Origin of the sequence: Paraeggerthella sp., assembly GCF_048427265.1 — a bacterium.
Classification (GTDB): domain Bacteria; phylum Actinomycetota; class Coriobacteriia; order Coriobacteriales; family Eggerthellaceae; genus Paraeggerthella; species Paraeggerthella hominis.
Window position 1 is genome coordinate 1 of the sequence record NZ_DBFOSR010000128.1, and the last position, 57,671, is coordinate 57,671.

Consider the following 57,671-nt stretch of genomic DNA (forward strand, 5'->3'; position numbering starts at 1 on the left):
CGAGCCGCGAACGGGGCTGTCGTCGCGCAGGCTACCTGGAGCACGCAAACCGAAAACGGGGTCGAGCCACACTGGCCGCACGACAGCACGAGCCGAAAACGGGACCGCCACCGCCCAAGCCGCGTCTAAGCGGCAAAACCACCTAGCTGCGCACGAAAATCCAGCTTCGCTGGCAGGTTCTGACGGTTTGAGGTCGTTTGACGTCCGCTGCAAGTCAGCCGTTTTCGGTCCGGATTCGCCACGCGCTCCTGAACAGGCACGATGCAAAGCGCTCTTCAGCCGAAAGGATGGCGAAAGCGAATCGACGACCTCAAACCGTCAAAACCTACCAACGACGGCGGATTTTCGTGCGCAAGCTTCCATTTACCGGTCCTGAACACCGTCGAACCCCGCCCCTTGTGTGGAGCATCACCGTCGCGAGCGCGCAGGGGGCGGGCCGAGCGACGGCAGGCCAAGCCGGAAGGCAAGATGCCCAACCGGAAAAAGATGCTCGCTCGCATCTTGACGCGATCTCGTCAACTGATTATAGTGTGCATATCGGGTATATACACACTGTACAGTTCGCTATGCACACCATCGAACATGCAGAGGCGAAGCCCGACGGAGCCAGCAAGGAACGTGCTTGCGACCTCCCGGCGCGCGACAGGACGCTGCAGCGCGCCACCCGGATGCTCCGGGGACGCCCGAGCATCCGCGCACCACTTCGCTGCAGGCAATCCCGCGGCGAATACGAACTGGAACAGGAGCGATGTTGGACATTATCATCTCGAACGCAAGCGACAAGCCCATCTACGAGCAGATCACCAGTCAGCTGAAAAATCTCATCCTGACAGGCGAGCTCGCAGAGGGTCAGCAGCTTCCCTCGATCCGCGCGCTGGCGAACGACCTGCACATCAGCGTCATCACCACGAAGCGCGCCTATGCCGACCTCGAAGCGCAAGGATTCGTCGAAACGGTGCAGGGCAAGGGCAGCTTCGTAGCCGGCGGCAACATGGAACTGCTGCGCGAGGAGCGTCTTCGCCATATAGAAGACCTGCTGACGAAGGCCGCGAACGAGGCACGGGGCTCTGGCGTGAGCCTTGCAGAGCTGCACGACATGCTCGACCTGGTAGCAAACGACAACATCTAGACGCATCCGAAACGAACGAGCACCGCACACGACCGAAAGTGACGACTGATGAACGACCTTCTGAACATACGAGGCCTCTCGAAGCACTACGACGGTTTCGACCTGCAGGACGCAGCCCTGCGCGTGCCTTCGGGCAGCGTAGTGGGATTCATCGGCAGCAATGGAGCCGGAAAAACCACCACCATTAAATCCATCCTTGGCTTGACCAGGCCCGACAGCGGCCAGATTGCCCTGTTCGGCGAAGAAACCGTAGGGGCTCCCCCCAAACGCCTCGCAGAGCTGAAGCAGCGCGTCGGCGTGGTCTTCGACACCTGCTCCTTCCCCGAGGAGCTGACGGTCGAAGCCGTGGGCAAGCTCATGTCCGTAAGCTACCGCGCATGGGATGCCGCAGGCTTTCGCGAGCGCATCAAGCAGTTCGAGCTTCCTCCGAGCAAGACGGTGAAGGACCTCTCGCGCGGCATGAGCATGAAGCTGTCTTTGGCATGCGCGCTCTCCCACGACGCCGATCTGCTCATCTTGGACGAAGCAACCGCCGGCCTGGATCCGATGGCGCGCGACGAAACGCTCGACACCTTGCGCGATTTCATGACCGACGAGAACCACGGCATCCTGATGTCCAGCCATATCACCAGCGATCTGGAGAAGATTGCCGATTACATCGTGTGCATCGACGAGGGGCGCATCGTGTTCTCCATCGAGAAGGACGCCATCGTCCATCAGGCGGGCATCGCTCAGTGCCGCGCGTCCGAGTTCGCCGCCCTGGCGGACAGCGGGCTGTACGCACCGGGGAGCCTGCACTACGCCCGCAACGCGTACGGCACCTCGGTGCTGGTGCCCGATCGGTTCGCCTTCGCCGAGAATTTCCGCGACGTCGTGGTGGAACGCGCCGACATCGATTCGTACATGAGCCTCATGCTGAAGGGAGAAGTACTGTGAACGCCATGCTCCTGTCCGATCTTCTGATCGCGAAGAAATACTTGATGCCGCAGGTGGGGCTCGGTATCGTCGTGGGTATATTCATGTGCATCATGATGGAGAACATCTACGTGATCGCGCCCGCCATCGCGGCAATGACCCCGTTTTCCGTAGCGTTCACCATACTGGCTTTCGACGAACGCGGGGGCTGGGAGCAGTTTAGGCTGGCGCTGCCGCTATCCCGCAAACACGTCATCACCGGGCGCTACGCAAGCTTCGCGGTGATCGCCATAGTCGGATTCATGACGGGCATCGTTGCCACGGGCCTGGTCATCATTGCAGCAACACTGTTCTCGAACGTGCCGCAGCTAGCCGCGCTCATGGTGAACTTCTCGTGGCAGGCTATCGTCTTGGCAAGCATCACGGGCGTTGCGGTCATCGTGGTCATGCTATCCGTCGTGCTGCCGATGGTCGCGCGTTTCGGCATGACGAAAGCGGTTCGATTCGCGCCCCTGATCATTTTCTTCGGCGTGTTCTTCCTGTTCACGGCAGGCGGCAACGGCGAGGTTCCCCAATTCCTCGCCAACCTTGCAAGCTGGGTGCAAACGCCCGAGGGAACGCTGGGAATGGCCGGTATCGTGGTGGCCGCCGCCGCAGCCCTCTACGCGGCATCGTGCGCACTGTCCATCAAGTTGTACGAACGACGCGAATTGTAAAGCGGGAACCGTACCGGGGCTGCTGTTCGAGCAGCCCCTTCGGAAAGGAGCCGCGCTTATGAAAGCAGCGATGCTGTCCGATCTCATTGTCATGAAAGACAAGCTGGTTCGCATAACCGCGTGCTGGATGCTGATCACCTTCGTCACTTCGGTCATCGCAGGAAACACTCCCCTGGTCGTCATATACGTTGCGATCGTCAACCCGATCATGACATGCAGCGCCCTTTTCCTCACAGAGAGCGCATCAGGATGGGAAGGGCCGCGCCTTGCCCTTCCGCTATCGCGCAAAAACGTCGTAGACGGCCGCTACGCCGCCCTTGCGGCGGTCACGGCGGCAAGCGTCGCCACCGGCGCGCTCGCGTATGCAGCGGGATGTTTAGCCACCAGCATATTTCCCGGGCTTGCCCTGCTAAGGGAGGCCGCATCGTTCGATTTCGCCTCCCTCGCGCTCTGCTGCGCAAGCGCTGTTGCATTCGCCGCCTTCGCTCTGGGCGTGATGATGCCACTCAACCTGCGCTTCGGTTACGAGGGAGCGCTGAAGTACGCACCCGCGATCTTCGTACTGGCGCTCGCATTGATTCCACAGGCTTTGGGTCCGTCCGGCCTGAACCTGCTCGCTATCGGCGCGCCCGCCCTTGAGGGATCTTCAAGCCAAATCCTGCTGCTTTCGGCAAGCCTCGTTGCCCTAGGAGCCACGTGGTACGTCGGATCGGCTTCCGTTGCTGCGCAACTCTACGAGCGGCGCAGCTTCTAGCGAATCCGCCGACTTTACGGGCGCTTCGCCAAAGTCGATAGCTTCACGCTGTCGGCGTACGACTCGATCGCGCGATCCAGCCCGATCCAAAATTCCCGCGCCGAGCAACCGCTGCTCCGCTCGCAATGCTCCGAGTCTTCAACGCAGGCAACGGGAGCCGAGCTTCCCTCGGTGGCCCGCAAGATGTCTCCAACGGTAATCTCATCCGCCGGACGCGCAAGCAGGTAGCCGCCGCTCACGCCTCGCACGCTTTTGAGCACGTCGGCCTTCACCAAAGCGCCACCTAGTTGCTCAAGATACTTGACGGACAAACCCTCGCGCTCCGCCGCCTGCCTCATGGTTACGAGCGACCCGACTTCTCCCTGTTTCGCTATATCGATCATAAGACGCAGAGCGTAGCGTCCCTTCGTCGAAACCATCATGTTCGCTCCACCGTCCTTTACTCGAGTCCCCCCGACGTACCACTGCCAAGGACTAGCTGGCACGCCGCCTCCGTAAATACATGCAATGAGGTAAGTATAGCCTATGCCCCTGAATTTAAGGCAGACCTCCCCTTTCAGGAATGTAAGGGAGGGGCAAGCGGTCGGTAAGAAAGCCTTAAGAGTTGGCTGGTATAAAGAATGGAGTCCCGATCACCGCATCGAAAGGAGCCGGGCATGACTGCTGGAACGCTCTTCAAACGATCGCTCGCTCTCGCGCTTATCCTAGGAGTACTTGCAACCGCATTCTTCGCGGCACGAGGATTCAACCTGTACCGAACCGCACTCGAGTCTCAAAGCCTCGACGATATGGCGACGGCTATCGAGAGCGAGCAGGGATTCACTTCCCTCGATAAACTGCCCGATCTGTACCTGCAGGCCGTTGTTGCAGTGGAGGATCATCGCTTTTACGCGCATCCCGGCTTCGACGTTATAGCCACCGGGCGAGCGCTGGTCAACAACATCAAGGCGCGATCCGTAGTGGAAGGCGGCAGCACCATCACGCAGCAGCTGGCTAAAAACCAGTACTTCACGCAGGAGCAAACGCTCGAGCGCAAGCTGGCCGAAACGCTCATGGCCTTCACCATGGAAAGCCATTTTTCCAAACGGAAGATCTTGGAACTGTACGTAAACTCGATTTACTTCGGCAACGGGTACGAGGGAATCGGGAACGCAAGCATGGGATACTTCGGAAAACAGCCCGGTCAGCTAACCGAAGACGAGTGCGCCATGCTGGCAGGCATACCGAACGCTCCCTCCGTCTACTCCCCCGCCAAAAACCCCGACCTTGCCCGCCAGCGTCAACAGGAAGTGCTGCGCAAGCTGGTCAGATACGACTACCTGGACCAAGCGCGCGCCCAACACCTGTCCGCGCGGCCCACGCTGTCAGCCGTAACGCCGAAAGCAATGACGATCCCCGCATAGCCAGGCCCGCGCCCGCGGCAACAACAGCAAGTTCTGTAGTCGTCGCGCGATCGTCGCTGCGCGCGCAATGCTCGCAACAGCCTCTGGTAGGATACCCGCATGAAACCTCGAACCAACAAGCGCCGCAGCCGCGGCAAGCCTCGTCGCGCCGCAACGTACGCGCCTGCGCCCCGCAGCTCTTCTCAGCATGCAAGGAAAAGCCCTCTGGCCGGCGTCCTGCTCGTCATGCTTGCAGGGCTTCTGTTCGTAGGGATGCTTGTGGGCCTGGGACAATGCACAGCCCCAGAAAGCGCCCCGAAAAACGCGGAGTACGTAAGCCCCTACGATTGGAGCAGCCTTGAACGTACCGGCGACCGCCTGGCGTATCGTCCGGGAGGGTCGTTGAAATCCCAGGTTGGCGTCGACGTCTCCGATCATCAAGGCTTCATAGATTGGAATGCGGTAGCTGCAGACGGCATCGATTTCGCTTTCGTGCGCATAGGAAACCGCGGGTACACCCAAGGGGGCTTGTCCGCCGATGCCCGCTTCGACGAGAACGTGCGCGGCGCGCAAGCCGCAGGACTCCAAACGGGAGCATACTTCTTCTCGCAAGCAGTGAACGCTGCCGAAGCCGTCGAAGAAGCGGAGTTCGTGCTGGCCCAACTCAACGGGCGCGCCCTTGAACTTCCCGTTGCCTTCGACCATGAGCCCGTGGCGGATCCCAACGGACGCGCCAACAACCTGGACAAAGGCACGCTCACTGCCGCGGCGATCGCGTTTTGCGAGCGCCTTGAAGCCGCTGGGTACAAGACCATGATCTACGGAAACAACGGGGATATGGCGCGCTACGACCGAACTGCGCTGGGAAACCGGCCCATCTGGTTTGCGGAATACGACGCCGCCGTGCCGCGGGCGCGTTTCGACTTCGCCCTGTGGCAGTACACCAACGGCGGCACCGTCGCAGGAATCAGCACGTCGGTCGACCTCAACCTGCGCATGACCGAAGCGCTGTAGCTTCGAGCGCGCCAGCGCGGCGCAAGCGAAAGGCACAGGGAAGCCGTAAAGGCAGGTCGCTCGGCACCTTTCGCCCGCAAACGCCCTTGTTGGCCAATCACGTCACGTATGTTACACTGATCGCCGCGATTCTGATCAAATTTCTAGGAGCTCTGTTTTGATGGCGGGACAAATCTACTAGCAAATCGCCTTGCGATTCCTGCATCGTTCTCATGATGCATGCAAGCGCAACTTGTCGTTGCGCTCGTTTCGTCCCGATTCCATGCAAAATTGGTAGCGCAACCGCATGCGCTACCGCATCATCAATTCAGCACACCACTATCAAGGAGCATCCTTATGACCGAATCAACCGCGCTCATGAGCGCAGGCGGGCAACCGCTTCCCAAACGATGGCTTGCCATCATCGCCACCATCTGGGCCGGGCAGGCCGCCTCGATGATCACCAGCTACGCCGCAGGATACGCGGTGATCTGGTACATCACCGAAACCACCGGCAGCGCCATCATGCTGTCCGCCGCAGCCATCTGCGCCTACCTGCCGCAAGGGCTTCTTTCGCCTTTCGGCGGCGTGATAGCAGACAAGTACAACCGGAAAACCGTCATGATCGCAGCCGATCTGGGCATCGGCATCATATCGCTTGGCCTGGGCTTCGTCATCTTGTTCGGCCAGGTTTCGTTCGGCTTGCTCATGGTATTGGTCATCGCGCGCAGCGTTGGGCAGGCGTTTCACGGGCCGGCCATGATGGCGGCCATGCCGCTGCTCGTGCCGGAGAAGCACCTGCTGCGCATCAACACGCTCGACCAGCTGCTCATTTCCGTAGCGTCCATCGGCGCGCCTGCGTTCGGCATCTTCCTGTACACCACGTTCGGATTCCACTCGGTCATGTTCCTGGACTTCCTGGGAGCGCTTTTGGCCGTTGCCGGCCTGGCCCTGGTGAAGATACCCACGGTTGTCGACGAGTCCGCGAAAGACCAACACGTGCTCGCGAACATGCGCGACGGGTGGAAAGCCCTGTCGGCCAATCGCGGCCTGGTCATCCTGATTGCCGGCGTCACGATCGGCATGGTCACCTTCGCCCCGCTCGGCGCGATCTTCCCGCTTATGACGTTCGACCATTTCGGCGGAGACGGCTACGCGGCGTCCATCGTGGAAGCATCGTTCGGCGTGGGCATGATCATAGGATCGGCCATCCTCATGATCTGGGGCGGCGGCAAGCGGCTTGCCCTTTTGATCGGGATCGCAGCTTTCATCGTGGGCGCGACCACCATGGCATGCGGATTCCTTGCACCCACCATGTTCTGGGCGTTCGTCATGCTGTGCGCCGCAATGGCGGTCGCGTGCGCCTGGTTCAACGGCCCGCTCATCACGCTCATCCAGCGCAACACCCCTGAAGAGAAAACCGGTCGCGTGCTGGGTCTGGCCATGGCGGCCATGGGCCTGGCCTCTCCTGTGGGAATCGCGTTCGGCGGCGTGCTGGCCGAATCCATCGGCGTTGCACCGTTCTTCGTGGTGGACGGCCTGATCTGCCTGGTTCTGGGCCTGGCGATCTACCTGCCCAAAAGCGTGCGAGCGCTCGACAGCGACAAGCCGACCATCGTGCGCGACAGCGGTGCGGCGCAGAACGCAGAAGCCGCCGAGTAGCGCATGCCGCGACCGTGGGCGAAGGCGATCCCTCGCCCACGGTCGACAGCCCGTATCGAACGTGCGGCCCGCTAGGACCTTCGGCTTGAACCGTACGCTGCGTTCTTGCGATTGCCGAAAGCGCTTCCCTTGCGCGCGCTCTTCTTGAGATCCTTGAGCACGTCCTCTTCGCTCGATCCCTCGACCTGCGCGCGCAGCTTCACCACCTGATCGCGCAAACGAGCGGCTTCCTCGAAGTCCATGCTCTTGGACGCCGCCGCCATGTCGTCTTCCATAGACGATATGATGCGCAGGACCTCCTCGCGCGACAGCTCGGCCAGCTCCTTGTTGACCTGCTCCGCCGTGGTGTTGCCCATCTCGTCGGTCACGTAGCTCATGATGTCGTTGATGGCCTTGCGAATGGTCTGCGGCTCGATGCCGTGATCCTCGTTGTACTGCATCTGGATAGCGCGACGGCGCTTCGTCTCGTCGATGGCGCGCGCCATGGAGTCGGTGATCTTGTCGGCGTACATGATCACCTGGCCCGACACGTTGCGGGCGGCGCGCCCGATGGTCTGGATCAGGGAGCGATGGTTGCGCAGGAATCCCTCTTTGTCGGCATCCAGAATGGCGACAAGCGACACTTCCGGCAGGTCCAAGCCCTCGCGCAGCAAGTTGATGCCCACCAGCACGTCGAATTCGCCGCGGCGCAGGTCGCGCAGGATCTCCACGCGCTCAAGCGTAGCGATGTCCGAGTGCATGTACCGCGTGTTCACGCCCTGGTCGAGCAAGTGATCGGTCAGATCTTCCGCCATCTTCTTCGTAAGCGTGGTAATGAGCACGCGCTCGTCGCGGGCAGCGCGCTCCTTCGCCTCGTCGATGATGTCGTCGATCTGCGAAGCCGATCCGCGCACGATGATCTCCGGATCAAGCAGCCCCGTCGGTCGAATGATCTGCTCGACCTGCTGCTGCGTGACCTTCTCTTCGTAGTCGCCCGGCGTAGCCGATACGTACACGAACTGGGGAACGCGGTCCTCGAACTCGTCGAATCGCAAAGGACGGTTGTCCAAACAGCTAGGCAGACGGAACCCATGCTCGGTCAAGGTGATCTTGCGCGAGCGGTCGCCTTCGTGCATGCCGCGAATCTGAGGCACGGTCACATGGCTCTCGTCGATAATGCAGAGGAAGTCTTTCGGGAAGTAATCGATCAGGGTGTACGGCGGCTCGCCCGGCTGGCGGCCGTCCATGTGGCGGGAATAGTTCTCGATGCCCGAGCAGAACCCCATGGTTTCGAGCATCTCCAAATCGTACGCCACGCGCATCTCCAAGCGTTGAGCCTCCAGCAGCTTGCCTTCCTCCTTGAACTGCTGCAAGCGCTCGCGCAGCTCGTCGCGGATCGTGCCCAGCGCGCGGTCCATCTTGGGGCGCGCGGTCACGTAATGCGACGCCGGCCAGATGGGCAGCGCTTCGAATTCGTTGACGACCTCGCCCGTCACGTTGTCGATTTCGGCGATGGCCTCTATCTCGTCGCCCCAGAACTCGATGCGGATGGGATTGTCCGCGTACGGCGGAAACACGTCGAGGGCGTCGCCGCGCACGCGGAACGTACCGCGCTTCAGATCGTAATCGTTGCGATCGTACTGAATATCGATAAGCTCGTGGATCACCTGGTCGCGATCCATTTCCTTCTGCTTGTCCACGAACACGGCCATCCCCGCGTAATCCATCGGGCTGCCAATGCCGTAGATGCACGACACCGAGGCGACCACAATGCAGTCGCGCCGCGACAGCAGCGCGGACGTTGCCGCATGCCGCAGCTTCTCCACCTCTTCGTTGATAGAGGCGTCTTTCTCGATGAACGTGTCTGACGAAGGAACGTACGCTTCCGGCTGGTAGTAATCGTAGTAGCTGACGAAGTACACCACAGAGTTGTTGGGGAAGAACTCTTTGAGCTCGCTTGCCAATTGGGCGGCCAGCGTCTTGTTCGGCGCCATGACCAGCGTGGGCTTCTGCACGGCCTCGATGGTCTTGGCCATGGTGAACGTCTTGCCCGATCCGGTCACGCCGAGAAGCGTTTGGTAACGAAGGCCGTCGTTCACGCCTTTGGCCAACTTTTCGATCGCTTGGGGTTGGTCGCCCGACGGCTCGAAGGGAGACACCACTTCGAACGGGGTGGTGGACAATCTCACTTCCGGCAGTTTGCCTTCCATTTCGATGCCCTCGATATTCGTAAGATGCGCCATCTATGATCCCTTCGAACAAGCAGGCGAGGTGGAAGGCCGGCGAGTCATCAACCCCTCTGTCTCACCGTCTTTCCACCTCACCCTCGGTCCCGCTTTAGTTAAAGGCTTACAGCTCCTGAGAATATTCCCCCCACCACGCAAGCACCTTGTTGCGCATCTCGTCGGGAGTGCCGTCGTTGTTGAACACCACGTCGGCAGCTTCGATGCGATCGGCATCGGTGATCTGCTGAGCTATGCGACGGCGAACGTCGGCCTCGTCCCAACCGCTTTTCACCGCCCGCTCGATGCGCATATCAATGGGAGCCAGAACGGCCATGACCACGTCGGCGTCGTACGCCAGCGAGGTTTGGCGATTCTTGAACACGGAATACTCCACGACCACCGCCTTGTGGCCCTCTTGTTCCAGCTCGGCAATACGGTCGGTGAACGCTTCCTCGATACGCGGCAGCGTGATGCGGTTAAGCTTGCGCGTCTCGGCAGGATTCACGAAAGCCTTCGCCGCCAAAGCACGGCGATCGATCTCGCCGTCTTCTCCCAAGATGTCAGCACCGAACGTGTCGGTCAGCTCGGCCTTCACCGTATCCCACAGAAGCACGTCGTGGCCAACCTTGTCGAGGTCGACGTTCGGCAGCCCCTGTTCTACAAGAGCTTTGCGAGCGGTTGACTTTCCGGCTCCCATTCCACCGATGATGAACAGCTTTTTCATGCTTGCTCTACCTCCTCGATCATGCCGCCTCCCAGCACGGTATCACCCTCATAGAGAACAGCGTACTGCCCCGGCGCCGTCGTTGGCTGCGGGCTTCGCAGCGCAATGCGCGCACGCGCGCCATCTTCGAATTCTATGATACACGGTACCGCTCGGCTTCGGTAGCGCAGTTTGACCATCGCGCTACGCGGCTCGCCGAACGTTTCGAGCGCCTGCCAGTTCGCATCGCGAATGCGGACCGCGCGAATAAGCGTCTCCGCCGCAAACCCCACGACCAGCTGGCCGGATGCGGCGCGCTTTTCCACCACGTAGTACGGCTCTTCAGCGGCCAGACCAATTCCCTTTCGCTGTCCAACCGTATAGTTCGACAGCCCTTCGTGCTGCCCCAGAACCGTGCCCGTTCGGTCGACGATGTCGCCGGGGGCGTCCTTCACCCCGCGCTGGCGAAGAAAGTCCCGGTAATCGCCCTCCACGAAGCAGTTGTCTTGGCTTTCCGGCTTTTCTGCAACATGAAGCCCCAGATCGGAAGCGATAAGGCGAACGTCGATCTTCGTCATGGCGCCCAGAGGAAGAACCAGGCGGGAAAGCTGCTCTTGGGAAAGCATCGACAGCATGTAACTTTGGTCTTTGCGCGCGTCAAGCGCGGTCTTCACCACGAAGCGGTCGTTGCTCGTCAAACGCGCGATGCGCGCGTAATGGCCCGTGGCCACGCTGTCGCAGCCGTGACTGTCGGCAGCCTCCAGCAACGCGGGAATCTTGCAGCGCGCATTGCAGCACACGCAAGGGCTGGGGGTGAGCCCACACGCGTACGCGTCGACGAACGGCTCCACCACGCAACGCTCGAACGTCGCCACGCTATCGTGAACAACATGGGGAATGCCCAGCAAAGCGCACACCGCAGCCGCATCGGCCTCGGCCTGTGCGCTGGCTTCGTCATCATGGAACCGACACGTTACGCCCATCACCTGGCATCCCGCCCTCAGCAGCAACGCCGCCGATACGGCGCTGTCCACGCCGCCGCTCATGCCGAGCGCCACCTTCGCACCTGCCTGCATGCAACCGCCTCTCAACCAACGATACGCGTAGTTAACCATATTTTGAAACCTTGCAGCCCGGCCATTATAGAGCAAGCGCGCTGCTATACTAAGTCGTTACGCTGCATCCTAAGAAAGACCAGGAGGGTGCCGGAATGCCGGCTGAAAAATCTACCACGAAATCGCGCTACATCCCTGCTCTCGACGGCCTGCGCGCCTTCGCCGTACTTGCGGTTATCGCCTATCACATGGGCATGTTCTGGGCGCCGGGCGGCCTTCTGGGCGTCACCGTGTTCTTCGTGCTGTCAGGTTATCTTATCACGAGCCTGCTGCTTATCGAATGGGACAGCACCCGTCGCATCAACCTGCCGCAATTCTGGCTTCGACGCATCCGGCGGCTCATGCCGGCCATCGTGTTCGTCATCATCTGCTCCGCGGTGCTTTTCACCGTGTTCGACCACAGCTTGCTCACCAAGCTGCGCGACGATATGTGGGCAGCGCTTCTCTGGGTCACGAACTGGTGGTACATCTTCCATGACGTATCGTATTTCGACGCGCTGGGCGCACCGTCGCCCCTCACCCACTTCTGGTCGCTCGCCATCGAAGAGCAGTTCTATCTCATTTGGCCTGTCCTGCTGTTCGCCGCGCACAAAGCCGGCCTCAAGCGCACCACCATGCGCAACGCCACGCTGGTGCTCGCGCTGCTCTCCGCTGCCGAGATGGCTCTCCTCTACAATCCTGCGGCAGACCCCAGCCGCGTGTACTACGGCACCGACACGCGCGCGTTCTCGCTGCTCATTGGAGCCTGGCTGGCGTTCGTTTGGCCTTCGCACCTCCTCGGGGCCAAAGGAGAGATCCATCTGACCAAGCAGGTGCGCAAGGCTCTTGACGGCGTGGGCATCGTCGCGTTCGTCGGACTGCTGGCGATGGCCGTGTTCGTAGACGGGTTCTCGCCGTTCTGGTATTACGGCGGAACGCTGCTGGCCTCCGTGCTCACCGCCATCCTCATAGCCGTCATGGTGCATCCCGCCAGCCTGCTGGGACGAGCCGCGAGCGCGAAACCGCTTGTATGGGTAGGTTTGCGATCGTACGGCATCTACCTGTGGCACTACCCGCTTTTGCTGCTCATGAACCCCCGCAACTTCACCGGCGAAACCCCCTGGTGGATGTACCTGATTCAACTTGCAGTCATCTTCGCTTGCGCTGCGTTCTCGTACCGATTCGTAGAGAATCCCATTCGCCGTGGAGCCATAGGATCCTTTATCAAGGACGTTCGTTCGAAAGAACTCGACGCTCCCTCCTGGCTGCGCACGCACGCCATACCGACCGTTGCCGCCGTAGGCGTAACGGTCGTTGCCGTAGGCGGCCTGGTACTCGTACCCCCTACGTCGGCACTCGAAGGCGCTAATCTGCTCAAAGACGAAAGCGCGCAAACCTCCGGCATTCCGGAAACGCTCCCTGAGGGAGAAGATGCTCCTGCCGAACAGCCGAAACTCGACATCATGATGATCGGCGATTCGGTTTCCGTGCGCACTATCCCCTACTTCAAGGAGCAGTTCCCTTACGGGGCCATCGATGCAGCCGTGAATCGGCAGCTTCCCATTGGCGCCGAGGTGTACAAGGGCTACGAACAACAAGGCATTATCGGAGGCGTGGTGGTGTTCGCGCTGGGCACCAACGGCCGGGCAACCGACGAGCAGATCGACAGCCTTGTCGACTCCATAGGCCCCGATAAGCAGGTGTTCCTGGTGAACACGCGCAGCCCGCAATCATGGGTGGCCGACACCAACGACGCACTCGCCCGAGCTGCCGAGCGCCACGCCAACGTGCACGTGATCGATTGGTACTCCGCAAGCGCCAACCAAGACAGCTACTTCGACGGCGACGGAACGCACCTGACCGAAGAGGGTGCTCAAGCCTACGTCGATCTTATCTACCAGGCCGTTGCGCCGCTGCTGCCCAAGCATGAAGAAGGTGCCGAAGCAGCGAAGGTGGAAACGCCGCTTGAGGCGTCCGCCACGAAGGCGAACGCCTCCGCGTCGGACGCCGTGCGATCGTTGGCGCACACGATGGTGCAGGGCATGGCGAAGCAGAAGTAGCACGCATCGGGAGGTCGGGGCGCCCCGACCTCCCGAAGAACGGTGCGCTGGCTTGCGCGCTCCTTTCCCCAAGCATCGTCGGGAAATCCTGCATGGTTCGCACCGACTGATTCCCGCTTGCGTCGCCCCATGGTCGCCCATAGTCGCCCCATAAAGAAAGGGTCCCATCGCTGGGACCCTTTCGCATACACTCGGTGCTGAGAAGTTTTATTCAGCAGCCTCGGGAGCAGCAGCTTCCTCGGCAGGAGCATCCTTCTTCTCGGCCTTCTTCTTAGCCGGCTTCTCCTCGACGACGATGGACTCGTCCACCTCGATCTCGAAGCCCAGGTCAGCCGCAGCGGCCTTCATGGACAGGGAGATGCGACGACGCTCGGGGTTGATCTCCATGACCTTGACCTTGACCTCGTCGCCGGCCTTGACAACCTGCGCCGGGGTATCGATGTGACGCTGAGCCATCTCGGAGATGTGCACCAGGCCCTCGATGGACTGGCCAAGCTCGATGAACGCGCCGAACGGCACGATCTTCGTCACCTTGCCGTCGACGATGGAGCCAACCGGATAGCTCTCGACGAGCTTGATCCAGGGATCCTCCGTCGTCTGCTTGAGGCCGAGCGAGATGCGCTCGCGCTGCAGATCGACATCCAGAACCTCGACCTCGACCTCGTCGCCAACCTTGACGACCTCGGACGGATGGTTGACGTGGTTCCAGGAAAGCTCGGAGATGTGCACCAGGCCGTCGATGCCGCCCAGGTCGACGAATGCGCCGAAGTCGACGATCGAGGAAACGGTGCCCTTGAGGCGCATGCCCTTGCTGAGCTTCGCGAGGATCTCGGCGCGCTCGTTCTTGCGGCCTTCCTCGAGCAGCACGCGGCGGGACAGCACGACGTTGTTGCGGTTGCGATCCATCTCGATGACGCGGGCTTCGATCTCGGTGCCCAGGTACATGTCCAGATCCTTGACGCGACGAAGGTCGACCAGCGACGCCGGCAGGAAGCCGCGCAGGCCGATGTCCAGGATGAGACCGCCCTTGACCACTTCGATAACCTCGCCCGTGACCACTTCGCCGGCCTTGAACTTCTCTTCGACACGGATCCAAGCACGCTCGTACTCGGCACGCTTCTTGGAGAGGATCAGACGACCGTCCTTGTCCTCCTTCTGGAGAACCAGAGCCTCGATCTTCTCGCCCAGCTCCACGATGTCGGACGGATCGGCGTCCTTGCGGATGGAGAGCTCGCGGGACGGGATAACGCCCTCGCTCTTGAAGCCGATGTCAACGAGCACTTCGTCGTGCTCGATCTTGACGACCGTGCCGTCGACCAGGTCGCCCTCGTCGAACTCGGTCAGCGTGCCGTCGATCATCTCGTTCATGAGTTCGTCGGAGATGTCTTCGAAGTCGATGACGGACGTGTTCTTGATGTCGGTCAAAACGGACCCCTTTCAATTCTTCTAATCGGGGACCCTTCGTCATGATTGATTGCTACGTGCACCATGTCCGCTCTGCACGAAAACGCGTGTGCCGAGCTGTGTAACAAAACATGTCTCGGGGGCCTACATTGCTATGCGCTTACAGGACTGCCCTATAAGCTGAATTAGTATAGCATAGGCTTATGAACGCACTACGTTCTTTTTAGCGTCTTACGCGATATTTACGAGCAAAACACGCTTCTTGCCCGCAAGCGGCACGCTCAGTTCGCGTGCGCCGCCCGACACGTTGCGCATACGCCGTCGAAGATGATCTCGTGGCCCTCGATAGCAAAGCCATGAGCGTCTTGCACCTGGGCGGCCAAGTCGTCAAGATGCGGCATCTCGATGTCGAATACGCCGCCGCACACGCGGCACTTCGCATGGTAATGGGGCTTGTTGCGGAAATCATAGCGATCAGCGCCGTTGGGAACCTCCACCCGCAACACTTCGCCGCGATTCGCCAGTACGCCCAAGTTGCGATACACCGTGGCGCGCGAGATATTGGGGTGCTTTTCGCGGACGACCTCGTACACATCGGCCGACGTGGGATGATTGCACAGCGACTGCACCGCTTCTAAAACAAGCGCTCGCTGAATAGTGTTGCGCGTAGTCGCGCGTTCCTGCTTTTCGACAGTCGAGGAAGACATGATGCGTACCTGCCGTTTCATGGTAACTATACGTTTGATTAAATAGGATTATATATCGTTAGCATCAAAACGCAAGCGTGCTGCTAGGATGTCGCCCGTCCTTCGACGAACATCCATATCTTCATCGGCTCAACCGCCGCAGCAAGGACGCCGCCGTCGACGAATTCGAAGAGGTCTTTCAACAAAGGAGAAGCATCAGCGTTACAATGCAAACCAGCCTACATGAACACCGCGAGCATACCGTCGCGCAGAAAGGAACGCCATGGGAGCAACGAACGTCGCATTCGCACCGGTAACGTCAGACGAAGATCGCGCCCAGCTAGCAACCCTGGCAGATGAGATCTGGCACGAGTACTGGCCCGCCATCATCGGCCCCGAGCAGACGGATTACATGGTGGAGCAGTTCCAAAGCCTCAGCGCCATCGAGCGGGACATGCGCGAGCATGCCTATGAATACTGGTTCCTGCATGCAGAAGACGACGGACGCATCGTGGGGTACACGGGAGGCCGCGTGGAAGCGGAAACGAACCGCTACTTCATATCAAAAATCTACCTGCTTGCCAAGGAGCGCGGTTGCGGATTCGCGTCGCGCACCATCGCGTTCTATGATCAGCTGGCGCGCGAACGCGGGTTGAGCGCGTTGTACCTGACGGTCAACAAGCATAACGACCTGGGCGTCCGAGCTTATCTGGGCAAAGGGTTCAAAACGATCGACGCCGTGGAAACCGATATCGGCAACGGGTTCGTCATGGACGATTACATCATGGAACGCGCGGTTCTCCCCGCCTGACGTCGCTGCGAGCGCGAAACAAGGCAAGGGAGCGCAGACGGCGCCCTGCCAACCCGCTTCCTTGCCTTGTCTTACCTGCCGCTTAGAAGACCATCAGGAACAGATGCGTGAAGCCGAAGGCGAGCAGGCCGCAGCCGGGGAACGTGAGCACCCAGGTGAGCACCATCTTGCCGGCAAGGCCCCACTTCACCGTGCGCAGGCTTTTCTCAGCGCCAACGCCCATGATGGCCGTGGTCTTGGTGTGCGTGGTGGATACGGGCAAGCCGGTGAACGTAGCCAACCCAATGCAGAAGCATGCGGACAGGCAAGCCGAGAATCCCTGGTACTGCTCCATCTTCACCATGTTCATGCCAACCGATTTGATGATCTTCTTACCCCCTACGGCCGTCCCGAGAGCCATGGTCATGGAAACAAGAAGAATCAGCCACATGGGGAATTCCACATCGGAGTACGCCACGCCGTCCATAGCCAGCATGATGCCGAGCATGCACAGCGACAAGAACTTCTGCCCATCTTGCGCGCCATGCAAAACGGCCACGCCCGCGCCAGAAACAATCTGGGCCCACTTGAAGAACGAATTCGCCTTGGTGCGTTCGGCGCCCCTGCAGGCCACTTTTATCAAGCGTGTGAACAGCCAGCCGGTTCCAAAACCCAAAACGGTGGATATGACCAGGCCGTACACCACCTTCATCCACTCGTCGCCGTTAACGCCGGCCAAGCCTCCCTGCAGCGCGATGGCCGCGCCGGTAATGCCGGCGATGAGCGAATGGCTCTGCGACGTAGGTATGCCGAAGTACCACGCGGCCACGCCCCAGACGATAATGGCCACCATAGCGGCCGCAAGCGCAACGAGCGCCGCATGGTTGTTGCCTCCAAAATCGACCATTTTGAAAATGGTCATGGCAACCGCAGAGGAAATCATCGTGATGGCGGCCAAGCCGATGAAGTTGCATACGGCGGCCATCGCGATAGCCGGAGTCGGCTTCATCGCCTTCGTTCCCACGACCGTGGCGATGGCGTTCGGCGCGTCGGTCGCGCCGTTGACCACCGTGGCGCCCAACGTCAGAAGCACGATGAGCGCAAGGACGGGATCGCTGCAAAACGCGGCGATGAACGCCCCAAAATCGTAGTTCATGAAAAGCCCTTTCACCTGAAAACGCCATGCAGAAACGCCACAAAAACGATATCAGGACTTTGCAAAGAAAAGATCAAATGCAGGTAAAGTTTCCCTACCCCTGCAAACGCTTCTCGATAGAGTCCGCGATACCTTCCGGATCCAAGCCCAAATCGTGCAGAAGCGCGTTGGATCCGCCTTGCTGGATATAGCGATCGGGGATTCCCAGGTTAAGGGTGGGGGCGATGCGGCCCATGCGCGCCATCTCGCCCAACACGCCTTCGCCGACGCCGCCCGCAAGCACGCCGCCCTCAACCGTGACCACCAGCTTCGTGTCTGCAGCGCGCGCGATTTCGTCGACATCGAGCGGCTTGGCCCAGCGCATGTCCACCACGCGCGCGTCGATGCCCCGGTCCGCCAGCAAATCGGCGGCCCCGAGCGCGCGCGAAACCATGCGCCCGAACGCAAGGATGGCCACGTCGCGGCCTTCGCGAATAACGCGGGCCTTGCCCTCTTCAAGCACCAGAGGCTCTTCGGGAAGCTCGACGCCCTCGGCTGCGCCGCGCGGATAGCGAATGGCGAAGGGACCGCCCAGTGCCAGTGCCGTATGAAGCGCATGAACCAACTCGGCCTCGTCCGAAGGCGCAAGCACCCTCATGTTGGGGACCATGCGGGTGTACACCAGATCGAACATGCCGTGGTGCGTGGGGCCATCCTCCCCCACCACGCCGGCGCGGTCGATGGCGAACACCACATCGAGGTTCGGCAGAGCGTTGTTGATGATCATCTGATCGATTGCGCGCTGCAAAAAAGTCGAGTACACGGCAATAACGGGCTTCTGGCCGCCAAGCGCCAAACCGCTGGCCAGACCCACCGCATGCTCTTCTGCTATGCCGGCGTCCACGAAACGATCGGGGAACTCCTGAGCGAACCCGTCCAGACCCGTCCCCCCCTGCATGGCGGCCGTGATGGCGACGATGCGATCGTCGCGGCGAGCTTCCTTCACAAGCGCCTTGCCGAACACGCTCGTATACGACGGAGCGGAAGCGGGCTTCTTCTTCACTTCGCCCGTGGCAATGTCGAACGGCGCGATGCCGTGGAACTTCTCGGGGTTGCGAACCGCGGGCTCGTAGCCCGCGCCCTTGCGCGTGACCACGTGGATGAGCGCCGGACCGTCGGTGGCGAGCACCGCGGCCAGCGTTTCCTTGAGCAGCCCGATGTCGTGCCCGTCGATGGGAGCGGTGCACAAGATGCCCAGCTGCTCGAACATCATCGAACGAGGGATGATGAACTGCTTCATGGACTCTTTCACGTTGCGGCCGAACTTAGCCAAGGCGTTGCTGAACGGGCCGCCGCTTTCCAGCACCTCCTGCACGCTGTCGCGCGTTTGACGATACTGCGTGGACGCACGCATGTACCCCAGGTGTTTCATGAGCGCGCCCACGTTGCGAGAAATGGACATCTCGTTGTCGTTCAAGATGATGACCAGGGGCGTTTGCGCTTGCCCAATGTTGTTGAGCGCCTCGAAGGCCATGCCGCCGGCAAGCGCCGCATCGCCGATGACCGCCACGATCTTCTCGGTTCCGCCCGCCAGATCGCGCGCCTCGGCCAAGCCCAACGCTACGGAAAGCGAGTCGGAAGCATGACCGGACGGATGCACGTCGTACGGGCTTTCACCCGGCTTCGGGAAGCCGGACAGGCCCCCGTACGTACGCAGGGTGCCGAACTCCTCAAGCCGACCCGTCACCAATTTGTGCGCATACGCCTGATGCCCCACGTCGAAAACCAGCTTGTCATGAGGGCAGTCCAACATGCTGTGCGCCGCCAAAATGATCTCCACCGCGCCCAACGACGAAGCCACGTGACCGCCGGTATCCGACGTCACCGTGATGATCTCCTCGCGGATCTCCTGCGCAAGAATAGAAAGCTCCTCGTTATTCAGGAGCTTCAAATCTGCAGGAGACGATACTATGTCCAGAATACGCTTCTCGTTCATGCAGCGTGCCTTTCAAGCATCAAGCCGTAGCAGGATCGCTCGGACTTGCGTCAGAGGGATCGGCGACAGGTTCGGCGGGAGCGGCTGCTCCCGCCGTTTCGGCTGCATCGCCTTCGGCCTGGTCGGCCGCGCGCTGCGCCTCTATATTCTCTTCAAGCAAGTCGCTTGCGCGCAAGCCCAAGCCCACTGCTTCTTCGTACAGGGCCAGAGCTTCGTCAAGCGGCAGCGACTCGTCGCTCACCGCATCGACGATCTGATCGAGGCGAGACTTCACGTCCTCGAACGTCTGGTAGCCTTCGTTAGGCATTCGAAGCCTCCGAAGCAACGCACGGTGCAGCCACCTCTTCAACAGGCGCTTCGAAAACGGGAGCCGGCACGGCTTCCGCATCAGCGGGCACCGTTGCGGAAGCCTTCGAGGACGGCTCCTCCTCCGCAGGCTCGCCTGCGGAACCGCCCGCCGCGTCCTCCACGCCGTCAAGACGCTTTGCAATGCGGCCGAGCACACCGTTGACGAAACGCGGAGATTCGTCTTCGCCGCCGAAGTCTTTAGCCAGCTCAACGGCCTCGTTAATGCTGACCGAAGTCGGCACGTCTTCCACGTACATCATCTCGTACGTCGCAAGACGCAGAATGGAGCGGTCGACGATGGGCATGCGGTTGAGCGACCAGTTCTCGGACGTTGCCACCAGATGGTCGTCGATTGCACAGCGATGCGCTTCCACCCCCCTGATAAGGGACAGCGCGTAATCGGGCAAGAACCCGTCGTCGGTCAAGCGCGCGTCACCTTCGGCGATAGCCGCCGGCGACTCGTCGGTAATTTCGCTTGTGTAGAGCACCTGCAGCGCAACGCGGCGTGCGTGCGTGCGTTCATGTCGTTTGGCAGCCATAAATGTACCTGAAACCCCCGCTGCTTAGCGAGCGAACTGGATGCCGTCGATGTACACGTCAACGGAAGCCACGCTTGCTCCCACCTGGCTGGACACCGCATCAGCGATGGCCTTGCGCAAGTTGGCGGCAAGATCGGGCAGCACGTAGCCGTAGTACACGTCGACACGCACGGAAACCTGCAGTTTGTCGTCTTCGTCGATCGCGACCTCGATGCCTTGCGTCGAGGGCTTGCCCGCGAACACCGAGCGAAGGCTGCTCGTTGCCGAAGGACCGACCGAGGCAACGCCGTCAACCTCGTTGGCGGCTATGGACACGATGGTCTCGACGACGCCCGGCGCAAGCGCCATGCCATCAAGATTCAATTCCGTCATAGCACATCTCCCATCTGGGTTTCGATAAAATCGGTTGTCGCATCGCCCGCGCAGAATACAGCGTTCTCCAAAACGCGGCGATGGAACGGTATGGTGGTTTGAATGCCCTCGATGACGAACTCGTCAAGGGCGCGACGACCGCGCGCCAAAGCCTCCTCGCGGTCCTGCCCATGCACGATAAGCTTGGCAACAAGCGAATCGTAGTACGGGGAGATGCGAGAGCCCGTGCGAACGTAGCTTTCCACGCGAACGCCGGGACCCGAAGGAGCCTCGAACTTCGTCACATTGCCCGGGCACGGACGGAAGCCGTGCTCCGGATCCTCCGCGTTGATGCGGAACTCGATCGCATGGCCTTGCGGCGTGAACGGCGCACGGGAAGCGCAGCTCATAGGCTCGCCCGACGCAATGCGCAACTGCTCTTTGATGATGTCGGTGCCGGTGATCTCCTCCGTGACAGGGTGCTCCACCTGCACGCGCGTGTTCATCTCCATGAAGTAGAAGCGACCGTCGGTGTCGAGCAAAAACTCGATGGTGCCCGCGTTGCGGTAGTCCACGGCGCGCACAGCCTTGATGGCCGCAACGCCCATGGCGCGACGCAGATCTTCGGTCAGCGCCGGAGAGGGCGCTTCCTCGATGAGCTTCTGGTGACGGCGCTGCACGGAGCAGTCGCGCTCGCACAGCGCAATGTGGTTGCCGAAGTCGTCGGCCAGCACCTGCACCTCGACGTGGCGCGGACGCAGCACCAGCTTCTCCAGGTACACGCCGTCGTTGCCGAACGCAGCGCCCGCTTCGGTGCGAGCGGCCTGGTACTGGGCTTCCAGTTCGGCGGGGTCGTGCACCTCGCGCATGCCCTTGCCGCCGCCGCCGGCCGTTGCCTTGATGAGCACGGGGTAGCCCACGGAGTCGGCGAAAGCCTTGGCTTCAGCCGCCGTATCGATGCAGCCATCCGAACCGGGAACGGTGGGCACGCCGCACGACTTCATGGTCTCGCGCGCGGAGCTCTTGTCGCCCATGCGCTCGATGCAATCGGCCGCAGGGCCGATGAACACCAGGTCGTTGTCGACGCAGGCGCGAGCAAAATCGGCGTTTTCGGCCAAGAATCCGTAACCGGGGTGGATAGCCTCGGCTCCGGTGTTTTTTGCAGCAGCGATGATGCTGGGCATCACCAGGTAGCTCTTGTTCGCTTGAGCAGGGCCGATGCATACGGCTTCGTCAGCGTATTGCACGGGATAGGTGTCGGCGTCCTCGGTCGAGTAGACCGCAACCGTCTTCACCCCCAGCTCCTTGCAAGCGCGCATGACGCGCAGCGCCACCTCGCCGCGGTTTGCTATGAGGATCTTCTTGAACATTACACGGTCTCCGGAATCTTGGACTGCTCGCTGACGGGCTCGACGTAGAACAGCACCGTGCCGAACTCGACCGGCGAGGCGTCTTCAAGGCAGATCTCGCGAACAGTGCCCATTTCCTCGGCCGTGATCTCGTTCATCAGCTTCATGGCTTCGACGATGCACAGCGTCTGGTTGGCAGTCACCTCGTCGCCCACCTGGACGAAAGGCGGCTCGCCCGGCGCGGGAGACGTGTAGAACGTACCTACCATGGGAGCCGTAACGGCGTACCAGTCGGCCGGACGGCTGTTCTCGGCAGGAGCCTCGGCCGGAGCGGCTGCAGGCGCAGCCGGAGCGGCGGCAACCTGCGGGACAGCCTGGGGCTGCACGGCCACGGCGGACATGGCGCTTGGCATGCGCACGGCAATGCGAGCGCCCTCTTCCTCCACGATGATCTCGCCGACGCCGCTTTCCTCGGCAACGCGAACCAGCTCGCGAATCTGATTGATATCCACGTAATCGTCCTCCTTGGTCTGGCTCGACTCCTGCTCCATGAGGAAATCGACTTTCTCGGATGTGCGGTGCTTGCTCAGGAACGTGCGCGCCTCGTTCGGGAACAGGGCGTACATGAGCACGTCCTCCTCCGTCTTCGCAAGATCGCCGATTTCCGCGGCAACCTCGTCGAACGTGGTCGTCACAAGGGAACCGGGCGCCACGTCGGGCGGAAGCATCGCCGAGTTGCCGACAACCTTCGCCACGATATCCTTGTCCATGCGGCCCGGCGCCTTGCCGTAGTAGCCGCAGATGTAATCCTTCATTTCCTTGGAAACCACGCCCCAGCGCTTGCCGGTCAGCACGTTGAACACTGCCTGCGTGCCCACGATCTGCGACATCGGGGTAACCAGCGGCGGATAGCCCACTTCGGCGCGCACCTTGGGGATCTCGCGCATGACTTCCGGCAGGCGGTCGCTGGCGTTTTGCACCTCAAGCTGCGAAAGCAGGTTCGACATCATGCCGCCCGGAACCTGGTGCGAGTACACCTGCATGTGAATGAGCGAGGAAACGCCGCGCTTGTAGTGGCCGCGCTTGCGCACCTCTTCCCAGTATTCGGCGATCTCGAACAGCAGGTCAAGGTCAAGACCCGTATCGTAGCGGCTTTCCTGCAGCGCGGCTGCGATCATCTCGACCGCCGGATGGCTGTTGCCGAACGCAAGCGGCGCATGCGCGGTATCCGCAATAGCGGCTCCGGCTTCGGCGGCCTTGAGGATGTTGGCAGGCGCCATGCCGCCGACATAGTGGCAGTGGATATGCACCGGCAGGCCGATTTCGGCGTTGAACGCCTTGACCATGCGCTCGGTGCGGTACGGCGTGAGCATGCCGGCCATGTCCTTGATGCAGATGGAGTCCGCACCCAGGTCCTTGAGCTGCTGACCGTAGTCGAGGAAGCTGTCGAGAGTGTGAACCGGCGACATCGTGTACGAGATGGCGCCTTCGAAATGCGCGCCGCACTCCTTGATGGCTTCGGCGTTGTCTATCACGTTGCGAATATCGTTCAACGCGTCGAACACGCGAAACACGTGGATGCCGTTGCGGTTGGCAGCCTTAATGAAGCGATTGACGATTTCGCGCGAGTAATGCTTGTAGCCCACCAGGTTCTGGCCGCGAGAAAGCATCGCGAGCGGCGTGTTGGGCGTATTGGCCTTGATGGAGCGCAGGCGGTCCCACGGGTTCTCGTCGAGGAAGCGCAGGCACGTATCGAACGTCGCGCCGCCCCACGACTCGATGGCCCAGTATCCGACACGGTCCATTTTAGGCAGGATCGGCAGCATGTCGCCAATCTGCATACGCGTGGCCCATAGGCTTTGCTGGCCGTCACGGATGGTGGTATCCATGATTTGAAGCCTTGGCATGAACTCACACCCCCTTCGGTTTGCAGTTAGTCAAAGATCGAATTAAGCATTATAGAAGAAGGTTACACCCTACGGGCTCCCAGGGGAAAAATTCACCGGTAAGCAACAGAATACGAAGGCGGGAGGAGGCGCGCGCGGGTTCGAAGGACGAAACGAGCGCGTCGATCGAGCTTTTTTGGCGATGCCGTTGTTTCGAAGGGAAATAGCAAAATGTAATCAACCGATTACAGCACTATGTAATTGCGTGGTTACGCTGTGCCCATGAACGGCTCGAGCAAACAGAAGCGAACGGCGTACAAGGATCCCCTTGTGCAGCTTTACGCGTTCCGTTTGGGCAAGAGCCTTCGCGATCTGCGCAAAAAGCAAGGGCTTACGCAAGAGCGGCTTGCACTGATGATCGGCACCAAGCATTCGCGTATCAGCAACATCGAACGAGGCTGCGCGATACCAAGCTTCCCCGACGTGGTGAAGCTGTGCCGAGCGCTTGAGGTCGATCCGAAAGATCTGGCGGACGTCTCGACGCTCAAATGCTCCGAGCATCCCCTGCCTTCCGACGATCACGCACCCGTATGAGAAAAAGGGCGAGGTCATTGACCTCGCCCTTTTTCTCATACGGGGAGCTGAGATCCGAATCGGAATCTCAGCTCCTTCGCGAAAGACGCTTTAGACGCGCTTAATGAAGCGGCCGTCGCGCGTGTCGATCTGCAGGATGTCGCCAGGCTCGACGAACATGGGAACCTGCACCGTAGCGCCGGTTTCGAGCGTAGCGGGCTTAGAGCCGCCCTGCACGGTGTCGCCCTTGAAGCCGGGGTCGGTTTCGGCCACTTCAAGCTCCACGAACATCTGCGGCTCGATGCTGATCAGCTCGTCACCGGCATACAGCAGGCTGGCCTCGTCGTTTTCCTTGAGCCACTGCGCCGCGTCGCCCACGGTCTCGGCCGGGATGGCCATCTGCTCGAACGTGTCGTTGTCCATGAAGTTGAAGTCCGCACCATCGTTGTACAGGTACTGCAGCTTCTTCGTCTCAAGACGCACGGACTCAACCTTAACGCCAGCGTTGAAGGTGTTGTCGATAACGCGTCCGGTCTTGATGTCGCGCAGCTTCGTGCGGACGAAGGCGCCGCCCTTGCCGGGCTTCACGTGCTGGAATTCAACGATCGTGCACAGCTTGCCGTTGTACTCGATGCACATGCCGTTCTTGAAGTCGGCGGTAGAGATAGCCATTCTCGGTATTCCTTTCGTTCACGGGTCTCCGCTGCGTGCCGCGGGGCCCGATCAGCGTTCAAACTGGTTTATTATACTCATAGCATGCGTTCTTGGCATGCGCGTATCGCTCCCGTCAGAAAAAAATCAGGAGTTGCGCGGCAACGCGACCAGCATGCGCATCGGAGCGCTTTAAGGCCCTTGCGCGGCGGGACTTTGTCAAAACGAACGAGTTTTGCTGGTCCTCGAACAAGGATAAAACGCACCGTCTAGCCTGTGACCTGGGATATTAAAAAGAGCCTCGCGAAAAGCCTGCTTCAAAGGGTCGTCTGGACCCGCAAAACTCGCCTGTTTTGACAAGCCGGCACCCGGCCTGCCAAAACGGGAGACTGCGTCGGGGTCCACGCGCACGCTCGCACCCGATTCCAACCGTCCGGCTAGAGCACCACCGGATCGTGCGAAGAGCGCGTGAACACCTCGAACCCGGTTTCGGTGATCACGCCGAAATCCTCCAAACGCATGCCGAACTCGCCCGGCAGGTACACGCCCGGCTCCACCGTGACCACGTTGCCCGCCGCGAGCGGACGCTCATTGCGGGGAGACAGCACGGGTTCTTCATGCACGTCGATGCCCACGCCATGACCCAAGCCGTGACCCATCTTGCCAGCGAAGCCCGCTTCCGCCAAAACGCGCTCGGCAAGTTCGTGCGCCTCCTTGCCGGTAACGCCCGGCCCGAGAAGCGCCTCCACCTGCTCGTTCGCAGCACGAATAGCCTCGTAAGCGCTGCGCATGCGAGCATCCGGCTGCCCCAGGAACACCGTGCGCGTCATATCGGAGCAGTACCCGTAAGCCCGCGCGCCGAAGTCGAGCACCACGCACTGGCCCGCCTCGAGGCGGGTTGCTCCCGGTATCGCGTGCGGGCTGGCACCGTTCGGGCCCGTGGCGACGATCGACGAGAACGCCAAGCCGTCGGCACCGTGGCGACGCATGAAGTCCTCCAGCTCGATTTGAACCTCGCGCTCGGTCATGCCCACGCGCATGAACCCAACGATATGGGCAAACGCCGCATCGGTGACGGCCTGCGCGGCCTTCATGCGGACAATCTCGGAAGCGTCCTTCACGGCGCGCAAGCCCAACACGAAGCCGGACGTTTCACGCAGATCGACCGCGCTTTCCGCGAACGCCGATTCGAGCGCGCGGTAATTCGAAAGAGTCAGGGAATCCTCGATGCCCAGATCGAAACGGGGCGCTTGCTCGCGCGCGCCTTCCTGCAACGCCTGATCGCTGCCCTTCTCCCGCAAAGCAGATACGGATTTCGCTGCGAACTCGGCGTGCGTCGCACGCTGGGCGTCCACGACAATCGAGCCCTCGGGCAAAGCGGCGGCACGGGCAGCTTCACTGTAGCGCGAATCGGTATGAAGGACTGCGGCCTGCGGATCGACCAGCAGCGCATGGGCGCTCTCGTCGTCGAAAACGCCGTCAAACGCCGTCAGCCACGCGATGTTGGACGTATCGCGAACCAGAAACGCCCCCATGCGCTGGTCGACGCACGCTTTGCGCAAGCGCTCGAGACGTCGCGCGGCGGCCCCTGGCTGCATCGGCGCGGCCGCGTCGGAAGCAGCCTGATCGGCCGCAGCCTGCTCCGTCCGGCCGCCCACGATCACCTGTCCGGCAGCGTAGCGATCCTGGTACCCTTCGCCCAAACGCTCGCACGCGCCTTCAAGCAGCACGTCGATGGCGTCGCAGTACCCCTTGAAGCCGCGGCCCTTCACCTGAGCAACGCAAACGGGCGCGATCACCGACACGCGGCGAAACGGCTCGCGCGCATCCACGTCCGAGATATGCACCTCGACGCATGGAACGTCGATGCCGCCAACGGCATCGCGCAGCGCGTAGGAGTAATGGGTATGCGCGCCGGGGTTGTACACGATGCCGTCGTACGCGTCGCGGGCCGCATGAATCTTGCGAATGAGCTTGCCTTCGCTGTTCGATTGGAAGCAAGCAACCTCCACGTTGCGCTTCTTGCCGTACGCCTTCACTTCGCGCTCCAGGTCGTTGAGGGTATCGCGCCCGTACACCGACGGCTCGCGCACCCCCAGCATGTCCAGGTTCGGCCCGTTAACCACCAGTATCTTCTTCATGGTCTACCCCTTGCTTTTCGCCCAGGCGTTCAAATGCTCCAAGATCACGCTATCGGAAACGTCCATCAGCTCCCACGAACCCACATCGCGAGGCAGCACGAAGCGAACCTGTCCATGGCGCGCTTTCTTGTCCCGCTTCATAGCGGCCAGCATATCGCCAGGCTCGGCCGACCACGCAAGAGCCGGCAATCCCAACGCGTCAAGCAGATCATCTTGCGCTTGCACGAATTCCAAAGAAGCGCCCGCCAGATCCACCGCCAGGCGCGCGGCGAACCGCATTCCCTCGGCCACGGCGGCGCCGTGCGAAAACGTACCGTACCCGGCTAAAGCCTCCACGGCATGGCCCAACGTGTGCCCATAGTTCAAGCACTCGCGCACGCCCTTGCTCTCCTGCTTGTCCGCGGCCACCACGTTGGCCTTGAACACCACCGATCGAGCGATGGCCTCTTCAACCGTGGCCTGATCGCGCGCAGCCAGCGCCTGCGCCGATTCGACAAGCCAAAAAAAGAACTCGTCGGACTCAATGACGGCCGACTTTGCGATCTCGGCGCATCCGCACGCCCATTCACGATCGTCGAGCGTGGACAGCACGGCGGTATCCGCGCACACGTACGCAGGCTGGTTGAACGTGCCGACCAGATTCTTGCCCGCCGCGAGGTTGACGCCGGTCTTGCCGCCCACGGACGAATCCACCATGGAGAGCAACGTGGTGGGAACCTGCACCACCGACACGCCGCGCATGTACGTCGAGCCGACGAAGCCGGCCAGATCGCCCACCACGCCGCCGCCAAGGGCAACCACCAGGCAATCGCGCCCCAAGGACAGCTGGGCCATGGCTTCCCAGATTTCAGCGGCCACCTCGACGGACTTCGAACCCTCGCCCGCCGCAACCGTCACGTCGCTCACGCGAAAACCCGCTTGGGCAAGCGCAGCCTTCGCATCGGCAAGGTAGAGCGGAGCCACGTTGCCATCGGTGACGACGAGCACGCGCTCCACACGCTCGAGTTCCGGATGCTTCCGCACATGGACGCCCAGCTTGGCAAGCACCCCCGCACCGATGCGCACGTCGTACGGGCTTTCATCCGCAAGGTTGACCACTACTTTCGTTGCAGGCACAAGACGCCCTCCTTCTCAAGCGCAGCTTGCACCTCGCGGGCGATAGCTGCAACGCTTTTCCCAGCAGTGTCGATGGTAATGTCGGCGACTTCAGCGTACAGGGGCACGCGTTCCTCCGCCGTTTGGCGAGCGGACTCGATGTTTTGGAACAGCGGGCGGGTGGACGTGTCGCTGATGCGCGATTTCGCCTCGTCGGCCGTCACCTTGAGGTACACGACAAACCCTGCATCGTGCAAGATGGCGCGATTTTCCGAGCGCTTCACCACCCCGCCGCCGCATGAAACCAGCAGGGGGTCTTTGGCGGCAAGCTCGCGAAGCACGTCGGTCTCGATGTCGCGGAAGCCGTCCTCGCCCGATTCGGCGAAGATCTCCTTGACGCGCTTTCCTTCCCGACGCTCGAGGTACGTGTCCATATCCACCGACGCGACACCGCAGGTTCGCGCAAGGCGCCGTGCCACCGACGTTTTACCCGCGCCCATGAACCCCACGAAAAACACCGGGCGGCAAAGCTGCCCCGCAGCCCGGGGCCGCGAAGCAGCCGGACGCGAGCCGCCGGACGCGACGCGCGCATGCTCCCTATTGGTGCTCGATCCCCCGCCGGTCATCGGGACATCGTCCTCAGTCGCTGCCGATACGCCTTCACGGCAGCCTTGATGTCGGCCATGTTGTCGCAGCCGAACTTTTGCAGGTAGGCGTCGGCCAGCACGAACGACACCTCGCTTTCGGCCACCACCGCGCAAGCGGGAACGGCGCAGGTGTCGCTGCGCTCTTTCGACGCCTCCTCAACCTCGAGCGTGTCCAGGTTCACCGTCTCAAGCGGGGTCATAAGCGTGGGGATGGGCTTCATGGCGGCCGTCACGATAAGCGGCATTCCCGTGGTCATCCCGCCTTCCAAACCGCCTGCGTTGTTCGAGGTTCGCACGAATCCCGCCTTGCCGTCCAGCGCGATGGGATCGTGCACCTGCGATCCAACGCGGCGCGCCGCCTCGAAGCCCAGGCCGAACTCGACGCCCTTGATGGCGGGAATCGAGAACAGCGAAGCTCCCAAGCGCGAGGTCAGGCGATCCCCCGCCGTCGCATAGCCCCCTACGCCGGGGAGCAGTCCGCGAACCACCACGCGAAACGTCCCGCCCAAGCTTTCGCCCGCGTCCTTCGCGCGATCTATCTCGGCCTTCATGGCCTGGGTGGCCGCCTCGTCAGGACAGCGAACCTCGCTGGTCTCGATGGCGAGCGGCTTGTAATCCGCTGCGCTCATGAGCGGGTCCTGCTCTTCGAAAACGGCGGATCCGATGGAGGTGACGTACGAGAACACCTCCACGCCCAAATCGGCCAAGAACTCGCGCGCAATGCCGGCGGCGGCCACGCGAGCCGCCGTCTCGCGCGCGCTTGCACGCTCCAAGATATTGCGACAGTCGTCGGTGTTGGTTTTGAGAGCGCCCACCAGATCCGCATGACCGGGGCGCGGACACACTTCGCGCACCAGGTCAGACGGGGTGTCACCGAACGCAGCCATGCGGTCGGTCCAGTTCTGCCAGTCGCGGTTGCGCACCACGAGCGCGATGGGGGTTCCCAACGTGCGCCCGAAACGCACGCCCGACGTCACCTCGACGGTGTCGGTTTCGATCTTCTGACGCCCGCCGCGGCCGTAGCCCGCCTGACGCCGAGCCAAGTCGATGTTGATCTGCTTTTCGGAAATCTTAAGGCCGGCCGGCACGCCCTCCACGATAGCCGTGAGGCACGGCCCGTGGCTTTCGCCTGCTGTGAGGTATCTCATGGTGGTTCGCTTTCCGCGTTATTCTAAGTACGTTCATAGAATATTGTAGCGCACCAGTTCAGCAAGGCCGGCGAAAAGCGGGCGCACGTCGAGAAACGCCACGGCAAGGGAGCGAGTCCTTCGCGAAAGCCTCCTTCTCGGCCAAACGCTCGCTAGCAGTCAAACTCCGCGGCCTGCGCCATGATGTCGAACAGCTCGGCTTCTTCCAGCTTCACCTCGACGTCTGCAAGATCGCACACGGTCAGCACCGTGGCCACCGCCTGGGCCACCAGCATGCCCGACCCGTCGAGCACCGTGCACCCCGCTTCGCGCGCCGCAGCTACGAGCGCGGTTTCGCCATGCCCGTACACGGCGTCGAACACGGTTTGGGAGGGGCGCAGCAACGCGGTATCGAACGGCGCCGTATCGCCCGCCTTCATGCCCAAGGGCGTGGCGTTCACCACCAGGTCGGCCGACGCAAGCGCCTTTTCCGACGTAGCGTAGCTACCGAATTTGAACGTGGTGCGCTCGTATGCCGTGCGGAAACTGCGATGATGCGGACGCGCGGGCGGCAGATCGATCGTTGCCGTGGCCATAAGGCCGAACCGCTCGACGTACGCTTCGAGAGCCCGGCGCGTGCGCTCTTTGTCGCGACCGACCAACAGCGCCACGTCCGCACCGGCCAACGAGCTTGCATGCAGGATCGACAGCGCCGTAGGGCCGGTGCCGCACACGGCCACGCGCTTGCCCGCAAAGCTGAAACCCGTGCGCTCCAGATAGGACACGCAGCCCTGACCATCGGTGTTGAAGCCGATCAGAGCGTCGCCTTTCCGCACCAGCACGTTGGCGCCCAGAGCCAGCTTGGCCGTTGCCGCCTGAGCCGTTGCCGCCTGGAAGGCAAGGGGCTTGTACGGCGTGGTGATATTGACGGAAAGGAAGTCGCGCGCATCCAAGAACGCCCGCGCTTCGTCGTCGGTGGCGCAGTCTTTCGGGAAGTACGTCCACGGCAGGCCCAGCCGTTCGTAGACGGCGTTGTACATGACCGGCGATTTCGAATGCGCGATAGGATGTCCCAACAGGTACAAGCTTTGCGGTTTCGTGGCCTCGGTCATGGCTATCCTTCCTTGTTCGCCGACTCTATGTTCGTTGGGACGTGCGCCCCGTTCGCCTTTTCGGCGGGATGCGCGGTCGAGGCCGAAGGCGTGCAGGCGCCCTCCGGCTTGCGATCCCCCATAACCAGACGCTCGAAATTGCGCAGCATGAGCGTGTGCGGCAGGTCCTGCTCCACCAAAGGAGCCAGCAAATACGCCTTCATGCCCATGAAGTGAGCCCCCAGCACGTCGGTGACCAGCTGATCTCCGATCACCACGGTTTGCGCGCGCTTGGCTCCCAGCTTCGAAAGCGCAATCATGAACGCGGGCGGCAAGGGCTTGACCGCCTTCGCCACGATGGGCAGCGACAATCGCTGCGCCAGGTGATACACGCCCTCATGCCAATTGTTCGACACCAGGCAAAACGAGATGCCCGCATCGCGCGCCTGGCCAAGCCACAGCCCCACATCGCGCGGAACCTCGTGCGTATCGCGCGTGAGTATGGTGTTGTCAACGTCCAAAAAGACGTTGCGGTACCCCAACGCCAGAAGATCGCGATCGATATCGACCTTCGAAAGGCGCGAGAAGTATCTGTCGGGTTTCAAAAACGGCATGGCGGCGAATTCGTTTCAGCGGGCCGCAGCCTACGAGAACGTCTTTATGTGCTCGTCGTAGGTTTTGCTGAAGAAGTAGTTGCCGTCCTTGTCGAAGTAGAAGAAGAAATAGGTACCCAGCGCCTCCTTGTCAGGAGCCGTTACCGCCGTAAGGCAGTCAAGGCCCGGAGAGCAGATGGGCGTAGGCGGCAACCCCTTGTTGGCGTACGTGCTGTACGGCGTTTGGGCATGCACTTCTTCGGCCGTGGGATCGTGGCCCACCTCGTACGCAGTGGTGGCGTCGGACTGGAGGAAGCCGTAGCTGGGGTCTCCCTGCGTGGCCAAACGGTTGTAGAACACGGCGGCAACCTGGGCGCGCACATGCTCGTCTCCACTGGATTCCTTCTCTACGATAGAGGCCAGCTTGACCGCATCGTAGATGGACAAGCCCTGCGACTGAGGATAGGACCAGTCGAGGTTGGCCGTTTCGGTTTGGAACTGGGTGAGCATCATGCGAACGATAGAGTCGGCCGTAGCGTCATCTCCCAAGCTGTACGTCTTAGGGAACAAGAAGCCTTCCAAGCTGTTCGTTCCGGCATCGGCCAAGAAACTGTAATCGGCAGCGTAAACGCTTGCGTTGGATGCAGCCGCCGTGAAGTCCTCCGCCGAAACGCGGCCTTCGGTTGCCGTCGCAACGGCGTTGGCGATGTCGGCAAGCTTAAAGCCTTCGGGAATGGTCAGGCCGCCGGTCATGACAGGCCCGGTTTCCAGGGCCTTGATGATGCTGTCAAGCGATGCGCCGCCCGCGAACGTGTACGTGCCCGGCTTAAGCTGGGACGCCGCGTTCAACTCGTTCACGCGCTTGGTGAACTCGCTTGCGCTCGACACCAAGCGAGCCTGAACCAGCTGGTCGGCGATAGAGGAAGCGCCTGATCCGTCGGCAACGGTGATCGTAGCTTCTTCGCCTTCGGCCAGCAGCTCGACCTGCGGACCCGAGCAGCTGTTGAACAGGGTGAGCACACCCCATCCCAAACCGCCGAGCACGATGATAGCGAGGATGATCGCAAAGACGATGGGCGCTTTGCTTTTCTTCGGTCGGATATAGCTGGTATCGTACGTTCTAAATTGACGTTCGCCGCGAGCGTGCGCAGAACGAGCTGCATGGTTCGGTCGCTGCGAATACGTGACTTGCCTTTTCCGTGAGGGCATGGGCTGTCCTTCACCTTTCCCCGTTGCGGCGAGCATCGAGCCACGCCTGCAAGAACAAACTCGCGGCTATCATATCTATTTTGCCGCGCATGTCGCGTTCGCTCAAGCCCTTTTCACGCAAACTCCGTTTGGCTTCCTGGGAGCTAAGACGTTCGTCGGCGAACTCAACGGGAAGATCGCACGCCCTTCCGATGCGAGCGGCCGTCTCGCGGATGCGCGCCGCCTGCGGCCCCTCTGCCCCCGCCATCGTGTAGGGAAGCCCGCACAGCAACAGCTCCGGCTCCCAGTCCTCGAGCACGCGCTTGAACGACTTCGCTCCTCCAAGCACCTCGCTTGCCGGAAGCACGCACACCGGCGACGCAACCCGCTCACCCGGATCGCACACAGCGATTCCGATCCGCGTTTCTCCGATATCCAAGCCCATGATGCGCACAAGCGCTCCTATCCGTCGTTGAAGACCCTTTCGACTACGCGCCTGCGGCGCTCCGTCCATGATAGCGCCCCAAGCCGCAGCTCACGCGCAGGATGAAAAGGGCTTCTCCGGTTCGGGATGCGCCCCCGCCGCCACCGCGACCCTCGCCCCGCCCCGAGCGGCAGGCAAGACGCCTCGGACGCGAGCGGAAGGGACCGAGGCGCCCCTGCACGAGCACGGGCGCCCGTGCAGGGGCGCCCGTGCGAGCCAAGACTGGCTGAGCATCGGGCTCTTCCACCCGCGCCCAGCCAGAAAGCGTCTTACAGCAGCATCTCGCGCGCGGCATCGAGGGCCGCGTCGATGCCGGAAGCGTCCTTGCCGCCGGCCTGAGCCATGGCGGCCTTTCCGCCGCCGCCGCCCTTGATGTTCGAAGAGATAGCCTTGATCACAGCGCCAGCGTCGAATCCGGCAGCCACCGCTTCGGGAGTGCCGGCAGCCAGCAGAATGGGAGTGCCGTCCTTTTCGCCAGCGAGCACCGCAGCGCCCGGCGCAGCCATGCGCGCACGCAGAACATCCCAGCCGTTGCGCATCTGACCTGCGTCGGCTTCGCCCAGACGCCCGATGATAACCGGGTATCCGCCCTTGGCCGCAGCCGCGCTGTCGACCAGCTTCGTGATGCCGTCGTCGGCCACGGTCTGGCGATTGCGCTTGAGCTTGCCCTGCAGCTCCTTGAGCTGCTTCATGTTCGCAGCCGTACGCTCGCCCACGTCGAACAGTGGAACGCGCAGCTCTTCCGCCGTTTCCTTGAGCTCGGCCTCCACGCGGTTCATGTACGCCAAGGCATCGAAGCTGGTTACTGCTTCGATGCGGCGCAGGTTCGCACCCACGCTCGATTCGCTGGTCACCTTGATGAAGCCGATCTCGCTGGTAGCGGACACGTGCGTGCCGCCGCACAGCTCCTGGGAGAAGCCCTCGATATCGAGCACGCGCACGAACTCGCCGTACTTCTCGCCGAACAGCGCCATAACGCCCGCTTCGCGAGCCGAAGCCAGCGACGTCTCGTATGCGCGCACGGCGTGGTTCTCCATGACCTTCTGGTTGGCCAAGCGCTCGACTTCGGCGATCTGCTCGGCCGTCATGGCCTCGAAGTGCGTGAAGTCGAAGCGCAGGCGGTTTTCAGCCACCAGGCTGCCAGCTTGCTTGACGTGATCGCCCAGCACCTCGCGCAGCGCCCAATGTAGGATATGCGTAGCCGTATGGTTGCGACGGATGCGCTCGCGGCGCGGCACGTCGATGGCGGCGCGAACGGTGTCGCCCACCTGAATACGACCCTCCGGCGCGTCTTCCAGCATTTTCACACTATGCGCGATCAGGCCCTTTTCGGGCTCTTTCGTATCGAGGACCGCCGCCAGGGCATCGTTTTTCGCTAGCACGCCCGCATCGCCGATCTGACCGCCCTTCTCGGCGTAGAACGGCGTGACGTCCAACACCACGCGACCTTCCTCGCCTGCGGCGAGCGCATCCACTTGCTGCCCGTCCTTCACGATGGCCAGCACGCGCGCGTCGGCGTCGTTCTTCGTATAGCCCACGAACTCGGTGGGGCCTACGGCCTCCAAGATCTCGGCCATCACGCCGCCGTACGTGGACCATGCCGCCTCGGCGTCTTTCGTGTTGGCTGCACGGGCGCGGTTGCGCTGCTCTTCCATGCACACGCCGAACCCGTCCATGTCAACCTGAATGCCGCGCTCTTCGCACAGCTCGCGCGTAACCTCCACCGGGAAACCGTACGTGTCGTGCAGCGTAAACGCCTGATCGCCCGGCAAAACCGTACCCTCAAGCTTAGCAAGGGCGTCATCGAGGAAGGCACGGCCCTGACGCAGGTTCGCGCCGAAGCGCTCCTCTTCGGAGAGGATGATGCGGCCCATGAGCTGGCGGTTATCCACGATCTCGGGATACACGTGACCCATAAGGTTCACAATCTCGTCAACGTAATCGTTCAAGAAGGGCTTGTCCAGGCCCAGCAGGTGGCCCTTCATGACGGCGCGACGCAGCAAGCGACGCAAAACGTAGCCGCGGCCCTCGTTGGAAGGCAGGATGCCGTCGGCGATCATGAACGCCACGGCACGGCTGTGGTCTGCCATGATGCGCAAAGACAGGTCCGCCGCCGGATCCTCGCCGTACACGGTGCCGGTCAGCTTCTCGCCCACGGCCACCAAGCTGCGAAGCACATCGGTCTCGTAGTTGGACTGGACGCCCTGCATGATGGCGGCCATGCGCTCAAGGCCCATGCCGGTATCGATGTTTTTCTTGGGCAGCGGCTTGAGCGTGCCGTCTTCCTGGCCGTCGTACTGGGTGAACACGCAGTTCCAGTACTCAAGGAAGCGATCGCAATCGCAGCCCGGCGCGCAATCGGGGCTGCCGCAGCCGAACTCCTCGCCCTGGTCGAAGTAGATTTCCGAGCACGGGCCGCACGGGCCGGTAGGCCCAGCGCGCCAGAAGTTGTCCTCTTCGCCCAAGCGCGAGATATGGTCGTCGGGAACCCCGAGCTTTTTCCAGATCTCGATGGTCTCGTCGTCGTCCAAGAACACCGTGAAGTACAGACGATCGGCCGGAAGCCCCAGCACTTCGGTGGAAAACTCGTAAGCCCAGGCGCACATTTCCTCTTTGAAGTACTCGCCGAAGCTGAAGTTGCCCAGCATTTCGAAGAAGCTCTGGTGACGACCCGTGGTGCCGATGATCTCGATGTCGTTGGTGCGCACGCACTTCTGCACGGTCGTGGTGCCGATGTACGGAGCCTCCAGATGCTTCTGCTGCAGGAAGTAAGGCTTGAACTGCACCATGCCGGCACTCGTCAGCAGAAGGGACGGATCGTCCGGGATCAGGGACGACGAGGGCCAGCGCTTGCAGCCCTTTTCCTCGAAAAAGCTCAGGTACTTTTCACGGATCTCCGCGCTGGTCATGTACTTCATAGGGTTGTCTGTCTTTCTATCTTCGCCTGTCTTAAAGCCTGGCGCCGCGTACGGCCGACGCTCAGTGTTTCCTGTGGTGGCGAGCCCGATTGGAGGACTCGGCCTTGCGCTGCTCAACGCGTTCGAACGCCGCCGACACATCGGGGTGCGGCGAGGTTGCATCGGCAATGGGATCCAGCTTGCCGTCCAATGCGGGCGTTCCTTGGAAGAACACGCCGTCCTGGCTCACCAACGGGCGTCCCGTGCGCTTCTCGAAATAATACACGAAAACGGACTTCGCAACGGCCACGGCGGGAATTGAAGCTAGCATGCCCACGAGCGATCCCATGAATCCGCTCATGGCCCCGCCGATGGCGGAACCCGCCATCAACGCGATCAAGGTGAGTGCCGGGTGCACGTCCACGGAGTTCGCCATGATCTTGGGAGAGACGAACGTGTAGACGACCTGCTGGATGACGATAGTCGCCACCAGGGCGAACAGCGCGATCCACGGGCTGACGAACACGCCGACGATGGCGGCCAGGGCACCGCCCAGCCACGGACCCACGATGGGGATGATGTTGAGCAGACCGGTGATGCCGCCAAGAGCCGCGTAGTTGGGAACGCCCAGCACGCCGAACACGACGCCGCAGCCCGCGCCAATAATGGCGCACTGCAAAAGCGTGCCCTTGATGTAGCCGCCCATAACGCGGGTAAAGGTGACGTGAAGCATCTCAATGGTTTCCGCGTGCTTCGGACCAGCAAGGCGCATGCTCTCGCGACCGAGCGCCGGCAGCTCCATGAGGATCCAAAACGCAACGACCAGCGAAAAGCCGATGGCCACCAAGCTGTTGACCACGCCCGTGCCCACGGCCACCACGCCGGTTGCGCTGCTTTTCGCGAAGTCGGAGGCCCAGGTGCCCAGCGCATTGAGCGCATCTTCGAGGTAACGCTGGACATCGGCATTCGCAAGGATGTCGGAATACTGCGTGTACACGACGTTGCCCCAGGCGATGATGTCGTTGACGTACGTGGGGATGCTCTCGATAAGGTTGACGAACTGGTCGCCCACGCCGAACACCGGCGAGAACATGAGCAGGCACACCACGGCAAGCACCGCGAACATGAGGACGTAGGCGATCGTGGTCCCCCACATGCGCGGAACGCCCAGCTTCTCCAACTTGTTCACCGGGCCGCGCAGGCAGAACACAATGATGACCGACCAGAGAACAATGCCCACCGGCACGCTCAAGACGTTGAACAGGTACACGGCCACGCCGGTTAGCAGAATAGCACCGACCGCCGTCCATACCATAAGAAAGCTTCGTTTCGCTTTCTCGGTTTTCACGGCGGAATCAGCCGCTTCCAACTCGATCTTGGGTATATCCACAGGGCATGCTCCTTCGCGCGTCTGCCGATCCTAGCGATCCTGAGCGGACGCACCTTGAGAATCCGCAGACTGAGGGGCGCCGTCGTAAGTGAAGTACTTGGAAGCAGCTGCAGCATCCTCGTCGACGGAAGCGGTCACCGCATCGGCCATGGTGGCGGCGGTTTCGGCCGTCTTCTCGGCAACCGCCCTCTTGGCGGCCGCCTTCTCCTCGCGCTGGACGCGCTGCTCAGCCCGCTGTTCGCGCTGCTCGGCCACCGCTTCCTGCGTGGCTTTGGCTGCCGTGACGGCCGCTTCCTTGACCACCTGGGTTGCAGCGGCGGCGGTTTGCGTCACGGACGCGTTCGACGCCTGCTCGAACCGCGCGTCTTGCTCGGCCTTCGCCTGACCGAGCGCAACGGATTCGTCGCTGGCGCGGCGCGGCTTGAAGGCGCTGCGCACGCGGTTGGTAACGGAGTTCACCAGCTCCATAGGGGCGTTCGTCACCGTATCGACAGCCTCGACGGCAGAGGACACGGTGTCGGTGATCTCGTTTACGTCTTCGAGAATCTGATCGACTCGCATAAGCTCAAGGTTTGCGGCATCCACCGTCAGCGACACGCGGTCAACCAGCGGATCGACCTTCGCCGCCACCGGCTCCAAAGACGCGGTTATGCGCTCGACGCTTGCAAGGGTGGGCTCGACCTGCTTGTGCAGGTCCTCGACCGTCTGGCGCGCTTTGCGCACCGTCATAATCAACTCGACGGCCAGCCATACGAGAACCGCCCCGACGATCACGTAGACAACCGGCAACGCCACGTTGATAAGTTCGCTGAATTCCACGAGAAGCCTCCTGTTTCCGAAGCCTACACTATAGCACGATCGGTTTTGATTCTAACGAGACCACTCCGCCTTTCCACCCCTCGTTCACAGGAGTTGGAAATCGGTTACCTTTCGCGCGACGTGGGGTTTTCTCCTGAAGAAAGGCGATCCCGAGCAGCGGCTTCGCTGCGATACGCCTCCCATCCGCGGTCGCTGGAACGATAGAAGCACCCCCGCTCCAAGCCGTCGGGCAGGTAGCGCTGGGCAACCCACCCGCTTGGATAGCTGTGCGGGTACTTGTACACGCCGTACTGCTCCGATCCCGGACGGTGCCGATCGCGCAAATGGTCCGGCACGTTGCGCAGAGGGCCGTTGCGCACTTCGGCCAGCGCGGCGTCGATGCCAGCCTCGGCCGCGTTGCTTTTCGGGGCGAGGGCCAAGTAGATCGCCGCCTGAGCCAGGTTGATGCGGCATTCGGGATAGCCGATCACCTCGGCCGATTTGAACGCCGCCTCGGCAATAAGCAGCGCTTGAGGATCGGCGTTTCCAATGTCTTCGGAAGCAGCGATGAACATGCGGCGCGCAATGAACTTGGGGTCTTCTCCCCCGTCGATCATGCGGGCAAGCCAATACAGGGCGGCATCGGGGTCGCTTCCGCGCATGGATTTGATGAACGCGGAAACAACGTCGTAGTGCATGTCCTTGTTCTTGTCGTAAGGAAGCGCGCGATGCGGCGTGGCGGCACGCACAGCTTCCTCCGAAACGGTGGCCGGAGCCTTCGAGGTTCCCGGCTCCACCATGCCCGCCGCAAGCTCGAGCGTGGTGAGCGCAGTGCGCCCGTCCCCTCCCGCCAGGAGCACGATCGCCTGCAGCGCCTTGGCATCGAGCCGGTAAAGACCTGCCAGGCCCCGTTCGTCCGCAACGGCACGGTTCACCAGACGAACGATCTCCTCGTCGGACAGCCCGTGCAGCTCGACCACCCGGGAACGGCTGATCAGCGCCGAGTTCACCTCGAAAAACGGGTTTTCCGTGGTAGCGCCCACCAACACCACCACACGATCCTCCACCGCGTGCAGCAAGGTGTCTTGCTGGCTGCGGTTGAAACGATGGATCTCGTCGACGAAGAGGATGGTGCGCAGACCGCTCATGGACAAGCGCTTTTCGGCTGCGTCGATCTCGCGCCTGAGGTCCGAAACGGTTCCGCCGATGGCCGACACCTCCACAAACGTTGCCTTTGTGGTTTCCGCGATGACGTGGGCAAGCGACGTTTTGCCCGTTCCCGCAGGTCCGAACAGGATAACCGAGCTCAGGCGATCCTGCTCGATCGCGTTGCGCAGCCAGCTTCCCGGACCGACGGCCTCTTCTTGCCCGACCACTTCTTCGAGTGTGCGCGGACGCATGCGCACCGCCAGAGGCGCCACTTGGGACTTCCGTTCGTTCTCCATTGCTGTAAATAAGGTATCCATGGTTCGTATGGTACCATGCGAACGCTTGTTTGCCTAGAAGCTGCTTTTCGAATCAGGCTCTGCTGTTTTCGAGATCCTTTTCATGAAAATATATGTCAAGACTTTATTTTGCATTCGATGCCCATATACTCAAGTACAGGTCCTGCCCTCGAAGCCATACTTTGCGATGGACCGATGCTAATACACGAGGGAGCTCAAGATAGTGCGTGGAATGGAGATTCGCATCCGTCGATGCGAAAGCCAGGAAGCGAACTGCGAGCACCCACCTTTTGAGGTGGGTTCATCCTTCTGGCCGGGGGTAGGGCTTTCTTCTTGCAAAATCACTGACTCGGCAATCTTCTCGAGCGCGGAACCGCCCGCATCCTCGTGCGCCCCGCACGAGGATCAGTTCGACTTCCCCGCCCCGGCGCCAACCCCTTCAGCGTCGCCACCGGCCGCCTTCGACGCTATTCCGCCGGGAACCGAAGCACAAAGGTAGTCCCCTTGCCTTCGGCGCTTTCCACCGTGATCGTTCCCCCGTGGTGGATGACCGCGTGCTTGACGATGGCAAGGCCCAGGCCCGTGCCGCCCGTCTCCTTGGACCGGCTTTTGTCCACGCGGAAGAACCGCTCGAAGATCTTGTCGTGCATCTCCTCGGGAATGCCCGGACCCGTATCCGTCACCCGAACAACCGCCTGTTTCTGGACCAGGGGCTGGCCTTCGCTTGCAGCGTGGCGCTGAGAAGGGCTTTCGATCCGCCCCGTCCGCTCCGAAACGCGGGGAGCCTTCACCATTTCCAGCCCGACCGACATGGTCACGCTTCCGCCCTCATGGTTGTAACGAATACCGTTCTCGATCAGGTTGTAGAGCATTTCCTCTGCGAGCGTCTCGCTTCCGGCAATGCACGCGCGACCGCCCTCAACGCTCACGCTCACGTTCTGGTCGGCGGCAAAGCTGGACAAGCGCCCCGCCACGCGCTGCGCCACGCCGTGCAGGTCGATCACGGACGCGCCTTCTTTGCCGAACGCCGATTCGTCAAGCTTCGACAAGGTCAGCACGTCGTTGATGAGCGAGCGCATGGCCTGAGCCTCGTCGTAGATGAGCGCGGCGAACTTCTGGCGATCAGCCGGCTGCACCATGTCGTTCTTCATGAGCTCGGCGTAGCCGGAGATAACCTGCAAGGGAGTTTTCATCTCGTGGCTCACGTTGCTCGAGAAATCACGGCGCATGTTCTCCGCCTCGGCAAGCTCGCGGTTTTGCTGCTTGAGCTGGCGCTGCTGCTCGTCGATGCGAATAAGCAACGGGTCCATCTCTTCGTAGATCTCGTTTTCGAGCGGGCTGGAGAAATCGAGCGCATCGATAGGCTTCATGATGCGCTTCGTAAGCTCTTTGGACAGCAAGAACACCAAGGCCACGGCGATGACGAGCGCCACCAGAACCGGCATGAGCATGTCGCCCAGAAACGACAACAGCGAATGACGCGTCTCGGACAGGCGCACGAACGTGCCGTCGTCAAGCTTCACGGCCGCGTACACGGTGTCGGTTCCAAGCGTTTCCGAATAACGCATGGTCACGGCCTCGCCCGACTTCGCAGCCTCCTGCACTTCGGGGCGGTCGGCATGGTTGTCCATGTGCGACGTGTCGGCAGCGCTGTCGAAGAGCACCGTTCCGTCCGCGCTGATCAGCGTGTAGCGGGTCAGCCCCGAGAACTGCTCCTCGAGCGCAGGAAGGTTGGCCGACGTAGGCGTGGCGTTCAGATACGTGGCGGCGTTCTGCGCGTTCGCGGCGATTTCCGCCTCGGCGTCGTGCTCGTAGGACAAGTAATAAATGGTGGTCATGACCACGGCCAGCACCAAGATAATGCCCAACGTGAACGCAAGGACGCTCGAGAAGATTTTCCCTGAAAGGCTCTTCACCGTAAAATGCGTGGGACTCATAGCTTAAGAAGGCTGCTTGATGCAATAGCCAACGCCACGCACCGTTTTAATGCAGGAATCGGCGCCTTCGCGAACCGCCGAGAGCTTCTGGCGCAGCGTTTGGATATGAACGTCCACCGTGCGCGTCTCGCCCACGTACGTCATGCCCCACACGTCCTCGAGCAGCTGCCGACGCGACAGCACGTGCCCCGCGTTCTTCATGAGCGTATGCAGCAGGTCGAACTCCTTGAGCGTGAGCGTGACCGGCTGACCGTCCACCGACACCGTATGGGCCGAAACGCACAGCTCGATCGGGCCGCATGCCATGTCGTCATCGGGAATGACCGCCGGCGCGGAGGCGCGACGCATAAGCGCGTTCACGCGCGACACCAGTTCCATCATGCCGAAAGGCTTCGCCAGGTAATCGTCGGCGCCGGCATCGAGCCCACACACGGTATCGAACTCCGTTCCCTTGGCGGTAAGCATCATGACGGGCAGATGCTTCGTGCTGGCGTCCTCGCGCAGCATGTGCAGGATTTCCAACCCGTCGATCTCGGGCAGCATGATGTCCAAAAGAACCAGCTCCGGCACGCGCTCGCGGCAGGCTACGAAGAACTCGCCGGCCGCAGCGAACCCCTCGGCCTCGAATCCCGCCTGTTTGAGCGCGTACACCGTAAGGTCGCGGATGTTGGTATCGTCTTCTACGTAGTAAATCATTGATGGCTCCCGGGTGGCAGCTTCGGTCGTTTCGGCCCATTGTAAAGCAGCGTGCTTGCCAACGGGGCAACGAGCGAGTCAAATTTGCGTAAAGTGGTGCAGGGGTCATGCCCTCGGCAGCTCGCCGAACCCCGAGGTCGCCCCACGGCGTCCGCGCAGCCGAGCAGGATGAGACCCGCGAACGGGCAGGGGGCTCTTCTGGCGGCGGAAACCTCCGAACTTGGTACAGAATCGCGGGTCTGCGCTCTTGAATAAGCGCCTTCAGCAACCGCCGAATCCGTCGAGCTTCGATGACCTGGCCTGTTGATGCAAGCGCTCAAAACAACCGCAAGTAATGGGCTGCTCAAGGAGCGCACGCCCGTGATTCTGCACCAAGTTTTGCGGCATCCGCTGTCGAAACGGCCGAACAGCCCGAGGGTCCCGGCGCAAAAAGCTCGCGCGCGTCCACGGCAGAGCCGACGCCGGGACCCATGCAGGAGCGAGACGGTTTTTGCGATCGAAAGCGGGGAGCCGCACGCGGGTCACCTCCGCACGAGGCAGCCCCGCAAGGGCGGCCCCTCCGCCCGAGGGCCCCTCCGCACGGGGCGCCCCGCCCTCGCGCGGGCGTCTCGTCCCCACGCGAAAGGCGGCCGGAACGCCCAATCGCTGGCCGCCTCGCGCGCCGCTCGGCCTAGCCGAACCGCCCAGCGACGTAGTCGGCAGTGCGAGGATCGTTCGGGTTGGTGAAGATGTCGTCGGTGTCGCCAGCCTCCACCATCTCGCCCAGCAGGAAAAACGCCGTTTTGTCGGACACGCGCAGCGCTTGCAGCATATTGTGCGTGACCATGATGACGGTGTACTTGCTTTTGAGCTCGCCTACCAAGTCCTCGATCTTGGCCGTGGAGATGGGGTCGAGCGCGCTGGTGGACTCGTCCATGAGCAGCACCTCGGGACGAACGGCGAGCGCACGGGCGATGCACAGGCGCTGCTGCTGTCCGCCGGACAAGCCCAGCGCGTTCTTCTTCAGGCGATCTTTGAGCTCGTCCCAGATAGCGGCGTCGCGCAGGCTCTGCTCGACGATCTCGTCCAGGTCGGCGCGGTTTTTGACACCGTGCGTGCGCGGCCCGAACGCCACGTTGTCGTACACGCTCATAGGAAAGGGATTGGGCTGCTGGAACACCATGCCCACGCGGCGACGCAGGTTGTTCACGTCAATGGAACGGTACGCGTCCTCGCCGTCGAGGGCGATCTCGCCTTCAACGCGACAGCCCTCCACCAGATCGTTCATGCGATTGAGCGACTTGAGCAGCGTGGACTTGCCGCAGCCGGACGGCCCGATAAGAGCCGTCACCTGGTTCTTGGGAAAATCCAGGTTGATGCTTTTCAGCGCATGGAAGTCCTTGTAGTACAGGTCAAGGTCGCGCACGCTCATTTTGGCGGGAGCGTTGGACGGCGCCTTGGCCTTCGCGCGACGGTCCGCGGCCTGACCTTGAGCGGTGGGCATGTAGGTGGGGTTGACGATCACCTGATCGGCGGTCTTTTCGAGCGTGGCATTAGTCATCTTTGCCTCCCTTGTTCATCTTCTTCGCGGCGAAGGTGGCCATCAAGTTGAGCAGCACCACCATGATCAGCAAGACCACCGCCGTAGCATACGTTTCGTTCACGTGCAGGCCCTCGCTGGCAAGCACGTACATGTGCACGGCCAGCGTGCGCGTTGAATCGAACACGGCCATGGCGCCCGCATCCAGGAAATTGGGGATCTGAGCGATGGAGCCCGCCGTGAAGATAAGGGCCGCCACCTCGCCGACGCAGCGGCCGAGCGCCAAAATAACGCCGCCCAGAATACCCGGAACGGCCGTGGGCAGCACGCAGCGAAACACCGTGCGCAAGCGACCGGCCCCTAAGCCGAAACCGCCTTCGCGATAGGCGTCGGGAACGGCCAGCAGCGCCTCTTCGGTGGTACGCATGACCACGGGAAGCACCATGATGGCCAGCGTGCACGCGCCCGCCATAAGGGACAGCCCCCATTGCAGGGCCGTCACGAAGAACAGCATGCCGAACAAGCCGTAGATAATGGAGGGAATGCCCTGCAACGTTTCGGTGGTCGTGCGCACGATCTGCACGAACCTGCTGCCGCGCTTCGCGTATTCCACCAGATAGATTGCCGACCCCACGCCGACAGGCACCGCCATGACCAGCGAAAGACCAGCCATGACCAGGGTGTTCACCAGCGCCGGCATAAGCGAGACGTTATCGGACGTGTACTCCCATGCGAACAGGCTCGGCGTGAGGTATGGCACGCCGTTCACCAAAATATAGCCCACCAGGAACAAGAGCACCGCGGCTGTGACCAACGCGCCCAAGTACACCACCCAACGCAGAAGGGCGGATACGATGCGGCGGGTTTTGCCATGGCGGGTTTCCGCTGCTGCGAACAAGGTGTCGATGCGGTCGTTTGGATTGGACGGCGCAACGGGGCTCGCATCGCCGGATTCGTAGGCAATAGTCAATTTCGGTGCCATTACCTCATCTCACCCCGCTTCTTGATGACGTTGAACAACATGGTGATGAGCAAGACGAACACGAACAGCACCACGCCGGTGGCAACAAGCGCACCGCGGTGCAGATCGGCGGCGTAGCCCATCTCCAGCACGATATTCGCCGTCATGGTGCGCACGCCGCTGAATATGCTCTCGGGAATGAGCGTTTGGTTGCCGGCGACCATGATGACGGCCATGGTCTCGCCGATGGCGCGGCCCACACCCAGCACCACCGCGGCCATGATGCCGGACACGGCGGCGGGCACGATAACGCGAAACACCGTACGTTCATGGTCCGCGCCCAGAGCAAGCGCCCCTTCGTAGTACTTCTTGGGAACGGCGTCGAGCGCGCTTTGCGCGACGGTGATGATAGTGGGCAGGATCATGATGCCCAGAAGCACGGCAGCCGCCAGCAAGGACAAACCGTTGCCCGGAGCGTCGGCCGGGGCGTTAGCGCGAATGAACGGCACGATGATCACCAGGCCGAAGAAGCCGTACACGACCGACGGAATGCCCGCCAAAAGCTCCACGCCCGGCTTGAGCACCGCCGCGATCTTGCCGCTGGCGAAGCGGGACAGGAAGATGGCGCACAGAAGCCCCGTAGGGACGCCCACCACCATAGCGCCCGCCGTTACGTATACGCTGCCCACGATCATGGGGAAGATGCCGTAGATATCGTTGGCCGGACGCCACGTTGTACCGAAGAGAAATTCCGGAAGGCCGATCTGCGCGATAGCCGGTACGCCGTTCGCAAAAAGGAAGACGCAGATAAGGGCCACCGCGAGGATCGAGATCCCCGCGGCAGCTACGAACAGCGCCTTCGCAATGCCTTCTTTGATGTGTACGCGAGACATGCGAGTCCTACTCGATTACGTCGCTCGCCCTTAGGCCAGCGCGTCTTCCCACGTGGTCAGCTGGCCGGTGTAGATGCCCTTCACCTGATCGGAAGTAAGGCCGTCCACCGTAGAGCCGTTGTTCACGATGATGGCGATGCCGTCCTGCGCGATGACCGTCGCCTTGACGCCGGTCTCGGAGTCCTTCAGCTCACGGGAGACCATGCCGATGTCGCAGGTGCCTTCCGTAGCCATGTTGACGCCGGTGGTGGAATCGGACTGGTTCACCTCGATGGTCACGCCGGAGTTGAGCGCCTTGTAAGCCTCGGCCAGCTTCTCCATGACCGGAGTCACCGAAGAAGAGCCCGCGATGACGATCTTGCCGGACTTGCCGGAAGCCTTGTAGGCGGAAGCGCTGTCGGCAACCGAGATAAAGCCGTTCTCTTCGACGACCTTCTGGCCGTCAGCGCTCATGATGTAAGCCACGAAATCCTGAGCCACGTCGGACAGGCCGTCCTTCGTCACGATGTTGAAGGGACGGGCAACCTTGTACTCGCCGCTCTTCACGTTTTCGGCCGTGGGCTGGGCGCCATCGATGTCAAGGGCCTTCACCGTGTCGTTCAGGGAACCCAGAGAAATGTACCCGATGCCGTTCTTGTCGCCGGACACGGAAGTCATCATGACGGACGTGGAGTTCGTGATGGCCGCCGAAGGCGTGGTCATGTCAACCTTCTTGCCGCTCGAGTCCTTCTCCTCGATGCCAAGCAGCTCGACGAACGCGCCGCGCGTGCCAGAGCCGTCCTCGCGCGAGTACACGGAAACCGCGCCCGACGGAGACGACGAGCTTTCGCCGTCAGCCGCACCGCCGTCGCCCGACGCGCAGCCGAACAACCCGAACAGACCCAGCGCCAGCGCCGCCGCGCTCACCGCCATAACCAAACGCTTCTTCATGCTCTTCCTTCCTTCGATGCGCCCCTCGAGCGCATTGCTCGTTGCAGTAGTACGGGCCTTCCGGCCCGTTGCAAAGAACATGATGAAGTTGAAGCATCAAAGGAATGTCGGATGCGGGTTAAAACTCTGTAAAGTTTATCGTTTGCCCAGTTCAGAATTACAATTACTTAATTACGCACCAAAGCCGACATCCAGGTGAACCGGCGCGCCCGCCCGCCTGCCAGAAGGCCGACGAGCACGGCGCGCGCCTGGATACGCCAGCAACGCCGCGCGCCAAAGCAAGCTAACGACGCACGATGTGCAAGATTCTCGGCTGCGTCTCGATCAGGCGAAGCATGCAATCGACCACGGAGGGATCGAACTGGGTGCCCGCGCCGTCGCGCAGCTGCTGCACCGCATCTTCGAACGAAAGATGCGCCCGATACTGGCGATCCGAGGTCATGGCATCGAACGCATCCGCCACCGCGATAATGCGCGCGTTCAGCTCGATGTCCTGACCGGCGATGCCGTCAGGATAGCCCCGTCCGTCGTAACGCTCGTGATGGTGCCTGATCACGGGCACAATGCTCTCGAACATCGACACGGCCGACAAGATCATGGCTCCCTTCATGGGATGACGCTTGATCTCTTCGTACTCGGCATCGTCGAGCGTGTCGGTTTTGAGCAGGATATCGTCGGCGGTCCCGATCTTGCCGATGTCGTGGAACAGGCCGGCCACCCGCAGCTCTTCGAGCGCATCGGCGTCGAACCCGTACGCTCGACCGATCTCCACCGCCAAGGCCGCCACGCGATCGGAGTGGCCGCGCGTGTACTCGTCTTTCGCGTCGACCGCCAGGCGCAGCACCTCGACCGTATCCATGTACCGCTGCTTGAGCTGCGCGTACGTGTCATGCAGTTCTTCGTTTTTGATATTGACGAGCGAATGCAGAAACGCGTTGCTGATAGACGATGCAGCTTGATGGGCGTAAATCTCCAAAAGCTTGATGCCGTACTCGCTCGACACGTTGCGCGCGTAAATCACCCCGAGCGAGCGCTTCTGCTCGTCGCACAGCGGCAGCACCACGCCCTCGGGAGCATGCACGAGCGCGCAATCCGTGCGCGCGCGGCCGACGGCCTCCATGAGATCGTGATCCAAAAGGCTGGTGAACGAATCCACCGAGCCGCGGTACGCGCCGATGCCGCAGAAGATGCTCTTGCGCTCTTGAGAGCCCGTGCCCGCCGCAGGATCGAACGACTCGGGCAGCTCGTCTATGAGAATGAACGCGTCCTCGCCGTTGACCAAGGGCAGGATCTGACGAAGAATCTCCTCGAGTATGTTGCCGATGGGCTGAAGCTGGTAGATTTTGGGGACGGCGCCCAAAATGCTGTTGAGCCCTTCCTGGAACCGCTTTATGGTGCGCATCTGGCTGATGGACTTGACGCCGGATTCCACCAACAGCTGCAGCTGGTCGGTGCGGTCGCTTTTCTCGCAATACGCCTGAATAGCCAAAGACTTGAGCGTGCTCACCGGCGGCGCAAGCTCTTTATGCCCGGTCAGAAGAAGTATGTACAGCTCGTAATCGGTCTTGCGAATGCGCTCGACCACCTCGTCGCCGTGAATGGGCTGCATAAAATAGTCGAGGATGAGCAGGTCGTAGTGCTCGCGCTCAAGCTCCTCGAGCGCTTCAAGCGGATTGGTGAACCCCTTGCACCAGTATCCGCTGCGATTCACCATGGCAACAACGGTGTCGATGATCCCCTCTTCGTCATCGACGACCATAATACGGTATTCCTCGGAAACCTCCCGACTACGCCGCTTGCGCATACAATGCTACCCTCGCTTTCCTGCCAAAGGAATCTGAATGAAGAACGTGGTGCCCGCGCCCGGCTGTGTTTCGAACCACATGCTGCCGCGGAACATGCCTTTTACCGTACTGTAGGACATGTACAGGCCAAGCCCGGTCCCATGCTTGCCCCTTGTTGTCGTCATCTCTTTGAACAGGAGCTTTTGAACGTCGGGCGCAATGCCCGCCCCTTGATCGGAAACGGAGAACCGCACGCCGTCCTCGACCGGCTCCACGTTCAGCTTAATCGTGCCACCATCCCCATTATACGCATGGATGGCATTGTCGATGACGTTATCTAGAATCTGGACAAGACTGTTCACGTCGCCGAACACCACCTGCTCACGATTGACGTTCACCTCGGTTTCCAGCGTGCATCCGCCCTTCACGAGCGAATGCTGCATGAGTATCTGCGTTCGCTTCAGCACCTCGCCAACGGTGAACGGATGCGAGGAGTCCTCGCTGAATTGGGCTGCCTGCCCCTTGACGGTGGATATGATGTCGGACATGTACGAAAGCTGGATCTTCATCTTCGCAAGCCACTCGTCCATATCGCGAGCGATCTCGCGATGGTCGTCGTCGGTAACCTCTTGGTCCCCTACCGAGTCGCGATACTCCGACACCAGCCATTGCACCTGGTCGATTCCTCCCGAAATAGCCAAAATGGGGCTTTTGAGATTGTGCGCGATCCCGCCGATCATCTGCCCGAGCGAAGCCAAGCGCTCCCGCTCAAGCAGGATGTCTTGATTGTCGCGCAGCGCCTGCAGGTCAAGCACGTGCTGCGTGACGTTTTTGAACAACAGCACGAGCGCCGGATACGACAAGCTCTCCGACAAAGGCGTGTACTCAACCGTGTAGAACAAAGGACCTTCGCCCGTTTCGACGGCAAGGTCGGCCGTTTGCAAACGGCCGGACTCGAAGGCAACCGCAGTGTTCCAACGAACGGAGACAACCTGGTCGGCGGACAATCCCATGCCGATCAGCAAATCGTCGAGCTTCGCTTTTTTCTGGGCGCTCGATCGATCGTAGAACTGGCGCGTGAACGATTCGTTGCAATCGAGCATGCGGAGTTCGCGATCGATGACCACGAAACAGTCCGAAATGCGATTGATGACGGTTTGCGTGGCAATGGGAACGGTTTTAAGGAAGCCGAATCGAAACAGCGACACAATGTAGAGCAGCACGGTGATGGTGAACGCAACCGGCGTAGTGTACACGTAGAAGCCGGGGACGTGCAGCGTGTAGCAGATGTTCGTGACCGTGGGAATAAGCGCAGCCGCAACGTTGAGCAGCGCCTGAAGCGAAAGCACGCCCGAGGTTTTGATGGCGGTATAGCACAGCAGCCCCATGCCGGTGAACAGGCACGCGTACGAATACAGGGCATAGAACACGAAGTACGGTCCCTGCACGTACCCCACGCCCGGCGTGTACGAAAGGTAGAAAAGATGGTGGAAGTCGTTCGTGAATATCACAACCATCGTGATAACGGGAAACACGAACAGCAGCCCGTAAGCCCTCGAAAAGCCTTTGAAGCTTTTCTGGTACGCCAAACCCAGCAGCAGCATGGTGACCGGCACAAATGCGGCCCCAAAGTAGGCGAAGTTGTCAACGAACACGGAAAGCCCTGGATCGGCGGCAACGTACTTGCCGCCGAGCACCGCCGTATTCCATACGATCAGCTCGATGATGATGGTGATGAACAGGTAGTGAAGCGTTTTCTTCTCTTTGGCGAACGCCACGTAGCACAGCATGGCGACCAGCGCGATGAGAACCACCGTCAACACGATTGCGGAAGCAGCGTCCACGTTAGCTCCTTTCTCGAACGGGGCCCGAAGCCTCGACGGCGGCTTGAATCTGAGCGAAGTAAGGGGCGAAGTACGCCGCATCGGGGTCCGGCCAGGAAAAGCCCTTCGCCTGCAACGCAGCGCACGTGGCCGCCACCGACGCCTCGGTGGGTTGGACGGCAGGGCGTTCCACAACATCCCGAACGATGCCGAACAAGCTTTTGAACTCGCTGTTCAGGCGTTCGGAAACGCACTGGGCAAACGCTTGGTCGGACACCGGCTCAACAGGGTGGCCGCAACGCCTCAAAAGCGCGGCAAGCTCCTTGACGTCGATCTGCCGATCGCTGCATACGTGCGCAATGCAATGCGAGTCGCACGTTGCCAAAAGCACGATGGAGCGCGCGCAGGAGTCGACGGGCGTCATCTCGAACCGTTCGGCCAGGCTTTCAGGATAGCATCCCAAACGGGCGTAAGCGGCAAGGCGCATCGCGAAGGCGTTGCGATAAACGTCGCGCTGAAACGCCCCGTCACGAGCGCGGCCCGTCAGATTCCCCACGCGAAACACGCGACCCGCAGCGCCCTTCGCGAAAGCGTCGAGCACGACGGCCTCAGCCCGGTACTTGCTTCGAGCATATTCGTTGAAATCGACGTCTTGCCCCACGTCGAACGATCGCTCGTCGAACAGCGCACCGCCCCTGCCGGCCACGCTCATCGTCGACACGTGCATGAACTGCGCTTCCAGCATAGCGGCCAGCTCCAGCATGCGACGCGTGCCCTCGACGTTGACGCGTTCGTACTCCTCGCGCCGACCAACATGGTCGGTGATGGCCGCGCAGTGAAAGACCGCGTCGATCGCACCGAGCGACGCGGCCAAACCGCGATCGTCTTTCGACACGTCTCCACGCACGGCGCGGACCGCAGGGGCAAAGTCCATCCCGTAAGCTGCCAGTGCATGATCGAGGCGCACCTGCGCCTCGACGTCGTCGGCGGCGCGCACCAGGCAAAGCACCTCCCCCGCGCCCGCAGCTAAAAGCTCCGCCACCACATGGGCGCCCAGAAACCCGGTTGCTCCCGTTACGAGCACACGGTCGAGAGAACATGCGGCAACGGGCTTTTCGCAAGCCGCTGCCGCATTGCGCGCAACCGATGCCGCCGCTTCGCTTCGATCGGCCAAACGACGATCCGATGCGCTTCCGCCCGTGTTCTGCTGATGCTCGGAAACGCTCTTCGCGCCAGGCATGTGCGCACGTGCGAGCAGATCCCCGATGGTATCGGCATCGTAGAAATCCTGCGTGCGCAGCGTCCACCCGTGCGGGGCGAGCCGTGCCTGGATGGAGATGACCGCCAAGGAGTCGCCTCCCAGATCGAACACGTTGTCGGTCAGGCTGACGCCGCGCACTCCCAGGACGTGCTCGATCGCGCGCAGGAGCCGTCGTTCCTCGGCCGAATACGCCCGCTTCGCAGGCGCGCCGGAAAGCGGGCGGGAAGGCTCGGCCGTCGTCGCGCAAGCGCTCGCGTCCGGATCGGGAAGGCGCCCGCGATCCACCTTTCCGTTTGCCGTTTCGGGCAGAGCCTCGAGATAAACGAAGCGCGCGGGCACCAAAAACGAAGGGAGCTGCGCCGCAAGCGCAGACCGCAACCGCGAAACCTCATGCGGCTCGGACGCCGTATAGTACGCAACCAGCTGCTTGCGCTCTCCCGCCCCGTGCGCCACCACCACGGCTTCGGCGATGCCGTCAAGAGCGCACAGGGCCGCTTCGATCTCGCCGGGCTCGATGCGCAAACCGCGCACCTTCACCTGATGATCGACGCGCCCCGCAATGAACAGCTCGCCGTGCTCGTCGTAACGGCACACGTCTCCCGATCGGTACATAACGCCTCCCTCGTGAAACGGATCAGGGAGAAAGCGCGACTCGTTCAGATCGGGGCGGCCGATGTAGCCCGGCGACACTCCCGCTCCGGCAATGTAGGCTTCCCCGTACGTTCCCACGGGAACAGGCCGCAGCGCCTCGTCGAGCACGTAGACGCGCGTGTTCGCGATAGGTCGCCCAATGCTCACGTACGCGCAGTCGGTCATATCCTGAAACGAAGTGTACACGGTCACCTCGGTCGGGCCGTACCCGTTTTTAAGACGTGCGCCAGGCATGATGCGCTTGCACGTTCGAACCAACGGAAGCGGCGGCTTCTCTCCTGCCAGCACCACGGTCGAAAGCCGCGAAGCCGCTTGGACGAACGCCTGGTCGCGCACCATGATTTGCATGCGCGAGGGCGTCGCCTGCAAAAAATCGACCCGTTCGCGCTCGATAAGACCGGCCAGCAAACGAGGCTGTCGAAGTTCCTCTTCGTCGGCGAGCACGGTACGGCAGCCGTACGTCAAGGGAAGCAGCGCGTCCGCAACGAAGATATCGAACGACATCGTGGTCACCGAGACCGCGGTCCATGCAGGACGGTAACCGATGCACGAAGCCATAGCATCGCGCAGGTTCGCCACGCCCGCACGCGTAAGAAGGCTTCCCTTCGGCACCCCGGTCGACCCGCTTGTGTAGATGACGTACGCAGGGTCGTCCGGCTTCGCCTCGGAGCACCTGCGCATACGCTCGTTGCGAGCCTGCGCCGAATCCAACGAGGCGCGCGCAAGAAGCGCATCCTCGACGACCACCCTTGCCGCGGCGGACGGGACCTCCGGGCAGGCGTCGCACGTCTGGCGATCGACCAGCACAAGGCGCGCCCCGCTATCGGCCAGCATGAGCGCCTTGCGATCAGCCGGATACGTCGGGTCGACGGGAACGTAAGCAGCGCCCGCTTTCATAACGCCGAACAAAGCCGGAAGCAGCGCCGCGCTGCGACGCATCATGACAGCCACCAGTGCTCCGGGCCCTGCCCCTGCTTCGGCAAGAGCGCATGCGATGCAGTCAGCTTGCCGATCCAACTCGGAAAACGTCAGCCGACCGTCCGAGGCCACAACGGCTTCGTCGCACGGGCGCTGGTCGGCAAGGTCTTCCACCCACGCGCAGAGAGGCCGGTTGCGAACGGGCACCTTATCTCCCGCAAACCCGCTTGTCACCAGCTGATATTCTTCCAAGGGCAGCACGCTCACGCGCGCGACGCCCTCGTCGGGAGCCTCGAACAGCGTTGCTGCGGTATGGACGAAACGATCGAGCATGCGCCGCGCTGCTGCAGCGGAAAACAGGTTTCGATCGTACTCCAATCTGCACGTCAGGCCGTCCGCCGCTTCGTAGGCGAACAGCGTCACGTCGAGCTTCGCCGTTGCAACGTCCACGAACCGAGGCGTTGCGGATACGCCTTCAAGCGTCAAGTTCACCTGGTCTTTCCCGAACACGAGCATTGCATCGAACAAGGGGTTGCGCCCGCGCTGACGCGCGGCCCCCGCATCGGTCACGATGCGCTCGAACGGATAATCCTGATGGGAAACGGCTTCGCTCAAAGCGCGATGCACCGCGTTGAAGCATGCGCGGACGGTCTGCCCGTCCGAAAACGCGCACCGCACCGGAACCGTGTTGATGAAAGCGCCCGCCGTATGCTGCATCGCGGGTTGCATCCTGTTTTCCACGGGCATGCCGATCACCACCTCGTCTTGCAAGGCGGTACGGGAAAGCACCAGCCCGAACACGGTCATGAGCGCCGTAGCCATCGTTGCCTTTTGGGAGCGGACAAGGGCATGCAACGATGCGAGCGCGCTCGCGGCGATGCGCGCCTCGCACGTTGCCCCCTTCCGTTCGCCCGTTCGAGGGCGCTCGGTGGGCAGGGCCAGCACGGGAAGGTCACCGGAAAGCCGTTCGCGCCAATACGCCGCATGTTGCTCCAAAGCGTCCGAGGCAAGGCGCCCCTCCAGCCAAACAGCGCAATCTTTGTAATCGACGGCAAGAGGAGGCAACGCGTCCCCCTGGTACAAAGCGGCGAAGTCGTCGAGCACGATCCGAAGCCCCGCCTGGTCGCAAACGGCATGATGGAAGTCGAACAGCAACGCATGCCGCCGGGGCGTTCGAATGGAGACAAGCCGCATGAGCGGAGCGCTTGAGACGTCGAAGGGCCGAACGCGCCGCTTCGCGCATGCCGCGATGCGGGCGTCGGCGCACGCAACCGACTCGTACGGCACCTCGACCGAACGATGAACCCGTTGCACGATCGCGCCGTCGCGCACGTGCAGCGACGTGCGCAGAACGGCATGCCGAGCGAGCAGCTTTTCCAAGGCGGCCTTGAGCCGGTCCTCGTCGAGCATGCCTTCGAACACGAACAACGCCGGCACGTTGTAAGCAACGGAATCGGGGGCCTCGCTTGCCGCCAAAACCATGCGCTGCTGCGTTGACGTGGCCGGATAGTAACGGCGCGCTGCCACGGGCTTCACCGGCTTGCAGTAGCTGGCCTCCGCCCGATCGATCAGCGCGGCACAGGCGGCAAGCGTCGGGTCGCGGTACACGTCCACCAAATCGATGTTCGCATCGAAGGCATCGGCCACTGCGGCTATCATGCGCACGATGGACAGCGAATCCCCGCCGATTTCGAAAAAGTGATCGTCGGGACGAACGCAACCCATCCCCAGGATGCCCTCCCACAGCTCCGCGAGCTTTCGCTGAGTATTGGTTTCGAACAAGCGCGCGCCCACCGCCTCCCGTTGAGGCTTGGGGAGACGACGCACGTCAAGCTTTTCGCTTGTCGTAAGAGGAAGCTCGTCGAGCTCCACGAAGCACGAGGGAACCATGTAGAACGGCAGCGATTCGGACAGGTGCGCCTTCATCCGCGCAGCAGGGGGCACGCAGTCCCCCGCCACGTACGCGCACAGCGATTTGCGTCCGTCCTGCTCGTCGTGCGCCACCACCGCCGCCGAACGGATCCCCTCCAACTGCAGCAGCCTGTTCTGGATCTCTCCCAGCTCAACGCGGTACCCGCGAATCTTCACCTGGCGGTCGATGCGCCCGAGAAACTGGATTTCGCCAAGCGGATACCAGCGGCCCACGTCGCCCGTGCGGTAAAGACGCTCCCCTTCCACGAAGGGAGACGGCACGAAGCGCTCGGCCGTCAACTCGGCACGCGCAACGTATCCCCTGCTCACGCCAGCGCCTCCAACGTACAGCTCACCTGGAACGCCAATCGGAACCGGATTGAGGTGCGGGTCCAGAATGTAGACGCGCACGCCGTTCATGGGCCGACCTATGTTGACGTCGACACGGCCGGTCACGTCGCAGCACGTGGCCGCAATCGTCACTTCGGTAGGTCCGTAGAAGTTCGTGACGCACGACGACGTAACCTGCTGGATGCGCCGCAGCAGCTCGGGCGGGAGCACGTCGGCCCCCAATCCGATCTCCCGAACCCCTCGCAGCGCATGAGCGCCCGCCTGGGCCGAAAGGATCATCTCCATGCGTCCCGGCGTGACCATCATAAGGTCCACGCGCTCTTTCCCCATAAGCGCGCACAGGTCGTCGGGGTAGTCGGCCTGCCGATCGTCGGCCACCACGAGCGTACGGTTCGAGAACAAGCCGACAGCCGCCTCCATGATGTTGATGTCGAACGACACTGGCCCCACGCACAGCATCCTGCCGCCGGGGGTGCGACCCCACACCGCGCGCATCGACAGCACGAAGTGGGCAATCTGCGCATGTTCGACCACCACGCCCTTCGGCGTGCCGGTCGAGCCCGACGTGTAGATGAGGTACGCCGCCTGGCCGGGATCGGGAAAGCGCCGTGCAGCGCAGATCCCCTCTGAGGCAGCACCCTCCAAGCAGCGGCTCTTCCCCGCGGCCGCCTCCGATCGCACGCAAGAAACGCGCCGCACAAGCTCCTCGGCGCGCAGCGAGGCCACGGGGACCGACAGGAGCGCCCCCTTCTGTCGGTCCTCCAAATCCCCTGGTCCAACCAGCGCGAACCGCGTGCCTGACTCGTTCAGCATATAGCGAACGCGCTCCTCGGGAAGCGAGGGATCAATGGGCATGAACGCCGCGCCCGCCTTGAGGGCGCCCAGCATGGCCGCATAGTAGACGTCGCTTCGCGGCAACGCAAGCGCGACCACATCGCCCGGCGCAACCCCCGCGTTCGCGAGCACGTTGCCAACCTCGTCGGAGGCCCGGTCCAAATCGGCCGCCGTCCAACTTCGACCGCGATAGGTCAACGCCGGTTCGCAGGGACCCTCGGCAACGCGGCGCTTCCATAGGCTGACCAGGTCGGTTCGCTCGAAGCCGTCATCGGTGTCGTTGAACCGGTACAGCACCTTGTCTCGCTCTTCCGCAGAAACCATGGCAAGCTCGAAAAGCCGCTTTTCGGGATGAGCAACGGCATCGGCTACGATGTTGCACAAATGCTCGTGGATGAAATCAACTTCCTTCGCCGCGAACAGGGGCGAGAGGTAATCGTAATCCAGCACGAAACGCCCGTTGTTCTCGCGATCGTTCCAGTGAATGTTGAGCGAGGATGCCTGATGCCCGCTGAAATGCCAACGCCCTTCGTAGGAGAAGCAGCGCTTCTTCGTTTCGAACGTCCCCACCTGGTACGACAAGGAAATATCGTACAGCTGGTCGATGTCGGGACGACGTTCGCGAATCTTCTCCATGAGCACGTCGTACGGATACCGCTGATGCTTGAGAACGGAAAACCATTCGTTGGACACCCCTTCGGCAAAATCCAAAAACGCACGCTCGTTGTCGACCGCCACCCGCACGGGCACCGTGCTCACGTACATACCGAAACGCTCACTGGACCCCGCGAACGTGCGGTTCGATACAGGAGCGCTTATGACCAGGTCTTCTTTCCCCAACACGCGATTCAGATACACGGAAAACGCGGACAGCAGCAACGCGAACACCGACACGCGATGCTCTTTGCAAAAGCCCCGCACCGCCGTGGAAAGCTCAGCTGAAAGCACGCACGCCTTGCGCTTCGCTTTCGTTGCAAAGCAGTCCG

General features: G+C 61.7%; 45 protein-coding genes and 1 pseudogene (1 of these 46 running past the window's edge). 10 read left to right on the plus strand and 36 right to left on the minus strand.

Annotated features, from left to right (window positions below):
• Positions 1 to 751 precede the first annotated feature (751 nt).
• From ACMNI9_RS11290 to ACMNI9_RS11305, 4 genes are read left to right on the plus strand one after another with little or no spacing between them, the layout of a single operon-like run.
• A complete protein-coding gene (locus ACMNI9_RS11290; RefSeq protein WP_418832242.1) occupies positions 752 to 1,129 on the plus strand; it encodes a GntR family transcriptional regulator in 378 nt (125 codons plus the stop codon).
• Positions 1,130 to 1,177: 48 nt separating this feature from the next.
• The gene (locus ACMNI9_RS11295) at positions 1,178 to 2,065 is read left to right on the plus strand and encodes an ABC transporter ATP-binding protein (RefSeq protein WP_418832188.1); all 888 of its coding nucleotides are present in this window, start codon (positions 1,178 to 1,180) and stop codon (positions 2,063 to 2,065) included.
• A gap of 5 nt (positions 2,066 to 2,070) precedes the next feature.
• Positions 2,071 to 2,760: an ABC-2 transporter permease gene (locus ACMNI9_RS11300; RefSeq protein WP_225748982.1), complete on the plus strand. Its 690-nt coding sequence runs from the start codon at positions 2,071 to 2,073 to the stop codon at positions 2,758 to 2,760.
• 58 nt (positions 2,761 to 2,818) lie between these two features.
• On the plus strand, positions 2,819 to 3,514 hold the full coding sequence (locus tag ACMNI9_RS11305; protein ID WP_216529063.1) for an ABC-2 transporter permease: 696 nt from the start codon (positions 2,819 to 2,821) through the stop codon (positions 3,512 to 3,514).
• Positions 3,515 to 3,528: 14 nt separating this feature from the next.
• Here ACMNI9_RS11305 and ACMNI9_RS11310 read toward each other — a convergent pair whose 3' ends face one another.
• The gene (locus ACMNI9_RS11310; RefSeq protein WP_114566564.1) at positions 3,529 to 3,936 is read right to left on the minus strand and encodes an RrF2 family transcriptional regulator; all 408 of its coding nucleotides are present in this window, start codon (positions 3,934 to 3,936) and stop codon (positions 3,529 to 3,531) included.
• A gap of 234 nt (positions 3,937 to 4,170) precedes the next feature.
• On the opposite strand from ACMNI9_RS11310, the gene ACMNI9_RS11315 reads away from it, so the two are divergent.
• From ACMNI9_RS11315 to ACMNI9_RS11325, 3 genes are all read left to right on the plus strand, one after another.
• A complete protein-coding gene (locus ACMNI9_RS11315; protein ID WP_114566563.1) occupies positions 4,171 to 4,917 on the plus strand; it encodes a transglycosylase domain-containing protein in 747 nt (248 codons plus the stop codon).
• Positions 4,918 to 5,016: 99 nt separating this feature from the next.
• Entirely contained in the window at positions 5,017 to 5,910 is an 894-nt protein-coding gene (locus ACMNI9_RS11320) for a glycoside hydrolase family 25 protein (RefSeq protein ID WP_418832193.1), read from the plus strand.
• Positions 5,911 to 6,246: 336 nt separating this feature from the next.
• Positions 6,247 to 7,551 (plus strand): MFS transporter, encoded by a 1,305-nt coding sequence (locus ACMNI9_RS11325; RefSeq protein WP_418832196.1) that lies wholly within the window; start codon positions 6,247 to 6,249, stop codon positions 7,549 to 7,551.
• Positions 7,552 to 7,622: 71 nt separating this feature from the next.
• On the opposite strand, the gene uvrB is transcribed toward ACMNI9_RS11325, so the two are convergent.
• From uvrB to mnmA, 3 genes are all read right to left on the minus strand, one after another.
• Positions 7,623 to 9,773 carry an excinuclease ABC subunit UvrB gene (uvrB, locus tag ACMNI9_RS11330; RefSeq protein WP_418832198.1) on the minus strand — a complete coding sequence of 717 codons (2,151 nt, stop codon included), beginning with the start codon at positions 9,771 to 9,773 and terminating at the stop codon, positions 7,623 to 7,625.
• A 106-nt stretch (positions 9,774 to 9,879) separates the two neighbouring features.
• Positions 9,880 to 10,479 carry a dephospho-CoA kinase gene (gene coaE / locus ACMNI9_RS11335; protein ID WP_114566559.1) on the minus strand — a complete coding sequence of 200 codons (600 nt, stop codon included), beginning with the start codon at positions 10,477 to 10,479 and terminating at the stop codon, positions 9,880 to 9,882.
• Positions 10,476 to 11,573: a tRNA 2-thiouridine(34) synthase MnmA gene (gene mnmA, locus ACMNI9_RS11340; RefSeq protein WP_216529061.1), complete on the minus strand. Its 1,098-nt coding sequence runs from the start codon at positions 11,571 to 11,573 to the stop codon at positions 10,476 to 10,478. Before mnmA ends, coaE begins: the two co-directional genes overlap by 4 nt.
• Positions 11,574 to 11,668: 95 nt before the next feature.
• Here mnmA and ACMNI9_RS11345 point away from each other — a divergent pair, with 95 nt between their 5' ends.
• On the plus strand, positions 11,669 to 13,612 hold the full coding sequence (locus tag ACMNI9_RS11345) for an acyltransferase family protein (RefSeq protein WP_216529060.1): 1,944 nt from the start codon (positions 11,669 to 11,671) through the stop codon (positions 13,610 to 13,612).
• A gap of 207 nt (positions 13,613 to 13,819) precedes the next feature.
• Here the strand turns inward: ACMNI9_RS11345 and rpsA are convergent, their stop codons facing one another.
• Entirely contained in the window at positions 13,820 to 14,980 is a 1,161-nt protein-coding gene (gene rpsA, locus ACMNI9_RS11350; RefSeq protein WP_417122932.1) for a 30S ribosomal protein S1, read from the minus strand.
• Positions 14,981 to 15,297: 317 nt separating this feature from the next.
• Positions 15,298 to 15,744: a Fur family transcriptional regulator gene (locus ACMNI9_RS11355; RefSeq protein ID WP_225748673.1), complete on the minus strand. Its 447-nt coding sequence runs from the start codon at positions 15,742 to 15,744 to the stop codon at positions 15,298 to 15,300.
• A gap of 241 nt (positions 15,745 to 15,985) precedes the next feature.
• On the opposite strand from ACMNI9_RS11355, the gene ACMNI9_RS11360 reads away from it, so the two are divergent.
• Positions 15,986 to 16,513: a GNAT family N-acetyltransferase gene (locus tag ACMNI9_RS11360; protein ID WP_216529059.1), complete on the plus strand. Its 528-nt coding sequence runs from the start codon at positions 15,986 to 15,988 to the stop codon at positions 16,511 to 16,513.
• A gap of 82 nt (positions 16,514 to 16,595) precedes the next feature.
• Here ACMNI9_RS11360 and ACMNI9_RS11365 read toward each other — a convergent pair whose 3' ends face one another.
• The 7 genes from ACMNI9_RS11365 to accB form a co-directional block, all read right to left on the minus strand.
• On the minus strand, positions 16,596 to 17,648 hold the full coding sequence (locus ACMNI9_RS11365) for an inorganic phosphate transporter (protein ID WP_114566554.1): 1,053 nt from the start codon (positions 17,646 to 17,648) through the stop codon (positions 16,596 to 16,598).
• 94 nt (positions 17,649 to 17,742) lie between these two features.
• Entirely contained in the window at positions 17,743 to 19,623 is a 1,881-nt protein-coding gene (dxs, locus tag ACMNI9_RS11370; protein ID WP_216529058.1) for a 1-deoxy-D-xylulose-5-phosphate synthase, read from the minus strand.
• A gap of 19 nt (positions 19,624 to 19,642) precedes the next feature.
• A complete protein-coding gene (locus ACMNI9_RS11375) occupies positions 19,643 to 19,930 on the minus strand; it encodes an exodeoxyribonuclease VII small subunit (protein ID WP_114566552.1) in 288 nt (95 codons plus the stop codon).
• Positions 19,923 to 20,510: a transcription antitermination factor NusB gene (nusB, locus tag ACMNI9_RS11380; RefSeq protein ID WP_216529057.1), complete on the minus strand. Its 588-nt coding sequence runs from the start codon at positions 20,508 to 20,510 to the stop codon at positions 19,923 to 19,925. Before nusB ends, ACMNI9_RS11375 begins: the two co-directional genes overlap by 8 nt.
• Positions 20,511 to 20,534: 24 nt before the next feature.
• The gene (locus ACMNI9_RS11385) at positions 20,535 to 20,882 is read right to left on the minus strand and encodes an Asp23/Gls24 family envelope stress response protein (RefSeq protein ID WP_114566550.1); all 348 of its coding nucleotides are present in this window, start codon (positions 20,880 to 20,882) and stop codon (positions 20,535 to 20,537) included.
• Positions 20,879 to 22,231, minus strand: a complete 1,353-nt coding sequence (gene accC / locus ACMNI9_RS11390) for an acetyl-CoA carboxylase biotin carboxylase subunit (protein ID WP_216529056.1) — start codon at positions 22,229 to 22,231, stop codon at positions 20,879 to 20,881. The genes ACMNI9_RS11385 and accC overlap by 4 nt, the downstream gene beginning before the upstream one ends.
• Positions 22,231 to 24,117 (minus strand): acetyl-CoA carboxylase biotin carboxyl carrier protein, encoded by a 1,887-nt coding sequence (accB, locus tag ACMNI9_RS11395; protein WP_114566548.1) that lies wholly within the window; start codon positions 24,115 to 24,117, stop codon positions 22,231 to 22,233. Before accB ends, accC begins: the two co-directional genes overlap by 1 nt.
• A 309-nt stretch (positions 24,118 to 24,426) precedes the next feature.
• Between accB and ACMNI9_RS11400 the strand changes: the two genes are divergently transcribed.
• Positions 24,427 to 24,690, plus strand: coding sequence for a helix-turn-helix domain-containing protein (locus tag ACMNI9_RS11400; protein ID WP_225748671.1), 264 nt, complete (start codon positions 24,427 to 24,429; stop codon positions 24,688 to 24,690).
• A 90-nt stretch (positions 24,691 to 24,780) separates the two neighbouring features.
• On the opposite strand, the gene efp is transcribed toward ACMNI9_RS11400, so the two are convergent.
• The 23 genes and pseudogenes from efp to ACMNI9_RS11515 form a co-directional block, all read right to left on the minus strand.
• The gene (gene efp, locus ACMNI9_RS11405) at positions 24,781 to 25,341 is read right to left on the minus strand and encodes an elongation factor P (protein ID WP_114566546.1); all 561 of its coding nucleotides are present in this window, start codon (positions 25,339 to 25,341) and stop codon (positions 24,781 to 24,783) included.
• A gap of 416 nt (positions 25,342 to 25,757) precedes the next feature.
• Positions 25,758 to 26,918, minus strand: a complete 1,161-nt coding sequence (locus ACMNI9_RS11410; protein ID WP_216529128.1) for a M24 family metallopeptidase — start codon at positions 26,916 to 26,918, stop codon at positions 25,758 to 25,760.
• A 132-nt stretch (positions 26,919 to 27,050) separates the two neighbouring features.
• Positions 27,051 to 27,461: pseudogene (aroQ, locus tag ACMNI9_RS11415) on the minus strand (type II 3-dehydroquinate dehydratase); the annotation flags it as partial.
• A 3-nt stretch (positions 27,462 to 27,464) separates the two neighbouring features.
• On the minus strand, positions 27,465 to 28,577 hold the full coding sequence (gene aroB, locus ACMNI9_RS11420; protein WP_418832206.1) for a 3-dehydroquinate synthase: 1,113 nt from the start codon (positions 28,575 to 28,577) through the stop codon (positions 27,465 to 27,467).
• Positions 28,559 to 29,182, minus strand: coding sequence for a shikimate kinase (locus ACMNI9_RS11425; protein WP_418832209.1), 624 nt, complete (start codon positions 29,180 to 29,182; stop codon positions 28,559 to 28,561). Before ACMNI9_RS11425 ends, aroB begins: the two co-directional genes overlap by 19 nt.
• Complete coding sequence (aroC, locus tag ACMNI9_RS11430; protein ID WP_418832212.1) at positions 29,179 to 30,351, minus strand: chorismate synthase; 1,173 nt, start codon at positions 30,349 to 30,351, stop codon at positions 29,179 to 29,181. Before aroC ends, ACMNI9_RS11425 begins: the two co-directional genes overlap by 4 nt.
• A gap of 152 nt (positions 30,352 to 30,503) precedes the next feature.
• On the minus strand, positions 30,504 to 31,442 hold the full coding sequence (locus ACMNI9_RS11435; RefSeq protein ID WP_225748668.1) for a shikimate dehydrogenase family protein: 939 nt from the start codon (positions 31,440 to 31,442) through the stop codon (positions 30,504 to 30,506).
• 2 nt (positions 31,443 to 31,444) lie between these two features.
• A complete protein-coding gene (locus ACMNI9_RS11440) occupies positions 31,445 to 32,035 on the minus strand; it encodes a YqeG family HAD IIIA-type phosphatase (RefSeq protein WP_418832215.1) in 591 nt (196 codons plus the stop codon).
• Between the two features lie 30 nt (positions 32,036 to 32,065).
• Positions 32,066 to 33,223 carry an endolytic transglycosylase MltG gene (gene mltG, locus ACMNI9_RS11445; protein ID WP_418832218.1) on the minus strand — a complete coding sequence of 386 codons (1,158 nt, stop codon included), beginning with the start codon at positions 33,221 to 33,223 and terminating at the stop codon, positions 32,066 to 32,068.
• Positions 33,224 to 33,233: 10 nt separating this feature from the next.
• A complete protein-coding gene (gene ruvX / locus ACMNI9_RS11450) occupies positions 33,234 to 33,656 on the minus strand; it encodes a Holliday junction resolvase RuvX (protein WP_114566541.1) in 423 nt (140 codons plus the stop codon).
• Positions 33,657 to 33,955: 299 nt separating this feature from the next.
• Positions 33,956 to 36,604: an alanine--tRNA ligase gene (gene alaS, locus ACMNI9_RS11455; RefSeq protein ID WP_114566540.1), complete on the minus strand. Its 2,649-nt coding sequence runs from the start codon at positions 36,602 to 36,604 to the stop codon at positions 33,956 to 33,958.
• Between the two features lie 61 nt (positions 36,605 to 36,665).
• On the minus strand, positions 36,666 to 37,973 hold the full coding sequence (locus ACMNI9_RS11460) for an AI-2E family transporter (RefSeq protein ID WP_231088243.1): 1,308 nt from the start codon (positions 37,971 to 37,973) through the stop codon (positions 36,666 to 36,668).
• Positions 37,974 to 38,003: 30 nt separating this feature from the next.
• The gene (locus tag ACMNI9_RS11465) at positions 38,004 to 38,792 is read right to left on the minus strand and encodes a DUF948 domain-containing protein (RefSeq protein ID WP_114566539.1); all 789 of its coding nucleotides are present in this window, start codon (positions 38,790 to 38,792) and stop codon (positions 38,004 to 38,006) included.
• Positions 38,793 to 38,896: 104 nt separating this feature from the next.
• The gene (locus ACMNI9_RS11470) at positions 38,897 to 40,237 is read right to left on the minus strand and encodes a replication-associated recombination protein A (protein WP_418832222.1); all 1,341 of its coding nucleotides are present in this window, start codon (positions 40,235 to 40,237) and stop codon (positions 38,897 to 38,899) included.
• A gap of 446 nt (positions 40,238 to 40,683) precedes the next feature.
• Positions 40,684 to 42,153 (minus strand): sensor histidine kinase, encoded by a 1,470-nt coding sequence (locus tag ACMNI9_RS11475; protein ID WP_114566537.1) that lies wholly within the window; start codon positions 42,151 to 42,153, stop codon positions 40,684 to 40,686.
• Positions 42,154 to 42,156: 3 nt separating this feature from the next.
• Positions 42,157 to 42,849: a response regulator transcription factor gene (locus ACMNI9_RS11480; RefSeq protein ID WP_418832227.1), complete on the minus strand. Its 693-nt coding sequence runs from the start codon at positions 42,847 to 42,849 to the stop codon at positions 42,157 to 42,159.
• Between the two features lie 670 nt (positions 42,850 to 43,519).
• Positions 43,520 to 44,260 (minus strand): phosphate ABC transporter ATP-binding protein PstB, encoded by a 741-nt coding sequence (gene pstB / locus ACMNI9_RS11485; RefSeq protein ID WP_225748979.1) that lies wholly within the window; start codon positions 44,258 to 44,260, stop codon positions 43,520 to 43,522.
• A gap of 121 nt (positions 44,261 to 44,381) precedes the next feature.
• Positions 44,382 to 45,350, minus strand: a complete 969-nt coding sequence (pstA, locus tag ACMNI9_RS11490) for a phosphate ABC transporter permease PstA (protein ID WP_418832230.1) — start codon at positions 45,348 to 45,350, stop codon at positions 44,382 to 44,384.
• Entirely contained in the window at positions 45,350 to 46,222 is an 873-nt protein-coding gene (gene pstC, locus ACMNI9_RS11495) for a phosphate ABC transporter permease subunit PstC (RefSeq protein ID WP_114566533.1), read from the minus strand. The genes pstA and pstC overlap by 1 nt, the downstream gene beginning before the upstream one ends.
• A gap of 30 nt (positions 46,223 to 46,252) precedes the next feature.
• The gene (locus tag ACMNI9_RS11500; RefSeq protein ID WP_114566532.1) at positions 46,253 to 47,152 is read right to left on the minus strand and encodes a substrate-binding domain-containing protein; all 900 of its coding nucleotides are present in this window, start codon (positions 47,150 to 47,152) and stop codon (positions 46,253 to 46,255) included.
• A gap of 283 nt (positions 47,153 to 47,435) precedes the next feature.
• Entirely contained in the window at positions 47,436 to 48,911 is a 1,476-nt protein-coding gene (locus tag ACMNI9_RS11505; protein WP_418832233.1) for an HD domain-containing response regulator, read from the minus strand.
• A gap of 51 nt (positions 48,912 to 48,962) precedes the next feature.
• Positions 48,963 to 50,780, minus strand: a complete 1,818-nt coding sequence (locus ACMNI9_RS11510; protein ID WP_216529047.1) for a histidine kinase N-terminal 7TM domain-containing protein — start codon at positions 50,778 to 50,780, stop codon at positions 48,963 to 48,965.
• Position 50,781: 1 nt separating this feature from the next.
• On the minus strand, positions 50,782 to 57,671 hold the 3' portion of the coding sequence (locus tag ACMNI9_RS11515) for an amino acid adenylation domain-containing protein (protein WP_418832236.1). Its footprint extends 631 nt past the window's final position; only the last 6,890 of its 7,521 coding nucleotides appear in the window; the start codon falls outside the window, past its right edge — the gene reads right to left on this strand; its stop codon occupies positions 50,782 to 50,784.

Coding starts and splice junctions, on each gene's coding strand:
- ACMNI9_RS11295 (WP_418832188.1), top strand. CDS start 1,178: ATGAACGACCTTCTGAACATACGAGGCCTCTCGAAGCACTACGACGGT.
- ACMNI9_RS11300 (WP_225748982.1), top strand. CDS start 2,071: ATGCTCCTGTCCGATCTTCTGATCGCGAAGAAATACTTGATGCCGCAG.
- ACMNI9_RS11305 (WP_216529063.1), top strand. CDS start 2,819: ATGAAAGCAGCGATGCTGTCCGATCTCATTGTCATGAAAGACAAGCTG.
- ACMNI9_RS11310 (WP_114566564.1), bottom strand. CDS start 3,936: ATGATGGTTTCGACGAAGGGACGCTACGCTCTGCGTCTTATGATCGAT.
- ACMNI9_RS11315 (WP_114566563.1), top strand. CDS start 4,171: ATGACTGCTGGAACGCTCTTCAAACGATCGCTCGCTCTCGCGCTTATC.
- ACMNI9_RS11320 (WP_418832193.1), top strand. CDS start 5,017: ATGAAACCTCGAACCAACAAGCGCCGCAGCCGCGGCAAGCCTCGTCGC.
- ACMNI9_RS11325 (WP_418832196.1), top strand. CDS start 6,247: ATGACCGAATCAACCGCGCTCATGAGCGCAGGCGGGCAACCGCTTCCC.
- uvrB (WP_418832198.1), bottom strand. CDS start 9,773: ATGGCGCATCTTACGAATATCGAGGGCATCGAAATGGAAGGCAAACTG.
- coaE (WP_114566559.1), bottom strand. CDS start 10,479: ATGAAAAAGCTGTTCATCATCGGTGGAATGGGAGCCGGAAAGTCAACC.
- mnmA (WP_216529061.1), bottom strand. CDS start 11,573: ATGGTTAACTACGCGTATCGTTGGTTGAGAGGCGGTTGCATGCAGGCA.
- ACMNI9_RS11345 (WP_216529060.1), top strand. CDS start 11,669: ATGCCGGCTGAAAAATCTACCACGAAATCGCGCTACATCCCTGCTCTC.
- rpsA (WP_417122932.1), bottom strand. CDS start 14,980: ATGAACGAGATGATCGACGGCACGCTGACCGAGTTCGACGAGGGCGAC.
- ACMNI9_RS11355 (WP_225748673.1), bottom strand. CDS start 15,744: ATGAAACGGCAGGTACGCATCATGTCTTCCTCGACTGTCGAAAAGCAG.
- ACMNI9_RS11360 (WP_216529059.1), top strand. CDS start 15,986: ATGGGAGCAACGAACGTCGCATTCGCACCGGTAACGTCAGACGAAGAT.
- ACMNI9_RS11365 (WP_114566554.1), bottom strand. CDS start 17,648: ATGAACTACGATTTTGGGGCGTTCATCGCCGCGTTTTGCAGCGATCCC.
- dxs (WP_216529058.1), bottom strand. CDS start 19,623: ATGAACGAGAAGCGTATTCTGGACATAGTATCGTCTCCTGCAGATTTG.
- ACMNI9_RS11375 (WP_114566552.1), bottom strand. CDS start 19,930: ATGCCTAACGAAGGCTACCAGACGTTCGAGGACGTGAAGTCTCGCCTC.
- nusB (WP_216529057.1), bottom strand. CDS start 20,510: ATGGCTGCCAAACGACATGAACGCACGCACGCACGCCGCGTTGCGCTG.
- ACMNI9_RS11385 (WP_114566550.1), bottom strand. CDS start 20,882: ATGACGGAATTGAATCTTGATGGCATGGCGCTTGCGCCGGGCGTCGTC.
- accC (WP_216529056.1), bottom strand. CDS start 22,231: ATGTTCAAGAAGATCCTCATAGCAAACCGCGGCGAGGTGGCGCTGCGC.
- accB (WP_114566548.1), bottom strand. CDS start 24,117: ATGCCAAGGCTTCAAATCATGGATACCACCATCCGTGACGGCCAGCAA.
- efp (WP_114566546.1), bottom strand. CDS start 25,341: ATGGCTATCTCTACCGCCGACTTCAAGAACGGCATGTGCATCGAGTAC.
- ACMNI9_RS11410 (WP_216529128.1), bottom strand. CDS start 26,918: ATGCAGCCAGGGGCCGCCGCGCGACGTCTCGAGCGCTTGCGCAAAGCG.
- ACMNI9_RS11425 (WP_418832209.1), bottom strand. CDS start 29,182: ATGACCGGCGGGGGATCGAGCACCAATAGGGAGCATGCGCGCGTCGCG.
- aroC (WP_418832212.1), bottom strand. CDS start 30,351: ATGAGATACCTCACAGCAGGCGAAAGCCACGGGCCGTGCCTCACGGCT.
- ACMNI9_RS11435 (WP_225748668.1), bottom strand. CDS start 31,442: ATGACCGAGGCCACGAAACCGCAAAGCTTGTACCTGTTGGGACATCCT.
- ACMNI9_RS11440 (WP_418832215.1), bottom strand. CDS start 32,035: ATGCCGTTTTTGAAACCCGACAGATACTTCTCGCGCCTTTCGAAGGTC.
- mltG (WP_418832218.1), bottom strand. CDS start 33,223: ATGCCCTCACGGAAAAGGCAAGTCACGTATTCGCAGCGACCGAACCAT.
- alaS (WP_114566540.1), bottom strand. CDS start 36,604: ATGAAGTACATGACCAGCGCGGAGATCCGTGAAAAGTACCTGAGCTTT.
- ACMNI9_RS11470 (WP_418832222.1), bottom strand. CDS start 40,237: ATGGATACCTTATTTACAGCAATGGAGAACGAACGGAAGTCCCAAGTG.
- ACMNI9_RS11475 (WP_114566537.1), bottom strand. CDS start 42,153: ATGAGTCCCACGCATTTTACGGTGAAGAGCCTTTCAGGGAAAATCTTC.
- ACMNI9_RS11480 (WP_418832227.1), bottom strand. CDS start 42,849: ATGATTTACTACGTAGAAGACGATACCAACATCCGCGACCTTACGGTG.
- pstB (WP_225748979.1), bottom strand. CDS start 44,260: ATGAGCGTGCGCGACCTTGACCTGTACTACAAGGACTTCCATGCGCTG.
- pstA (WP_418832230.1), bottom strand. CDS start 45,350: ATGGCACCGAAATTGACTATTGCCTACGAATCCGGCGATGCGAGCCCC.
- pstC (WP_114566533.1), bottom strand. CDS start 46,222: ATGTCTCGCGTACACATCAAAGAAGGCATTGCGAAGGCGCTGTTCGTA.
- ACMNI9_RS11500 (WP_114566532.1), bottom strand. CDS start 47,152: ATGAAGAAGCGTTTGGTTATGGCGGTGAGCGCGGCGGCGCTGGCGCTG.
- ACMNI9_RS11505 (WP_418832233.1), bottom strand. CDS start 48,911: ATGGTCGTCGATGACGAAGAGGGGATCATCGACACCGTTGTTGCCATG.